The organism is Butyricicoccus pullicaecorum (assembly GCF_002160355.1).
Taxonomy (GTDB): domain Bacteria; phylum Bacillota; class Clostridia; order Oscillospirales; family Butyricicoccaceae; genus Butyricicoccus; species Butyricicoccus pullicaecorum.
Map to the genome: position 1 here is coordinate 55,880 of NZ_NFKK01000011.1, position 42,276 is coordinate 98,155.

37 protein-coding genes and 1 tRNA gene (1 of these 38 running past the window's edge) are annotated in these 42,276 nt (G+C 50.0%); 13 read left to right on the top strand and 25 right to left on the bottom strand.

Going from position 1 to position 42,276, the window contains the following annotated elements; all coding sequences use genetic code 11:
• The 7 genes from B5F17_RS09765 to argF all read left to right on the top strand — a co-directional run.
• Positions 1-991, top strand: partial view of an argininosuccinate synthase gene (locus tag B5F17_RS09765; protein WP_016148548.1) — the 3' portion only. Its footprint begins 260 nt before the window's first position; the window shows 991 of its 1,251 coding nt (coding positions 261-1,251); the start codon falls outside the window, past its left edge; it ends in the stop codon at positions 989-991.
• 93 nt (positions 992-1,084) lie between these two features.
• Positions 1,085-2,479 carry an argininosuccinate lyase gene (argH, locus tag B5F17_RS09770; RefSeq protein ID WP_087373450.1) on the top strand — a complete coding sequence of 465 codons (1,395 nt, stop codon included), beginning with the start codon at positions 1,085-1,087 and terminating at the stop codon, positions 2,477-2,479.
• Positions 2,479-3,399 carry an N-acetyl-gamma-glutamyl-phosphate reductase gene (gene argC, locus B5F17_RS09775; protein WP_206396719.1) on the top strand — a complete coding sequence of 307 codons (921 nt, stop codon included), beginning with the start codon at positions 2,479-2,481 and terminating at the stop codon, positions 3,397-3,399. Before argH ends, argC begins: the two co-directional genes overlap by 1 nt.
• 15 nt (positions 3,400-3,414) lie before the next feature.
• A complete protein-coding gene (argJ, locus tag B5F17_RS09780) occupies positions 3,415-4,629 on the top strand; it encodes a bifunctional glutamate N-acetyltransferase/amino-acid acetyltransferase ArgJ (protein ID WP_087373453.1) in 1,215 nt (404 codons plus the stop codon).
• 13 nt (positions 4,630-4,642) lie between these two features.
• Entirely contained in the window at positions 4,643-5,512 is an 870-nt protein-coding gene (gene argB, locus B5F17_RS09785; RefSeq protein ID WP_016148552.1) for an acetylglutamate kinase, read from the top strand.
• Positions 5,513-5,718: 206 nt separating this feature from the next.
• Positions 5,719-6,903 (top strand): acetylornithine transaminase, encoded by a 1,185-nt coding sequence (locus B5F17_RS09790; RefSeq protein WP_087373455.1) that lies wholly within the window; start codon positions 5,719-5,721, stop codon positions 6,901-6,903.
• A gap of 18 nt (positions 6,904-6,921) precedes the next feature.
• The gene (gene argF, locus B5F17_RS09795) at positions 6,922-7,833 is read left to right on the top strand and encodes an ornithine carbamoyltransferase (protein ID WP_087373457.1); all 912 of its coding nucleotides are present in this window, start codon (positions 6,922-6,924) and stop codon (positions 7,831-7,833) included.
• Between the two features lie 103 nt (positions 7,834-7,936).
• Here the strand turns inward: argF and B5F17_RS09800 are convergent, their stop codons facing one another.
• Positions 7,937-8,728 carry a class I SAM-dependent methyltransferase gene (locus tag B5F17_RS09800; RefSeq protein WP_087373459.1) on the bottom strand — a complete coding sequence of 264 codons (792 nt, stop codon included), beginning with the start codon at positions 8,726-8,728 and terminating at the stop codon, positions 7,937-7,939.
• Positions 8,729-9,085: 357 nt separating this feature from the next.
• Here B5F17_RS09800 and B5F17_RS09805 point away from each other — a divergent pair, with 357 nt between their 5' ends.
• Positions 9,086-10,456 carry an alanine/glycine:cation symporter family protein gene (locus B5F17_RS09805; protein WP_087373461.1) on the top strand — a complete coding sequence of 457 codons (1,371 nt, stop codon included), beginning with the start codon at positions 9,086-9,088 and terminating at the stop codon, positions 10,454-10,456.
• A 355-nt stretch (positions 10,457-10,811) separates the two neighbouring features.
• On the opposite strand, the gene B5F17_RS09810 is transcribed toward B5F17_RS09805, so the two are convergent.
• Positions 10,812-12,203: a glycine--tRNA ligase gene (locus tag B5F17_RS09810; protein WP_016148556.1), complete on the bottom strand. Its 1,392-nt coding sequence runs from the start codon at positions 12,201-12,203 to the stop codon at positions 10,812-10,814.
• Positions 12,204-12,489: 286 nt separating this feature from the next.
• On the opposite strand from B5F17_RS09810, the gene B5F17_RS09815 reads away from it, so the two are divergent.
• Together B5F17_RS09815 and B5F17_RS15320 are read left to right on the top strand one after the other, a co-directional pair.
• Positions 12,490-12,565, top strand: a tRNA-Pro gene (locus B5F17_RS09815).
• A gap of 1,003 nt (positions 12,566-13,568) precedes the next feature.
• Positions 13,569-13,907 (top strand): helix-turn-helix domain-containing protein, encoded by a 339-nt coding sequence (locus tag B5F17_RS15320; RefSeq protein ID WP_341349310.1) that lies wholly within the window; start codon positions 13,569-13,571, stop codon positions 13,905-13,907.
• A 361-nt stretch (positions 13,908-14,268) separates the two neighbouring features.
• Here the strand turns inward: B5F17_RS15320 and B5F17_RS09830 are convergent, their stop codons facing one another.
• The 14 genes from B5F17_RS09830 to B5F17_RS09905 form a co-directional block, all read right to left on the bottom strand.
• Positions 14,269-14,910: a hypothetical protein gene (locus B5F17_RS09830; protein ID WP_006574940.1), complete on the bottom strand. Its 642-nt coding sequence runs from the start codon at positions 14,908-14,910 to the stop codon at positions 14,269-14,271.
• A 444-nt stretch (positions 14,911-15,354) separates the two neighbouring features.
• The gene (locus tag B5F17_RS09840) at positions 15,355-16,584 is read right to left on the bottom strand and encodes a tyrosine-type recombinase/integrase (RefSeq protein WP_087373466.1); all 1,230 of its coding nucleotides are present in this window, start codon (positions 16,582-16,584) and stop codon (positions 15,355-15,357) included.
• A 55-nt stretch (positions 16,585-16,639) separates the two neighbouring features.
• Entirely contained in the window at positions 16,640-16,858 is a 219-nt protein-coding gene (locus B5F17_RS09845) for a helix-turn-helix domain-containing protein (protein WP_087373467.1), read from the bottom strand.
• Positions 16,859-16,927: 69 nt separating this feature from the next.
• Positions 16,928-18,874 carry a MobP3 family relaxase gene (gene mobP3, locus B5F17_RS09850; RefSeq protein ID WP_164470511.1) on the bottom strand — a complete coding sequence of 649 codons (1,947 nt, stop codon included), beginning with the start codon at positions 18,872-18,874 and terminating at the stop codon, positions 16,928-16,930.
• The gene (locus B5F17_RS09855; RefSeq protein WP_087299081.1) at positions 18,862-19,281 is read right to left on the bottom strand and encodes a hypothetical protein; all 420 of its coding nucleotides are present in this window, start codon (positions 19,279-19,281) and stop codon (positions 18,862-18,864) included. Before B5F17_RS09855 ends, mobP3 begins: the two co-directional genes overlap by 13 nt.
• Positions 19,282-19,467: 186 nt before the next feature.
• On the bottom strand, positions 19,468-20,013 hold the full coding sequence (locus B5F17_RS09860) for a helix-turn-helix domain-containing protein (RefSeq protein ID WP_087373469.1): 546 nt from the start codon (positions 20,011-20,013) through the stop codon (positions 19,468-19,470).
• Positions 20,010-20,189: a DNA-binding protein gene (locus B5F17_RS09865; RefSeq protein ID WP_087373471.1), complete on the bottom strand. Its 180-nt coding sequence runs from the start codon at positions 20,187-20,189 to the stop codon at positions 20,010-20,012. Before B5F17_RS09865 ends, B5F17_RS09860 begins: the two co-directional genes overlap by 4 nt.
• 200 nt (positions 20,190-20,389) lie before the next feature.
• A complete protein-coding gene (locus B5F17_RS09870; protein WP_087373473.1) occupies positions 20,390-21,097 on the bottom strand; it encodes a hypothetical protein in 708 nt (235 codons plus the stop codon).
• A 679-nt stretch (positions 21,098-21,776) separates the two neighbouring features.
• Positions 21,777-23,672 (bottom strand): radical SAM protein, encoded by a 1,896-nt coding sequence (locus B5F17_RS09880; protein WP_087373478.1) that lies wholly within the window; start codon positions 23,670-23,672, stop codon positions 21,777-21,779.
• A gap of 6 nt (positions 23,673-23,678) precedes the next feature.
• The gene (locus tag B5F17_RS09885) at positions 23,679-25,229 is read right to left on the bottom strand and encodes an ATP-binding protein (RefSeq protein WP_087373480.1); all 1,551 of its coding nucleotides are present in this window, start codon (positions 25,227-25,229) and stop codon (positions 23,679-23,681) included.
• Between the two features lie 10 nt (positions 25,230-25,239).
• On the bottom strand, positions 25,240-26,949 hold the full coding sequence (locus B5F17_RS09890) for an ATP-binding protein (protein ID WP_087373482.1): 1,710 nt from the start codon (positions 26,947-26,949) through the stop codon (positions 25,240-25,242).
• Between the two features lie 14 nt (positions 26,950-26,963).
• Positions 26,964-28,133 carry a DNA double-strand break repair nuclease NurA gene (locus B5F17_RS09895; RefSeq protein WP_242968734.1) on the bottom strand — a complete coding sequence of 390 codons (1,170 nt, stop codon included), beginning with the start codon at positions 28,131-28,133 and terminating at the stop codon, positions 26,964-26,966.
• Between the two features lie 4 nt (positions 28,134-28,137).
• Positions 28,138-29,043, bottom strand: a complete 906-nt coding sequence (locus B5F17_RS09900) for a nucleotidyl transferase AbiEii/AbiGii toxin family protein (RefSeq protein ID WP_087373486.1) — start codon at positions 29,041-29,043, stop codon at positions 28,138-28,140.
• Positions 29,036-29,641 carry a type IV toxin-antitoxin system AbiEi family antitoxin domain-containing protein gene (locus B5F17_RS09905; protein WP_040647883.1) on the bottom strand — a complete coding sequence of 202 codons (606 nt, stop codon included), beginning with the start codon at positions 29,639-29,641 and terminating at the stop codon, positions 29,036-29,038. The genes B5F17_RS09900 and B5F17_RS09905 overlap by 8 nt, the downstream gene beginning before the upstream one ends.
• Before the next feature lie 500 nt (positions 29,642-30,141).
• Between B5F17_RS09905 and B5F17_RS09910 the strand changes: the two genes are divergently transcribed.
• On the top strand, positions 30,142-30,570 hold the full coding sequence (locus B5F17_RS09910) for an RNA polymerase sigma factor (RefSeq protein ID WP_242968735.1): 429 nt from the start codon (positions 30,142-30,144) through the stop codon (positions 30,568-30,570).
• Between the two features lie 37 nt (positions 30,571-30,607).
• On the top strand, positions 30,608-31,270 hold the full coding sequence (locus tag B5F17_RS09915; protein WP_087373488.1) for an anti-sigma factor family protein: 663 nt from the start codon (positions 30,608-30,610) through the stop codon (positions 31,268-31,270).
• 56 nt (positions 31,271-31,326) lie between these two features.
• Here the strand turns inward: B5F17_RS09915 and B5F17_RS09920 are convergent, their stop codons facing one another.
• From B5F17_RS09920 to B5F17_RS09935, 4 genes are all read right to left on the bottom strand, one after another.
• The gene (locus B5F17_RS09920) at positions 31,327-31,641 is read right to left on the bottom strand and encodes a DUF6809 family protein (protein WP_330396594.1); all 315 of its coding nucleotides are present in this window, start codon (positions 31,639-31,641) and stop codon (positions 31,327-31,329) included.
• A gap of 54 nt (positions 31,642-31,695) precedes the next feature.
• Positions 31,696-32,664 (bottom strand): tyrosine-type recombinase/integrase, encoded by a 969-nt coding sequence (locus B5F17_RS09925; protein WP_087373490.1) that lies wholly within the window; start codon positions 32,662-32,664, stop codon positions 31,696-31,698.
• On the bottom strand, positions 32,661-33,371 hold the full coding sequence (locus B5F17_RS09930) for a tyrosine-type recombinase/integrase (RefSeq protein WP_087373493.1): 711 nt from the start codon (positions 33,369-33,371) through the stop codon (positions 32,661-32,663). The genes B5F17_RS09925 and B5F17_RS09930 overlap by 4 nt, the downstream gene beginning before the upstream one ends.
• A 499-nt stretch (positions 33,372-33,870) precedes the next feature.
• Complete coding sequence (locus B5F17_RS09935; RefSeq protein ID WP_087373495.1) at positions 33,871-34,092, bottom strand: type II toxin-antitoxin system RelB family anti-toxin; 222 nt, start codon at positions 34,090-34,092, stop codon at positions 33,871-33,873.
• A gap of 101 nt (positions 34,093-34,193) precedes the next feature.
• Between B5F17_RS09935 and B5F17_RS09940 the strand changes: the two genes are divergently transcribed.
• Complete coding sequence (locus tag B5F17_RS09940) at positions 34,194-34,445, top strand: hypothetical protein (protein ID WP_087373497.1); 252 nt, start codon at positions 34,194-34,196, stop codon at positions 34,443-34,445.
• A gap of 223 nt (positions 34,446-34,668) precedes the next feature.
• On the opposite strand, the gene B5F17_RS09945 is transcribed toward B5F17_RS09940, so the two are convergent.
• From B5F17_RS09945 to B5F17_RS09965, 5 genes are all read right to left on the bottom strand, one after another.
• Complete coding sequence (locus B5F17_RS09945; protein WP_087373499.1) at positions 34,669-36,141, bottom strand: LlaJI family restriction endonuclease; 1,473 nt, start codon at positions 36,139-36,141, stop codon at positions 34,669-34,671.
• Positions 36,138-39,716, bottom strand: a complete 3,579-nt coding sequence (locus tag B5F17_RS09950; RefSeq protein ID WP_087373501.1) for a DUF8426 domain-containing protein — start codon at positions 39,714-39,716, stop codon at positions 36,138-36,140. The genes B5F17_RS09945 and B5F17_RS09950 overlap by 4 nt, the downstream gene beginning before the upstream one ends.
• 24 nt (positions 39,717-39,740) lie before the next feature.
• Positions 39,741-40,835, bottom strand: coding sequence for a DNA cytosine methyltransferase (locus tag B5F17_RS09955; protein WP_162608146.1), 1,095 nt, complete (start codon positions 40,833-40,835; stop codon positions 39,741-39,743).
• Positions 40,836-40,873: 38 nt separating this feature from the next.
• The gene (locus tag B5F17_RS09960; RefSeq protein ID WP_087373505.1) at positions 40,874-41,065 is read right to left on the bottom strand and encodes a helix-turn-helix domain-containing protein; all 192 of its coding nucleotides are present in this window, start codon (positions 41,063-41,065) and stop codon (positions 40,874-40,876) included.
• Positions 41,066-41,427: 362 nt separating this feature from the next.
• On the bottom strand, positions 41,428-41,895 hold the full coding sequence (locus tag B5F17_RS09965) for a DUF6550 family protein (protein ID WP_087373507.1): 468 nt from the start codon (positions 41,893-41,895) through the stop codon (positions 41,428-41,430).
• Positions 41,896-42,276 lie beyond the last annotated feature (381 nt).

Here is a 42,276-nt window from a genome sequence, read left to right on the forward strand (position 1 = left end):
GTACCTGCTCGGCACCTCCTTTGCAAGACCGATCATTGCAAAGCGCATCGTTGAGATCGCACTGAAGGAAGGCGCAGACGCGATCTGCCATGGCTGCACCGGTAAGGGCAACGATCAGGTACGTTTCGAGCTGGCCATCAAGGCATTCGCTCCGCACATGGACGTTATCGCTCCCTGGAGATTCTGGGAACTCAACAGCCGTGAGAAGGAGATCGAGTACGCTGAAAAGCACAACATCCCGCTCAAGATCAATAAGGAGACCAACTACTCCAAGGACAAGAACCTGTGGCACCTGTCCCACGAGGGCCTCGACCTCGAAGATCCGGCAAACGAAGCTCCCATCAACAAGCCCGGTTTCCTCGAGCTCGGCGTTTCTCCCGAGCAGGCTCCCGACGTTCCGACCTACGTCACCATCCACTTTGAAAAGGGCGTTCCGACCGCTGTCAACGGCGAGGAAATGGATTCGGTTACCCTCATCCAGACCCTCAACAAGCTCGGCGGCGAGAACGGCTGCGGCATCCTGGACATCGTCGAGAACAGACTGGTCGGCATGAAGTCCAGAGGCGTTTATGAAACCCCGGGCGGTGCGGTTCTGTACGCTGCACATCAGAAGCTCGAGGAGATCACCCTCGACAAGGAGACCCAGCACTACAAGCAGCAGTTGGCTCTCAAGTTTGCCGATCTGGTTTACAACGGCCAGTGGTACACCCCCCTGCGTAAGGCAATGAGCGCGTTCGTCACCTCCACTCAGGAGACCGTTACCGGCGACGTCAAGCTCAAGCTGTACAAGGGCAACATCATCCCCGCATCGGTCACCTCTCCGTACTCGCTGTACTCCGAGGATATCGCAACCTTCGGCGAGGATCATTCCTACAATCAGGCCGATTCCGCAGGCTTCATCAACCTCTTCGGTCTGCCGCTCAAGGTTCGTGCCATGAACGACCTGGCTCTTCAGGAAAAGACCGGCGCTGGCTTCCCCTCTGTGGAATAAATTTGACAAAGAAACGGATGGGGCGAGGCAACTCGCCCCGTTCTTCCGTCCTACCACTTTATCACTCTATCACGAAACGAGGACTTTACAGATATGGCTAAAATGTGGGCCGGCCGGTTCCAGAAGGAAACCGACGCCGTCGTCAACGACTTTAACTCCTCCGTTATGTTCGACTGCCGGATGTATGCCGAGGATATTCAGGGCTCGATCGCACACGCGACCATGCTCGGCCGTCAGGGCATTATCCCTCAGGACGATGTACAGAAGATCATCGAGGGCCTTCAGGGCATCCTTGCCGATATTGAAGCGGGCAAGATCCACTTTTCGCCCGAACTCTACGAAGATATCCACATGGCAAACGAGCAGCTCCTGACCGAGCGCATCGGCGACGCGGGCAAGCGTCTGCACACCGCACGCTCGAGAAACGATCAGGTCGCGCTCGACATGCGTCTGTATGTCCGCCGTGAAATCAAGGAGATTCGCGCACTGGTGCTGGGCTTCATGCACGCGCTGTGCGAGGTCGCTGCCAAGCACACCGAGACCGTTATGCCCGGCTACACCCATCTCCAGCGTGCGCAGCCCATCACCTTCGCCCATCACCTCATGGCTTACACCAATATGTTAAAGCGTGACGTGCGCCGTCTGGACGACTGCCTGTCCGGCATGGACGCGCTCCCGCTCGGCTCGGGTGCACTGGCCGGCACGACCTACCCCATCGACCGCGCATTTGTCGCCGAGCAGCTGGGCTTCTCGGCCGTCATGGACAACTCGCTCGACGGCGTATCCGACCGCGACTACTGCATCGAGCTGTGCGCCGACCTGTCCATCCTGATGATGCACCTGTCCCGTCTGTCCGAGGAAGTCATCGCGTGGTGCTCGTGGGAATTTAAGTTCATCGAGCTGGACGACGCTTATTCCACCGGCTCGTCCATCATGCCCCAGAAGAAAAACCCGGACATCTGTGAACTCATCCGCGGCAAGACCGGCCGCGTATACGGTGCGCTGACCACCCTGCTGACCTTCATGAAGGCCATCCCGCTCGCATACAACAAGGATATGCAGGAAGACAAGGAAGCCACCTTTGACGCCATCGACACGGTCAAGAACTGCCTGCGCGTCATCGCGCCCATGTTCCGCACCATGACCGTACTGACCGAAAACATGAAGAACGCAGCAAAGCGCGGCTTTATCAACGCGACCGACTGTGCCGACTACCTGACCAAGAAGGGTATGCCCTTCCGCGATGCCTACAAGGCAACCGGTACGCTGGTGCACTACTGCATCGAGCATAACAAGACGCTCGATACCCTGTCTCTCGACGAGTACAAGGCAGTGACCCCCATGTTCGAGGACGACGTATACCACGCAATCGACCTGTCGACCTGCGTGCGCGAGCGCCGCTCGATCGGCGGCCCGGCGCCCGATGAGGTTGCACGTCAGCTCAAGGTCATCGAGGACTTTCTCGCGGCTCAGGGAGGCGAAAACTGATGCGCCCCAAAATTTACATCGACGGCAAGGAAGGCACGACCGGCCTGCAAATCTATGAGCGTCTGGGCGCGCGTGACGACCTCGAGCTGCTGCTGATCGACGAAGAGAAACGCAAAGATACCGAAGAACGCCGCAAGTTCTTGAATGCAGCCGATATCGTGTTCCTGTGCCTGCCCGATGCGGCGGCACGGGAGGCCGTCTCCCTGATCGAAAACGATCACACCCGCGTCATTGACGCATCCACCGCACACCGCACGGCAGACGGCTGGGCATACGGTTTCCCCGAGCTGTCGGACGATCACCGCGCAGCTATTCAGACTTCCACCCGTGTGGCAAACCCCGGCTGTCATGCCACCGGCTTTATCGCCTCGGTCTATCCGCTGGTCGCCCACGGCGTGCTGTCCGCGACCGACGCGCTCACCTGCTTCTCGCTCACCGGCTACTCGGGCGGCGGCAAGAAGATGATCGCATCCTACGAGGCCGAGGACAAGACAAACGACCTGTACGCACCCCGCGTGTACGGTCTCAACCTCCAGCACAAGCACCTGCCCGAAATGCAGAAGGTGTGCGGTCTGGCAACGCCTCCGGTCTTCTGTCCGGTGGTCGACGATTACTACAAGGGCATGGCCACCACGGTCATGCTGCCCGACCACAATGTGCACATTGTATGGCAGGCGCTCAGCGCACACTATGCCGATCAGAAGATGGTCAAGGTCGCACCGCTCGGTGAAGGTGCTCCCATGATCTCGGCCAACACCTTTTCTGGCCGCGACAGTCTGACCCTGTACGTGCACGGTCACCGCTCGCAGACCATCGTTACCGCACTGTTCGACAACCTCGGCAAGGGTGCGTCGGGTGCGGCCGTTCAAAATATGAATCTCATGCTCGGTCTGGACGAGACCACCGGGCTTACCCTGTAAGGAGGCTTTTCCCTCATGTATGAAATCATCTCGGGCGGCGTAACCGCTGCACAGGGATTCTCTGCCGGCGCGACGCGCTGCGGCATCAAGGCTTCGTCCCAGAAGGACGACACCGCGATTATCTTCTCGGAAATCCCCTGCACCGCTGCCGCTGTCTATACCAAAAACCGCGTCAAGGCTTCGCCCATTCAGGTCACCCGTGACCATCTGGCAAACCAGGTCGCACAGGCGGTCATCGTAAACTCAGGCAACGCCAACGCCTGCGCGCCCGACGGCATGGAAAATGCTCAGCGCGAAGCCGCTGCCTGCGCAAAGCTGCTGAACATCCCGGAAAACGACGTCATCGTCTGCTCGACCGGCGTCATCGGTCAGCGTATCAACATCGAGTGCATCGAGGAAAACCTGCACACCATCACGCTGACCCCGGACGGCTCGGACGCGGCGGCAAACGCCATCATGACCACCGACACCGTTCCCAAGACCATCGCGGTATCGTTCACCGCCGGCGGCAAGACCTGCCATCTGGGCGGTATCTGCAAGGGCTCGGGTATGATTCACCCCAACATGGGTACCATGCTGTGCTTCATCACCACCGACTGCGCAGTCGACGGTGATCTGCTGCAAGCCATGCTGCTCAAGGCTGTCCAGAAGTCCTTTAACCGCGTCTCGGTCGACGGTGACACCTCGACCAACGACACTTGCTGCATTCTGGCCAACGGTATGGCCGGAAACGACAAGATCGCAGACGCTTCCAGCGCAGACGGTCAGGCATTCTACGAGGCACTCGAGGCAGTCTGCATCACGCTCGCACGCAAGATCGCGTCGGACGGCGAGGGCGCTTCTCGCCTGATTACCTGCACGGTCTCGGGCGCTCCCGACGAGGACACTGCGGAAGGTCTTGCCAAGGCTGTGTGCAAGTCCTCGCTCGTCAAGGCTGCTATGTTCGGCGCCGACGCAAACTGGGGCCGTATCCTGTGCGCGATGGGCTATTCGGGTGAGAAATTCGATCCCGAAACCGTTGACGTATCCTTCTCTTCCAAGGCTGGTGCGGTCGCTGTGTGCAAGGCTGGCCGTGCGCTCGACTTTGACGAAGAGATTGCAAAGAAGGTTCTGCTCGAGGACGAGGTCTTAATCGACGTTACCCTGCACGCTGGTGACGCTTCGGTCACCGCTTGGGGCTGCGATCTGACCTACGATTACGTCAAAATCAACGGCGATTACCGTACCTAAGGAGAATACAGCGATGAATCATCTTGATCCGGCTACCAGCGCAAACGTGCTGGTCGAAGCCCTTCCCTACATTCAGGAATATTACGGTCAGACGGTTGTCGTCAAGTACGGCGGCAACGCCATGATTAACGAAGAACTCAAGGACGCGGTCATTCACGACATCGTTCTGCTCTCACTCGTCGGCGTGCGCGTGGTTGTCGTTCACGGCGGCGGCCCCGAGATCTCGGAAATGCTCAAAAAAATCGGCAAGGAATCCCGCTTTGTCAACGGTCTGCGCTACACCGACCGCGAAACCATGGACATCGTTCAGATGATCCTGTGCGGCAAGGTCAACAAAGACCTTGTCACCCTGCTCGAGCATGCTGGCGGTCAGGGCATCGGTCTGGGCGGTATGGACGGCGGCATGTTCCGCGCCAAGCGCATGACCGATGAGGAAGGCACCGATTACGGCTATGTCGGCGACATCGTTGAGGTCAATCCCCAGCCGGTCATCGACGTGCTGGCACGCGGCTACATCCCGGTCGTGTCCACCGTTGCACAGGGCATCGACGACGACACCAACTACAACATCAACGCCGATACCGCAGCAGCAAAGCTCGCCATCGCGCTGGGCGCAAAGAAGCTCATTCTGCTGACCGACGTGCGCGGCCTGCTGCGTGACCCCAAGGACGAAAGCACCCTGCTGACCCGTCTGAAGGTCTCCGAAGTCCCGGCTCTCATCCGCGACGGCGTCATCTCGGGCGGCATGATCCCCAAGGTCGATTGCTGCGTCGAGGCCATCCGTAAGGGCGTCGAACGCGCAAACATTCAGGACGGCCGCGTCAAGCACTCCATCTTGATCGAATTGCTCAGCGACGACGGCGTCGGCACCATGTTTATCTAAACGGATTCCCGCCCGCAGGCGACAAGCGGGTCCGGGTCTGCGACCCGGCGCAGTCCAGGCGCGCAGCCTGGTCGCCGTCCGCAGACGGCGAAACTCCTTCTTGATTTTTTCGATCTTCCACGAGAAAAAATCAACTAAATTGTCGTTCTCTTCCCAATCATCCCCAGAACGACCTCACCCATCTCTCACAATAGAAGGGATCATCTATGACTTATCAGGAACTCAAATCAGAAGAACAGCAATACGTCATGCAGACCTATGGCCGCTTCCCCATCGCACTTGACCACGGTCAGGGCGCACAGCTCTGGGACGTCGAGGGCAAGCGCTATATCGACCTGGCATCTGGCATCGGCGTAAACTGCTTAGGCTATAATCACCCCGTCCTCACCCACGCCATCGAGGAACAGATTCACAAGCTCATGCACGTGTCCAACCTGTTCACCACCGCACCCATGGTGCAGACCGCAAAGACACTGGTCGAGGCAACCGGCATGGGCAAGGTCTTCTTCGCAAACTCGGGCGCAGAGGCCAACGAGGGCGCCATCAAGCTCGCACGTAAATACAGCTACGACAAGTACGGCAAGGGCCGCAGCAAGATCATCACCCTTTGGAACTCCTTCCATGGCCGTACAGTGACCACGCTGAAGGCAACCGGTCAGACCCGCTTCCACGACTACTTCTTCCCCTTCACCGAGGGCTTTGACTACGCAACCGCAGGCGATCTGGACGACCTCAAATCCAAGATCGACGACTCGACCTGCGCTGTTATGTTCGAGCTCATTCAGGGTGAGGGCGGCGTGCTCCCGCAGGACCCGGCCTTTGTACAGGCTGTCCGTGAGCTGTGCACCGAGAAGGATCTGCTGCTCATCGTGGACGAAGTGCAGACCGGCATCGGCCGTACCGGCTCGCTGTTCTGCTTCCAGCAGTACGGCATCCTGCCCGATGTCGTGACCATGGCCAAGGGTCTGGGCGGCGGCGTGCCGATCGGCGCGGTCATGGCAGCGAAGAACTGCTGCGATGTGCTGACTCCGGGCACCCATGCGACCACCTTCGGCGGTACCCCGACCGTCTGCGCCGCTGCAAACGCTGTACTCTCCATCGTAAACGACGAGAAATTCCTCGCGGAAGTCCGCGAAAAGGGCGAATACCTCAAAAATGCCATCCTGTCGCTTGGCTCTCCCGCCATCCACGGCGTGCGCGGCAAGGGTCTGATGCTCGGCATCATCGTCGATGAGGGTCAGCACAGCGTCTTCGCAAACAAGCTCATCGAGCACGGCGTACTCGTCATCACGGCAGGCAAAAACGCTGTCCGCCTGCTGCCGCCGCTCACCATCACCTATGAGGAGCTCGACGAGGCCATCGCCATCATGAAAACCGTATTTTGTGACTGATAGAAAGGATATTGCACCATGAAACACCTGCTCAAGCTGCTCGATCTGTCCTCTGAGGAGATCGTTTCCATCCTCGACCTGGCAGACCAGCTCAAATACGAGAAGAAGAACAACATCCCGCACCGCCTGCTCGAAGGCAAGTCTCTGGGCATGATCTTCCAGAAGTCCTCCACCCGTACCCGTGTTTCCTTTGAGACCGGTATGTATCAGCTCGGCGGTCAGGCGCTGTTCCTGTCCTCCCGTGACCTGCAGATCGGCCGCGGCGAACCCGTTCAGGACACCGCTCGCGTTCTGTCCCGCTACCTCGACGGCATCATGATCCGTACCTTCGCACAGAAGGAAGTCGAGGACCTCGCAGAGTACGGCTCCATCCCGATCATCAACGGTCTGACCGACTTCTGTCATCCCTGCCAGGTTCTGGCCGACCTCATGACCATCCGCGAGAAGTACGCCTCGCTCGACGGCATCCAGCTGACCTACATCGGCGACGGCAACAACATGGCAAACTCCCTCATCGTCGGCGGCCTCAAGACCGGCATGAAGGTTCACATCGCCTGCCCCGAGGGCTATCAGCCCGACCCGACCGTGCTCGAGTTCGCCAAGGGCAACCCCAACTTCATGCTCACCACCGACCCGATGGAGGCTGCTGCAAACGCCGACGTCGTCTACACTGACACCTGGGCTTCTATGGGTCAGGAGGCCGAGAAGGAAGCACGCGCCAAGGCGTTCCAGGGCTATCAGGTCAACGATACCCTCATGGCTGCCGCACACGAGGACGCTATGGTTCAGCACTGTCTGCCCGCTTACCGCGGTCAGGAGATCACCGACGAGGTCTTCGAAGCACACGCAGACGAGCTGTTCGAAGAGGCAGAAAACAGACTGCACGCACAGAAGGCCGTTATGGTCAAGCTCATGGGCGGCGAGCAGTAAGCCTTCTGTTCTACCCCGGCTTATCTTTTACAAAAAATACAAGGAGCGTCTGCTGCAATCACGCAGCGGACGCTCCCTTTTTTATCCTAAAATCAGTGGTATTCTATTTTCGGAAGATATCCAGCGCATGGCTGGTCAAACCCATGAAATCCGGCCGCTCACAGGTTGCAAAGTGATAGTTCAGGTACAGCGCAAAGGTCTGCGCATCCATGCGGTCAATTGCCTCGCGTAAAAGCAGCGCACAACCATCGGAGGCAACATAGTGCAGGCGCGTTGTGGGGAAAACTTCCATCAGCCGGTCAACATCCTCTTTGCGCACCAGCTCAAACAGATCTTTTGGCTGCGAGGTCGCTGCAAACGTCTGCCCGTCGAGCAGGCCATCGCGGATATAATCGGCTACACTGATGTTTTCCCGGTTGAAGCCCTCGTCGATCAGACAGCCGTCCGAGATGACATAGGCCGCAAAAATCACGCCGCCCGGGCGCGTGACACGAATGGCCTCGCGCAGCGCCTGCCGCTGGTCGTCCTGGCTGTACAGATGATATAACGGCCCCAAGAGCAAGGTGATGTCATACTGTTCATCGGCAAAGGCCGACAGATCCAGCGCATTTCCCTGCACGATGGTGATCTGCTCGCCCGGCTGCGTATTCTGCCGGAAGCGGTCAATGTTGTGCTGTACAAGCTCGACCGCGTCCACCGCATACCCCTGACGCGCCAGTGCATGCGCATATCGTCCGGTACCGGTGCCGATCTCAAGCACCCGGTCGCCCGGCTTGATATACCGCTCGATGTATCGCATCGTGGTCAAAAACTCTACCTGACCGTGCTGCGGTGTCAGTCGATTGTCCTCATCATATTGATTATAAAAATCAATAATATACCGATTGGTTTCCATGTCACACCTCGCTTTTCGATTTTGTACCATTATACCATTCCGGGTCATTGGCCGCAAGGCGCGCATCCTATCACCAAAATTTTTAAAATCCAGGCCGCAAAACAGTTTAATTTTTTCGCTCGTGACTTAATTTTTCCGGCATGTTCCGAAAATTTTCCTGTTTTTATATTATAAATCAGAAATTTTTATTGTTGGCTTTGTCATTTTTCCTACCCTTGCAACCGAAAACCCGTATTTTTTGCTTATTTTCCGCTGTTTTCTCCAAAACACAGCTCTTTGTGCTATAATAATAAGCGTTGTGTGTAAGAAAAAAAGAGCGGCGGTGCCGCTGAAACAAAAGGAAGGGTAATTTCAGTCATGTTAGAAAACGCGATCTCTTGGCTGCGCGACTTCATCTGGGGTGTCCCGATGATCGTGCTGCTCTTCGGAACGCATCTGTTTTTGACGTTCCGTCTCAAGTTCATCCAACGGCACACATTCCGTGCCGTCAAATTATCTACCCAGTCCGATGACGGCGCGCACGGCGATATCTCGCAGTTCGGCGCGCTGGCAACCGCGCTCGCGGCGACCATCGGCACGGGCAACATCATTGGTGTCTCGACCGCAATCGCACTCGGCGGCCCCGGCGCGGTGTTCTGGTGCTGGATGACCGGCGTGTTCGGTATCTCCACCAAGTACGCAGAATCGCTCCTGTCGGTTAAGTACCGCGTCCGCCTCAAGGATGGCTCGATGGCCGGCGGCCCGATGTACACCATCGAACGCGGTCTGGGTATCAAGTGGCTGGCTGTCCTGTTCGCCGTTTTTGCCGTTCTGGCAACCTTCGGCGCTGGCTGCACCGTGCAGTCTCACGCAATCACCGATGTCATTCGTACTTCGTTCGGTGTCAATCCGGCGATCTCGGGTATCGTTGTTACCATTCTGACTGCTGTCGTTATTCTGGGCGGCGTTAAGCAGATTTCCCGCGTGTGCGAAAAGCTCGTGCCCTTTATGGCGCTGTTCTACATCATCGGCTGCGCGGTCATCCTGTTCTTAAACCGTGCTTTCCTGCTGCCTGCACTCGGCACCATCGTCACCTCGGCTTTCTCGCTCAAGTCCATCACCGGTGGTTTTCTGGGCTCGGCTATGATGATTGCCTGCAAGTATGGTGTCGCACGCGGTCTGTTCTCCAATGAATCCGGTCTGGGTACGGCTCCCATCGCTGCCGCTTCCGCACAGACCAAAAACCCCGTCCGTCAGGCGCTGGTCTCCATGACTGGTACGTTCTGGGACACGGTTATCGTATGTGCTATCACCGGTATCGTCATCGTATCCACTCAGCTGCGTCTGCCTGAACTGTATGTGAATGTCAAGGATGATGCGCTGACGCAGATTGCATTCTCTCAGCTCCCCTACGTTGGCAGCTACGTTCTGGCGATTGCGCTGTCCATCTTCGCATTTACCACCATTCTGGGCTGGTCGTACTACGGCGAGCGCTGCGTCACCTACCTGTTTGGCGCAAAGCGCGTTATGATTTATCGTATCGTTTTCCTCGTTGTCCTGTTCTACGGTGCGATTGCCGATCTTGGTATTATCTGGACTTTCTCCGACCTGATGAATGGCCTGATGGCATTCCCCAATCTGGTGTCTATCCTGCTGCTGTCCGGTGTCATCGTCAAGGAAACCAAGCATTATCTGTGGGATAAGCACCTAGATGAACATGCACCCCCGGCTCCTGTGGTCGACGAGTGAGTTTAATTCCCGCCCGCAGGCGATAAGCGGGTCCGGGTCTGCGACCCGGCGCGATCCAGCCGCGCAGGCTGGCCGCGCTCCGCAGAGCGCGGAATCCCCTTTGATTCCCGGTGTTCGCCCCGGGAATCAACCAAAACAAACACAAGAAAAAGACCGTCCTCTCGGACGGTCTTTTTAGAGATTGCGCACTCTGCGGAGTGCGCTTTATTTTTTCCTTTTTGTTGATTTTCGCAAACGCGAAAATCAAATAGGGGATTCCGCGGCTTGCGAGCCGCGTCTCAGGGCTCTGCCCTGAGAACCCGCAGCCTTTCGAGAAAGGCTGGCGAAAGCTTCCACATTGGGTGCGGTGCTGATCTTAGAATGCGATCTTCTTTGCCAGGTAGTGTACCAGATCGTCGATCTTCACGCGCTCCTGCTCCATGGTATCACGATCACGAACGGTGACGCAGCCATCCTGCTCGGTCTCAAAGTCAACCGTGATGCAGTACGGGGTACCGATCTCGTCCTCACGGCGGTAACGCTTACCGATGGAACCAGCATCATCAAAGTCTACATTGAACTTCTTGGACAGCTTCTCCCATACCGGCATTGCCTGCTCGGTCAGCTTTTTGGACAGCGGCAGAACAGCAGCCTTGAACGGTGCCAGAGCCGGATGCAGACGCAGTACGGTGCGCACGTCGTCCTTACCGTTCTTATCCTGACCAACAACTTCCTCGTCGTATGCGTCGCACAGGAATGCCAGTGCAACACGGTCAGCACCCAGAGACGGCTCGATAACGTACGGAATGTACTTCTCGTTTGCTTCCTGATCGAAGTATTCCATCGATACGCCCGAAGTCTTCTGATGCTGGGTCAGGTCGAAATCGGTACGGTCTGCGATGCCCCACAGCTCGCCCCAGCCGAACGGGAACAGGAACTCGATATCGGTGGTTGCGTTGGAGTAGTGCGACAGCTCCTCCGGGTCGTGGTCACGCAGACGCAGGTTCTCGTCCTTCATGCCCAGCGACAGCAGCCAGTTGTGGCATGCGTCCTTCCAGTACTTGAACCACTCCAGATCAGTGCCCGGCTTGCAGAAGAACTCGAGCTCCATCTGCTCAAACTCACGGGTACGGAAAGTGAAGTTACCCGGGGTGATCTCGTTACGGAACGACTTACCAACCTGACCAACACCGAAGGGAATCTTCTTACGGGTGGTACGCTGGATATTCTGGAAGTTAACGAAAATACCCTGCGCGGTCTCGGGACGCAGGAAGATCTCGTTCTTTGCGTTCTCGGTGACACCCTGGAAGGTCTTAAACATCAGGTTGAACTGACGGATATCGGTGAAGTTGTGACCGCCGCAGTTCGGGCATGCGATCTGATGCTCATTAATATATGCCATCATCTGCTCGTTCGACCAGCCTGCCGGATTCTCACCGGTGGTCTCCTCGATCAGCTGGTCAGCACGGTGACGGGTCTTGCAGTCCTTGCAGTCCATCAGCGGGTCGGAAAAACCGCCGACATGACCGGATGCAACCCAGGTCGTCGGGTTCATCAGGATGGCAGAATCCAGACCGACGTTGTACGGGGACTCCTGCACAAACTTCTTGCGCCATGCTGCCTTGACATTGTTCTTAAACTCAACACCAAGCGGGCCGTAGTCCCAGGTGTTCGCAAGGCCGCCGTAAATCTCCGAGCCGGCGTACACAAAACCGCGACCCTTGCACAGGGCAACGATTTTTTCCATGGTCTTTTCGCTGTTCTTCATTTTTTGTTGTTCTCCTTTCGGCGTATATGGCGTATACACACATAGATTTAAGAGTATATACAGTTAGTCTACCAGTTTACCCGGTAAAGTCAAGGAAAAGCGCGGAAAAACCCGGGAAATTTTGCACAAATTTCACCTGAGAAACCGACCGCAGGTTTTGGTACTTGACGCATCGCCCGATTGCATGGTAAACTATATAGGCAAATATTTGCCCTTCGAGGTGTAGCGCAGCTGGTAGCGCGCCTGCTTTGGGAGAATACGCCCGGGCCACCCCACAACTTCATATCCGGGTGTAGCGCAGTTGGTAGCGCGCCTGCTTTGGGAGCAGGATGCCGCAGGTTCGAATCCTGTCACTCGGACCACCTTTCTTAGAAAAACCGCCTGTTTAGGCGGTTTTTCTGCGTTTTGAGTTCAGCTTTTGTGGTTTGGAGATTGCTGTTTTGCGGCGGTTCCAAGGGCGGAGATGCGGTGGACACACGAACGAGGATAGCCGCCGAAACCACCAAATCCCTAACCCATCCCTAACGGGGAAACTTCCGCATTTTGCCGTTTCTATCGGTCCCGTTGTCGGCTACTCCTGATCGTATGTCTACGCTGTGTAGGTCGTGAAGCAGGATTTCTCTTGCTATAAGTCAATCTTTGACAATCTTAAATTCAATAGAGCGTCCACCAGTATTCGAACACTTTGCGATACTGGTTGCCCTTCTTCGATAGGTCGAAATACTTACGGACCTTTCGATTGGATCTTCGCTTCAGATACCGTTGACAATTGCTGGACTTCATATACTGAACATGCAGTCCAGAATGAAGTAACGTTCTTAATCTCTCATAGTCTCCCTTGATATACCCCATGTTTGGTGCATACCTGCTGTGCTGAATGAGAAACAGAAGATGGTCTGAGTGCTTGACACATTGGGTACGGCGATATTGGCGGCCGGAACGCCGGCCGCATCCGGGCTCGTTTTTAGTAGATCCCAAGATCTCGGCGATCCGCTTGTTTAACTCTTGCTCTGTCATAAGTCTTCCTGCTCTGTACGGTTCGGGTGATTGGGTTGACCCCGTGCCAGGAGCCACGCTGTTTCGCGTGGTATTCCCGCCAGGCTTTCTTACTGCGTTTGTCCAATGGAACCAACTGCGTCACAGCTGATCATCTCCTTCTTTTTGTCTTGGTGTGAGCACCCCAGAGGGCACAGCACAGCAATCGCTGGCTGATATACGGATGGAACCGAAGATGTTCCGATCGTAGACTCTTCTATAACAATCTCATTACAAATGTCAAAGATCGCTTGCTATTTTAGAGCACATCAGGTATGCTGAAGTACTCCGCTGAGGCGGAGATCATCCTGATGAATGGAGGCGATCCATATGTCCATGATTCAGTTTCCTGTCATCGATCCTGTGGCTACCGGGGCGAATATCTGCCGGCTCCGGAAGGATCGCGGCCTGACAGTCCGAGATCTCCAGCTCTATTTCGGATTTGAGGAGCCGCAAGCCATCTACAAATGGCAGCGGGGCCAGAGCCTTCCCAGTGTAGATAACCTCTATGCACTGAGCGCTTTGCTCCAGGTGCCGATGAACGAGATCATCATCTCCACTTCTCATATCGTTTCTTGGGAGCAGCAGGCAGCCGCCTGCTGCTCAGGTCTTTTTATGGGGAACTTTCTTCAGGTACAGTGGGCATGGCAGAATTTCAAAACCGCTTAGATCCTTATCCGCCTGTGACCATAGGCCTGCCGCGATCCTACTGGACGACTGCAGCCCTTGTGTGAACAAGCGACTTCATAAATAGAATATCACGCCATTATGGCAAGTATCAGAGAAGGATAAGGTCGAATTCTGCTTTTGACAATGGATATGTGTTAGAAATGGCAGTATTTCGGTGGACGAGGATGGAGGCGACTGACGAGCCTTTCACAATGAGTTATGAGCTCATGTTGCATTCATCAGATGCAGTCCATTCTTTGCTGGGGAGTGCGCAGCATCATAATTCATCTGCGCCTGAACCGATCATCACCGCCTATCCATTCTGCCACGCCCACCACACCTGAAGGTGTGGTGGCGGCATTTATGCAGCCGTGCTCTTTTCGATGAAGTCGCTGAGGATATCCTCAAAGCTATCATTCATGTCAAATGGCGGCTCATAGGATACCTCGGTGTTGACCAGACACTTATCCAGGGACATGGAGATCTCGTCGGCCTTCTTGCTGAGCGCCGTAGCCATGCCCCGGATCTTGTTCCGGTCAAAGTCGATGGTGGTGACCTGCGTGGCATCACATCGGTAGGAGACCTGGTTTCCCTCGCCGTTGAATCGGAAGCCGGAGCCTCCGCCGGCAATGGTCTTTTCGCTGTTGCGAAGCATGGCCATGTGGCGGAATACCTCAGCCAGGTCCTGACGCTGCCGGTTCAGGCCCACCTCGCTGTCCATATCCAAATCCAAAGAGTTCTTGGCAGTATGGATAGCCCGACACAATTTCTCCCGCTCCTCCAGCAGGGACATGAGGAAGGCGGCTACCTCGTTGGCATGGCCGGCATACTCACTGGGAGCAGCTTCCTCCACTACAGCATCCTGGGTATCGGACATGACCTTGCTCCGAAGATGTGTGGTCTTGACCTTGACGATATTGCGCCGATCCTCAAGAATGGCAGTGGCCTCACACATCAGAGCTTTCAGCTTATTCTGAAATCGAAATGCATCTTTCATATTCATGGATCATACCTCCTCATATCACTCCCCGGCGGAACGATTCGATGGGTCAAGCATACTCCAAACTCGATCAGTTGTCATTGAACTGCTGGTTGAATATGGACAGTCATGCTTTTTATGCTTGCCTGTGATAAACAAGGAAGTGGACTTTATTGCTACTAATGCAGAGGAGAAACGGTATATCCAAGCGACCGAGTCCATGAATAAGCCGACCACCCGCGAGCGGGAACTGGCTCCACCGCGCATAATCCGGGACAACTACGCGCTTTTGTTATGCCCTCTTTTATGGTGTATGGGTTTATTAAAACCGCCTCCGGGATGAAAACCGGAGACGGCTACATTTGGGTGTCTTATCTCAATGAGATCAAGCATAAGCTGGACTTTTTCGACAAGTTGTGAGTACATCCTTTCCGGATGCATTCTGACTTTCCATATGGAGATCCCCGGTTATCCCACTCTCTCGAACGGGATTACCTTGCACCGGCTCTCCTCCGGCGGGTCAGGCGGCTCTGGTTCCGGTTTGGCCGTGGCCGTTTCCATGAAGCCGCCGATCTTCTCTGCCGCGCCTCTCTGCATATCGTTGGTGATGTGCGTATAGGTGTCGAGCGTAAACCCTGCGCTATAGTGGCCCAGCATGCTGGACAGGGTCTTCACATCTACGCCGCTGGAGAGGGCCATCGTTGCGAAAGTGTGACGCAGATCATGGAAGCGAACACGCTCCTCAATGCCAGCCTTCGCCAGCAGCTTCCGGTTGATCCTGGACACTGCGTCTGGGCTCCAATAGCCGCCGGTGCGGGGCGACGGGAACAGGATGGGATTGTCCGGGTGCTGTTCATGCTCCCGCACCAGAATGTCCACCGCCTGCTGGGACAGTGCCACCTTGCGGACGGAGTTCTTCGTCTTCGGCTCCGTTATCACCAGTTCCCCGTCGATCCGGGTGACCTGCTTGCTCACTGAGAGGATACGATCTTTCACATTCAGGTCATCCCACCGGAGTGCCAGCAGTTCCCCCCGCCGCAGGCCGCTGGATAATTCCAGGAAGAACATGGGCAGGACGCCGTACTTCTCCGCCTCGCTGAGATATACCCCCAGCTTCTCCGACGGGATGATGGCCATCTCCTTTTTCTCCTTGGGTGGGATACGGCAGTTGTCGCAGGGGTTGTAGGGAATGATCCGCTCCTTGACCGCCTGCTTCAGCGCCGAGGAGAGCACCATGTGGATGCGCCGCACCGTGCTTCCAGACAGGGCCGTGTCGGTCTTTTTCTCGAACCGCTGCACCCGCCCATTGGTCTTGGAATCGTTGTACATCTTCTGGATCTGGATGGCAGTGAGCCGTTTGAGTTTTACTCCCCCGATGGCCGGTACAATGTGGTTCTCGATCATGTTCTCATAGGTTTTGGCGGTGTTGGGGCGGATCACAGGCTTGCTGTAGGTTTCAAACCACAGCCGGCACCACCCCGCCACGGTGTAGTCCTCGTCGTGGTTCACCGGGATGCCCCGGTTGTCCCGGATAGCCTTTGCCAGTTTCTCCTTGCATTCGGCCTGCGTCCGGGCGGACACGCTTTTCTGGATGGCGCGGCCGGTGCTTGGGTCGATGCCCTGGGTGTATCTGCCCTCCCAGCGGCCGTTGGGCTTTTTACGGATACTGCCCTCGCCGTTTGCTCGTTTCTTTGCCATTGATCATCCCTCCTTGGCAACACAAACAAATACCACAGAATCTTTGAAATAGCCACTAAAATATTTCCGTCTTTTTGGCCGCCTGATCGTCGATCCACGCCATGAACTTATCACGGGGTACGATGATGCGGCTGCCCAGGGTGATGGTGGGGAAATCCTGCCGGTGGGCGACCTCGTAGGCGTGGGCCAGTCCGATGCCCAGCACATCAGCCACATCCTGCACGGTCAGCATCAGGGGGAGTTCGCTGAAAGAGTTGTACTTGGATCGTTTCATTGGATTCCTTTCTACCCTTCTCGTGGAAGGGATTTTATTCTTTGTTTTGCGGCTCATATTCTGCGCCGCTTACATGGTCATCTCAGGCCACTGCTCCTCATGGTCATCCGGCTTGTGGCCCATCGCAATTTTCTTCTCCTGGATCTTTCGCCTGAGTTTTCGGTCCACCTGCTGGCCCGTCGGGACGGCAGGCGGCACAGAGTTGTCCTGGAAGATCCGGCTCATGTGGTAGAGCAGCTGAGTGACTGCCAGCATCACAGAGGGTGGGCGGAGATTATTTCGCTGCTCCAAAAAGAACTGAGCATACGGATTCCCCTGGGAGGCGGAACGGCTGAACCACACCATCGCCTGAGCCTGGTCTTGCGGAAGTCCCTGTCCCGTCAGGCACAGTTTGCCCAGCATATACTGGGCGTACTGGTTTCCTGCCTCCGCCGATTTGGTAAACCAATCCGCCGCTTTGGAGGTGTCCTTGTTGACGGCGTTTCCCTCCAGATACTCTTTGCCCAGACGGTAAGCGGCAAAGTGACTTCCGTTTTCCGCTGCCTGTTTCAGCCAGCGGATGCCCTCGCCTGGGTCCCGCACCTCCCAATCGTCGGAGAGGAGCAGCTTGCCAAGGGCATACTGTGCTTCAGGCAGGCCCTGTTTCGCTGCCTGAGTGAGCCAGTGTTTGGCCTTGCGGTTGTCCGGGATCAGCAGAGGGCCGTCCCGGTAGAGTTGTCCTATTCGGTATTGCGCATGGGCGTCGCCGCGCTCCGCCACCTGTTTCAACTTCTCTGCCGCCCGGTCACGGTAGTCCAGAGAAATGTCCTCGTTCCAAATGATTCGCCACAGTTCACGGCAGGCATTGGACTCACGACGCGCCGGTTCCGGCTCGTCGTGCTCAGCCAAGTCATCATCCTCGAAGGAGATCTCACCCAGACGGATGTGCTCCGCCTCCTGGATGACAGCGTTTTTGATCTGCCGGAACTCTTTCTCCTGGGACAGCTTTCTTCGTTCTCTGGGTTTGTCGTGGTAGTAACTCTCCACCTCGCCCTGGAGCCTGCACCACCGGTCGTAGCACTCACGCACTACCGGTAGCTCCTCCAGCTTGTCCACTACCTCGTCCACGGTTTTCTTCACGGACTTGGGAAGGTAGCCATAGGATTTTTTGCCCTTGACCGTTTCCAGTTGTCCGGCCAGTTGCTCCATTTTCTGCTCAATCTCAGGAGCCGTACAGATGTTTCGTGTCATCTCCTGGGTGAGCTGCCGGATTGCGCGGCGGGCCTCCCGCACCAGTTCATCTCTCGACTGTGACTTCTGTTCGTAGGTGTGGAGCATCTCCTGTTTGAAGATCTGATTGGTGAGCCCAGATTTGATGTTGCGGATACCATCCCGCGTAAGATATGCCTCACCTGGTACGGTCGACCACGCCATCATGTGAACATGGGGATGCTTTCCCTCGTCATGGAAAGCAGCATACCAGCGGAAGTGGTTCGGTTGGATATTCATGGCGGCGGCGATTTCATTGCGATTGGCTCGGAGCAGGTTCCGCCACGCTTTGGCATTGTCATAGCCAAGACGCGCAGCGTCCTCACGCTTCAGTGAGAGGATATGCGTCCACACATTGCCGTTGTACTGATCCAGTTCCTGCATGGCCTGCTCCAAGTCCACAGCATCTTCATCACCAAAGAGCCCGTGATCACCAAGCCGTTCCGCACGAGGCCGAGTAGCGATGTACTTCATGTAGCCGTCTGACTGCTGCACTTGAAACCAGTTCTCCTCCAGTGCTCGGGTGATAAAGACAGAGGCATTGGCCTTGGTGGGCTTGTCTTTGTAATCGGAATACTCACCCAGCTCCTTGGCCTCCGGGAAATCCTTTGTCAGTTTGGAGATGAGTTGCTCCTGCTTTCGAGTGGGCGGACGGTCATCCGGGAGGATCTCTACCCGTTCCCGCGTGCCGATGTACCGCAGATAGCCGCTGACCAAACTGCCGCCTCCGCACTTGAGATAAGGGCTTTTCACGATCAATCCTGCCACTCATCGTCCTCCTCCCAAGCATCACGCACCCGTTGCTCCAGCGAGATGCGGCCATTGGTTTTCCGCACATTTTGAACGCTCTCCGCCCGCCGTCGGCGTAGATCTTCGCTGCTGAACTGATACGCGTCGGCGAGGATACCGGCCACCATGTCCTGCTCCACCGCCTGCCGGAAGGCGATGGAGGACAGCCGCTCCTCCAGCTGTCCCATCCTTCCGTCCAGGTAGGACTTGATGGAGGTGGGGAGAAACAGTCCGGCGCTGTTGGCACTGAGGTAGTCCAGATAAAAGTCCACCGCCCGCTCAATGAAGGCGGTGATACTCCGGCTCCCGTCCTCCTGATACCGGCGCTCCAGGATGGCCTTTTTCTCCGGCGACAGGTAGAGTGGGAATTTCTCTTTTTTGCTCATGTTGGCTCCTTTCCGGGGGTTGACCCCTGTTTTTTCCTTGTGGGAGTAGGCTTTCGGGGATTGCGACCGCAGAGATGATGTCACAGCCCGGATTTTGACCCCATTTCCAATCCCCGCAAAAGCCCCCGCAACTGCCCGCACTGCGGGCAGAGGTGCTTCTGACGGGGGAGCTTGCGACCCCGTCGTTTATCCTGCTTTTTCTTTCGTCCTCGGAGGCACCTCCGAAAGTGGGCCAAATTGGGCCTCTAACCTCGGATCGGCACTGGGACTCGCTTCCGCTCCAAAAGGCGCACACAGGGCGTTCTGGGTGCTTTCATGGGCCAATTCTGCGAGGCGTTCCGCAGCCCTCTGGCGGGCGGTGTCCTCCTCCAACTGCTGGAACTGCCGCTCGTAGAACAATTCGATTGCCGCCTGAATCGGACGGATGGTGTAGAACAGATTCCCGTTGAGGGGCCTGCCGTCTTTGCTCCGCACCATAGTCGGCTCGGTGCGGATGAGACCTTTCTCCTCCAGGCTGCGCACATACTTACTCACGGTGTTCTCACTCATACCCAGCGCCTTGCCGATGGTCTTGTAGCTGGGGTAGCACTGGTAGGTTTCTCTGTCCTCGATGCTCAGCAGATAGCAGTAGATGGAGATCTCCGGGTAACTGAGACCGATGTGAAATACTTCATTGGGGACCTTGAAATAGTTTTTGTCGGGATCTCGTTTGGGCCACTGATGGAACTTCATATAGCACCTCCCATATGCTCCTCCAGCCACTGAATGCGATTTTCTTTCGACACCACCATGGGGCTGCCCACGCGCAGCACTGGGAAATCCAGTTGGTGCATCAGTTCATACCCACTGGACGGTGATACGCCCAGCACCTTCACCTCACCGTAGTTCTTGTAGACAGATTCTCTCATGTTGACCATCTCCTTCTCAAAACTCCCTCTACTTCTTTAGCCGAGAACATTTGCGTGTGACATAGATTTGACATAGCTTTTGGATGGCGTCCAAGTTACCTCTCTACTTGTATTGGGGAAATCACATCCTATTGACATACATTTGACAGAAAAACGGAGCGTCTGCTTTGTAGCAGGCGCTCCGTTTGAGGTTGGATTATTTACTTTTGTGCTGGTTTCAGCAGTCGGCATGTTCCCTCCGCCTCGTCTCGCTCTTTCAGCAGAGAGGCCAGAGCAGAGAAGAATTTCTTTTGCTGATAGTCCACGCTGCCACGGTTCAGCTGATGGGCTTCCGCATACTTGCGAATGGACAGGCCATCCACGAACCGCTCCTGGAAATAGCCCTGGTATGTAACCAGCACCGTTTTCAGGACATTGTCCAGAAACTGCAGATCTTCTTTCAGTTTGGCAAAGTCACTTTTGGTGATGGCGGCAAATCTCTTTTCCTTCACGCAGAGGCGATATTTGTTCCGGTCGAAGTTGTAGTGCTTGCAGAGATCTTTTGCGTATGCGTAGTAGGTAAGAGACTGCTGGTACTCGCGGGAGTCGTATGCTTCATCCGGCTGTGGTCGCTGCCGTTTACGAACCGGTCCCCGAAATCCCTCTTCCTCCAGCTGCTCTATGGCTTCCCCTGAGATCTTCATGTTGAGCAGCCGCTTATACTTGGCTTTCCGCTCACCGTTCACTTCCACAAAGGCACAGAAGGACTTTTTGCTGGAGGTGTAGTATCTGGGGACAGCCGCAAAAGGGTAGGTGGTCCAGATGACACTTTCCTCGCCGGTGTCGGCGTCGGTGGCCAGAGAGATTACATAGACCACCTTGCCGTCGTACCGCCGGTAGTACCCGGCACGGATTTTTCTTTCTGACATCTGGTCACCTCCCATTTGTTTTTCTGCCCTCAGTATAATAGTGCATAGGAATTCTGTAAATAGCGGAAGTTTTATTCCGTGGAGTAGTGTGCCGATTTGCATTGGATATACTCTGTGAACTCAGATGCCGTTATTCCATAACCCAGAAGCGTTTTTCCAGTAGAAGTGCGCAATACGATTTACAACGATATACACTGGTTGGACCGGGCGGCATACCTGCCGGAATGCTCTAAGGAAAATCTGCTGAATTCTTGGTACAGGATAAGCAATGCTCCTTCTGGAATATCTGGGACATCTGCAAGTACGCTCTGCGGCAATTTCGGAGCAAGGTCACCAGACGTGAAGGCAACGGCGATCTGAACACGATCTTGAGTGTTCTGGTCATCTATATATCCATCTTGGATGTCATCACTTTGGCTGGAAGGTATCTTGTGCTACTTTACCCTTGGGTAGAATATACGGAAAAAGAAATTATTTTATAGCTTTCACAAATACTGGTCAGACCATCTGGAACAGACTGTTTTATTTTCAGCCGTTCCCCGCAAATATTGCAGACTATGTTGCTATTGTATGATTGGTGATCCTCTCATTCCTTGGGCAATGACAACATGAATTGTGCTTAATAGACAACGGCGGCAAAGAACCCCTCTGCCGCCATTGTTTCGCTTATCCTTTTGAGTTAGTTGGTTTCTGCATCATCACGAGTTATCTTATAGTAGTTCAAAACTGTGTTAATTTCCTCGTCGTTGCATTCATAATCGCCCTCTTTGAATTTGTTAAGGGCAATAATCGCTTTTGCTTTGAGTAGTTTCTCTTCAGGTAATGCCGAAAACTTCAGCCACCACTCAGTTGTTAGATCGCAGTCATGTTTCGTTACCGTCGTATATCGGTGAGCCATCCTTGCTCTCAAATCGGCATCATAAATTCTCCGATAGATGATGAATGTCTCTGGCATCCATAGGATTTTCATAAACTCATCAATATCTCTGCCAAATGCCTCTTCAAAAAATTCTGTTCCTCGACCAATCTTACCTTTTGTCGAGTTAAGGACAGCTTGGACTGCACGGATGAATTTTCTGTTCCAATGCTTCCCAATAAAATCTCGGTTCATAAAAAATTCCTTGTCATTTATCGGATGATACTTCATCGGAAAAGAATAAATGTTTGCACCTAATTCATCACACAAATCCACATTCATTCTCAAACGGTAGTACAACTCCTCGGGCTTATCCTCAAAGTTATACAAGAGATAATTTGAAAGATTTTTTATGCCACTGCCTACGGCCGTGCGAACGGATTGCTCGTAAACATCTTTTAATTCCCAATGGTCGAACGCTATACGAAGCGGATAGATATTTACTTCAGCCAACTTATCCATATTGGCTTTGGTAATGAGCCGAGAGTCAATTCCCTGATTGAAATCCACAATACGTTTACGCTTGGTCGGTTTATGTGTTTTTTCATATAAAGGACGCACATACTCGTCTAATCCCAAAATATTCTCTTTTGATGCGGAATAATAGTTTAGACAATGTGCTTGTTCCAAACGCATATACAACTCTGTTCTCTCTGCATCATCCTTTAGCTTATCAATAATCTCTTTGTAAATACGAATAGCTTTTCTGATATATGCTCTGTCATTATAAGAATCCCGTAGATTATTGATAGTGATTTCGTATTCATTAGGAGGAGTATACATCGCACCTACGCCAAATCCGCAATCTTTGATTTCATCAATTATTTGGTCATAGCATTTTGATGCCAAAACATTATTGTCAAGAAGGAGCAAATCCTTTCTTGCTCCGAATCGCTTATTTGTGTGTTCAATTCTTTTCTTTAGCTCGATATAATCACAATACTGCGGCTCTAATTTAGGTACAGCACAGAAACTGCACTTGTTTACACAGCCTCTCGTCATATAAGCAAAATATGCGTTATTGGCCGGATATATATAATCAATCTCTTCCAGAATAGAATAATCTAAAGGCAGCTCATCGATAATCAACTCGTTTCCAGGATCAATGTCCCCAGGATGGTTAAGCAGTCCAACAAAGGGGTGTATTCCCGTTGCTTCGTAGACTTCATCCGGCAAAATGGATGACATTATTCCTCCCACCATTACATCGGTTTCGTTTTTGCACAGCTGTTTTGCAAAGTTGATTGTTTTGATAGTGATATCCCAGTAAAATGTAAAAAGTGTTGTAATGCCTACTTTATCGAATCTCGGCTTGGTAAAATATTCTTTCTTTTTATACTTGTTACGGTACTCTTTTACAACCTCCAATACAAGCTCATCTGAAAAAATATCATCATTTTCCAGAATAGCGTATTTGCCAAGTTTTATAAACTTAGACAAAGTCGGATAGTAGTCCTTCCAGAACACATCTGGGAAAACAACGGATAAGTGGCTAATTAAATCCTCACAAATCAGATCTACGGCAAGCATACGCATATCGCCTTTATAAAACCGCACATCATCCCCGACCATACGATAGTAAGTTGCCAGTTTCATTAATCCAATTGGTGGGTATTTATTTTTGTAGTTCGGTTCGATGAGCAAAACTTTTCTGTTCATAGGGTGTTATCTCATTTCTTCTTTGATTTTCTCTATAATTTGTTCCGCAATATCCTTCGGTGCAACTTCGGTGATAATCGACAATATCTTGCTTACTATTTTCCTCTCACTTCTTGATAGCTTAGACATGCCACTTGTCACATATGTTTTTTTCTTATCATCCTCAGCGGTAATAGTAGTCTGTTCAGCCTCTTTCTTCAGCTTTTCAGCACCGTATTTTCGTCCGATACTTTTACGAACTTCAGACAGAGGGGAGTCTATATTGCCGGTCTCCAACTTATCCAACCGTTTGCGGGCCTCTTCAGCGTTTTTCTTCGCCTTGTCAATATCAAACTGAAGTTTCTGACGTTCTTCTTCGCTTATAAAGCCATGTTCTTTCTCTTTCTTTTTGTACTCTGAAACTTTTGCCAGATATTCTTCTTGCCGCTTATAATCATTCTTCACTCTGTTTGCTTCATAGTAAAGTTTATGAAGCACATCATAGAAGTACTCTCGCAGCAGGTCTTCAAACAACACACGAGTTTCGTTTTCATTGAAATAATCACGCTGAGAGTTGGGAATCAGGTTTTTACTAACGGCAAAAACTTCACCCACGAAATAGTAATTTCCTCGATGCTCTTTGAACAAATCCTGCAGGGTATCATCATTACCTAACTGGATGTTGGAACTCCTTAAACGCAGCCCTCTCATGGTGTTTACTTTCGGTATCTGCTTTTCAAATCTGGAAAGGCCCACCCACATCCAGGCAATTAATTTCCCGTCTGCACTGCGGAAGTCCTTAAATTCCAATCGAGAGATCTCATCATAGTTTTTTAGAGTTGCTCCGCTCTGCTCCTTGAGCTTAGTCGTGTATTCCTTGAATATTTGATATCCGTTCACCCGTACACAATACTCATCAATTTTATATCCAAGGTCCTTAGCATAGGAGTAGATATGACTCCGTAGAATAAATGTGTTCCTATAGGGTACTGGAATAACAAAACTGAGATATTCTCGTACTCTCTTTTCATTAAGAAGGTCTGTATTTTCCTTGTTGATGTCAAACATCTCTACTTCGAAGTAATGTTCTTCTGGCTTTTCTTCGTCGGTAGAGTAGGTTATAATTGCATCCCAAATTTCATCAAGGGTATACTTCTTGTTCTCCACAAGCATGGCTCGCATCTTTTGGGCGTTACAGGTCATAATTGATTTTACATTTTCGCCAAGATAACTTGTGGTAAACTTTAAAGTTTTGCAGTATGCCAGGCCACAAAGCCTACCAATACCACGAAAACCTTTATTTTTGCCAATTTCCTTATTGCTGTTTGCAATATCTCCAACATCTCCGATGAAATTTTCAGCTTTTACACCGGTTGCATTATCCTTAATACTGATGTATCGCTTCTTTGTATCCGCGAAGATATCCACACTACCTTCACCGGGAGACAAAATGCCTAATGTAATGGCGAGATCAATTTGATCACACGCATTCTGAATATATTCACGAAAGATGACCTTGGAATCAGAGTACATACCCGTTGTAAGGTTATCGAGTATATTTTTACCTACTGTTACCATAAAGATCTCCTCATTTGAACTGTTTATATATCGGCTTCGGGAACTTAATATTCAGTAAAGAACGAAAAATAGGGTTCTGGATAATATATTCTCCCTGTTTCAAGCGGGTCATCATTGTCTTGTAAACAGAAGGAATACTCTTATAATCGCTTTTTGTTACTTCAATCGAATTTGTCCGACCGTAGGCGTGCGTTGAGCAGTTACCGGTAACTCGATCATGAATGGCACTTCTAAATTGCTCAGCAGCAAACAATACCACACCAAGAGAGCGCCCCCTCTCAGCTACATCCAGAACCTGCCGTAAAATAGGAGAATTCTTCGGCGTTTCTTTGGATGCGTATTTATTAAGCTCGTCAATAAAAATAACGATTCTTGCCGGCGGATTAACACCTTCTTCGCCAGCATATTGTCCTAACTGCAGATCGTAAATAGTTCGGATAGCATCACCAAATACATATGCTTGCTTATCTTCGGACAGTTTTGCAATATCAATTACATGAACCTCATTCTTTTTGATATATTTTAGTGCATCGCCAATACGGGTTTCCCCATCTTCTTCACGAATATCCCTTGCAAAAATCTTATTATCCGTAATACTCTTATTGATAATTCTGTAAAATTTGCGCCAACTCGCAACCGGAATCTCTTTGTCTTTTCCGGCATTCTCAGTGGAGCATTTCTTTTTTATTGCCTCAAGAAATCCTTGCCAGTCACTCACCTGGTTAAAATCACCTTGCCCTGACATAATGTAGCTAATAATTGCTTCCATTGTCTGCGTAGAGTCATCAATGTTGGCAAACATCAGGTCGAGATTTTCTTTGTCGTACTTGTAGATGTATTTGAATTTCTTCGCTTTTTTCTTCTTGATATTATCTTCAACCTCTTCTGGCGTCATATAGGTATTCCAATGCCGTGTTTTCGGAATAGAATAAGGATAATAATAGTGGACATTCTTGAACGGTTCTGGAGCCAACTTCAATTTCTCGTACTTCTCAAAAGTGTCTTTTCTGGCAGCTTCCGGATTTTGTTCATCCGCAAAGTCATTGATCTGATCAATGGCAAGCAAGTCCTTACCTTTAACATTAAACAAAACAAATGCTACGCTGTCTTCATCCTCGTTCTTTGGATCTTTCTTCATATAACTATCTTGAATTGCTTTAAGTAAAAACATAGCATACGATGTTTTAGAAGCAAGACCAGAGATACCGGAAATGTTTAGATGAGCGCCTTCTGGGCCGATAATGAATTTGGAATTTAGACTAACAGGAAGTGTTACCTTTTCGCAGTCTTTGGTTCCCTCATACATTTCAAGATATCCGCACACCAGCGGATTGCGAATATCATTCAAGCCAAGAGCATATTCGATTTCTTCGGCGGTTGCCAACATTACCTTTGCATTACTCTGCAAAGGAATATAAATATTATTTGTGTTACAAACCACCTTGGCCGTGACATAGTTCATTCCAACACGAAGTGTGTTTTCTTCTGCATTGACATCGCCAAAATCGCTGGAAATAAAATTTGTTAAAAAGCTGGCAGCATCCGTAATATGGGCTATATCTTCGATGACACCATAAGAATACGAATTGTTGACATGCTGCACCTTAACAATGTCAAAGGGATTCAAAATAAGCTGGGGGTCGGTCCAAAATGTAAAATCATCAATAGTTGTCGGCCTTTTTTCTGTAGCCAGCACACGGCCTATAACATTATTTCCCATATATTCTCTCCTCCTCAAAAAAGGTGCAGAAACATTTCTGTGCTGATATATTTGCTTTTAACATAGGTTTCCGTTAAAAATACAGGATACAAATGGTTTGCCCATCTGCGATCCGTACCATAGCATGTCGGGTTTCGCTCGTTAATGATATTCGCGGAAATTAGGTCAACGACATCGCTATCAATCCCAGTTTCAACTTCCTCATCCATCATTATTTTTTCAACTTTTACAACTCCATCAAAAGGTGTCTGCGTTCTCTTTTTGTCACGCAAGCGGATATACCAAACGCCGAATTGAACATCGCCTAAAAACTCTCGGTTCTCGTATCTCGCAACAGGAGTTCTATGATAAACAGGCAAATCAGCAATATAGTTTGAATTTGGTTTCCCAGTATGGTCGAGACAGCTCTCCGGGTTAAAAGATTTTGAAACGCCAATTACCCAACTATAATTATGTTTAATTTTCTGCAAAGTCCGCAGGTCTTCTCTGCCTGTTTTCATAATCTTATATTCAAGAGAACCATCTTTCAATAAATAGGCATCCTGGCCAAGGCGTTTATCTTTAACCAGTTCAGCAACCATCCTTTTTTCCGCTTCGACCATATAGTCCTGTACTGCTGCAACCGCCAAAGTATCAAGTTTAGAATCAACAGTTCCTGCTTTGGCAGTCGAATACGGAAGAATTGCAGAAAATTTCAATCCTAACCGTTTCAATTCCTCACTTTCATTGATTTTCGCAACCTTTGATGCAAAGTACGCTGTGTCATTCCATCCGTCTGCATTTGCCTTATCAGGGAGTGCTAACACAAGTTCTCGATAAAATCGTTCCTTGTGCATATGTTTATTCTCACGCTTACAACATCCAATGCCAATTTGACCTGCAACAACCGGGAATACTTGCTTGTTATAAGCAATATCATCGACCTTAAAAACATGGCGTGAACCATCAAGGAAATATTTAAGAAGTGGGGGTTCTCCTATCTCTTGGAGTTGATCAGCTAACGGTTTTAAATCAATAGGTCTCTTTGGAGATCCAGTTTCAGCAGAATCTTTCCACTTCATAATTTTATTGGGGTCGTCATCATAGTCTATGGAAGGCAAACCAATAGAATCGTAGCTATATTTGTATGTATGGTAGCTCTTCCCCTTGGTTTCCTTTGCGATAATCTCCATTATCTTAGCCATCGTACTATCCCCTTTGCCGCCATTCATTTGTGGTCGCAACCCATTCTCGATTAAAAGCATCCTTGTTAACTATTGCTGCGATTGGTTTAGTCAGGAAGGCTCTGATTGTACGCAGAACGGTACTATAACTATCCGCTTTCGTATCAATTTTGCGACAAAATGCTTTCCACTTTTTCTGCATAGCTTCGTCATTCTCGAAAGCCATCACTTGTTCGAATTGCTCGACGGTGAATACATGCCCACGATTTTCAAAGGTTTTTCTCAAAGCTTCGGTCAGGATCGCACCGTCAAAGTCGAATTTGTTTGCGAGATAATAGATGTCATAGTAGTCCTTCATTCGGCTCGAGAACTCCATCAGATTGAGAATGGCATCTATTTTTTCAGCAATAGTTGTTTCAAGAGAATATGTGTTTACCATAGGGGCTGCAAAACCCTCCAACTGGGTCGGAATCCTGCGCTTTTCCTCACTTGGCACAATGACATCTCCCACACCAAAGTCGATGCTGAATGGAGTTTTGGTATTCTTAATCCTTGCGACTAAGGAAGTGCCAATACCAGCATATTTTTTTGCCACAGCAATAGGCGCAATATTTGTGATTTCAAATGTCACAAAATCATTACCAGTAGGTGTAGCTATGATCTCTTCCAGAACTTTTTTCAGTTTTTCCGGGGTATTCGGAACTTTTCTGAGCAGAAAATCCACATCCACGGTCACACGGCTGTCAAAGTCGGTAATGGAATAGATAAACAGTCCACCTTTCAGAACAAGGTTTTCTGCATATTGGGACTTCTCCAATCGGCGGAGAAATTCTTCCTGGCAGAAAAGCTGCAGGCAAAGCTGATAACTTCTCCCGGTTTCCTTGCCTTTATTCTTTAACCGTGCCAGCACGGACGCAGCAGCATCAGCCATTCAGTAGCACCTCCATCAACTCAGTAACCTTTTTGTGTACTCTTAGCTTCTTTGCGTATTTTGAAAGGTTTCTCAGTTCTTTTTGAGGATCATTCGCATAGGCATTCAATGCCTTATTGAAGATTTCATTGTCCAGTCTTGAACGATATTTGAAGCAATCACAAATTGTACGCTCTCGATCATATATAGGAAGGATGATGCCGTTAAAATCGGCAGTTGTTTTGCCCAGTTCATATATCTCTGGTTGTACATAGTAAGTCTGCAATGTCAGTGCATCTATATCCAGTTTTGTTCGGGACATGGATCTCGGAACAGCAATTGACCATTTCCGAGGCGCAAAGTCACTATAGCCATAATAAAAAAGAGCCGATTCCACACAAATAATTGCCTTTGGGATAAGTGTTGCGAGGAGTTGTTCTTCAGAAGATGTGTCCCCACCGGCAAGTTGATAGTATCCATGTCGAATACGTTCAAGGTATCCGGTGTTACAAAGATTCACAACATCAACAGCAGGTATTCCAGCTGCAACAAAATCTGATGTTTTTGCAATACCGCCCTTTTCTATAATTACCTGTTTTGAAAGTGTTTTCTTATCCACGTATTCACCAACTTTTTACTAAAAACCACGCACACTCAATCCGTCTTTGTGCTTATATTTTATTATAACATTCAAATCGAATTAATCAATAATTTCACACACAACTTTCTAATTTCTGTGTGTTAAATTTTAATTCTGGATTCCGGCACTCGGCGTTTACCGAAAAATATATAAAAGTGTGATTATAGTCACAAAATTATTAATTATTGTGTGATACAGCCAAGAAATAAAAACAAGACCCATCACCTCGTTATTCTTAACCAGCCTTCGGTCTTGTTTCATATTTTCATTATTCCAGCATAAACCTGCAATCTGCGCAATTCTCATAAGTCAAGTATAATTGCTCTTGTTTATTGTAAATGGTAGGACTGCTTGCTTTATTGCTCACTTTTGAAAAACGGGCAATAAAGTTGTTCTCTCCAGAAAATAAAAAGGCAGTACCAATTTTGTAATAACCCGCATTGATATGCGTCATATAGGCAGAAAGCGAGGTGGTGTGGATGGATTTCGATCAGCTGTACAAGGAGCAGTTCCCCGTGGTGTACCGCTATCTGACAGGACTCTGCGGAAACCAGGCGCTGGCAGAGGAATTGACCCAGGAGACCTTCTGTCGTGCCATTGAACACAGCGCCTCCTTTCAAGGAAAATGCCGGCTGTCCGTATGGCTGTGCCAAATTGGGAAGAACTGTTGGCTCTCCTACTTGAGAAAGGCAAAACGGCAGGCCGGAGATGAGGCCCTGGAGCAGATGCCTTCCCCTCAGAATGTAGAAGAGGATCTGCTCATCCAGGAAAATGCCCGCCAGATCCATCAGCGGCTCCATGCTCTGCCAGAGCCATACCGGGAGGTGTTTACCCTGCGGGTCTTTGCGGAACTACCCTATACGCAGGTCGGCGAATTGTTCGGCAAATCTGAAACTGGGCCAGAGTGACTTATTATCGTGCGAAACAGAAAATCAAGGAGGGATTATGATGAAATGTGATATCATCTTCGACCTGCTGCCCCTGTACTGCGACGGGCTGTGCAGCGAGGCCAGCAAGCAGGAGATCGAAGCCCATGTGGCACAATGCCAGGAATGCCGCGCCTGTTTGGCGGAAATGAAGGAGGATGCTCCCGTCCCCTCGCTCTCTCAGGAGTCGGAAACGGAAGCCCGTGTTCTTCAGGGAGTGAAGAAGAAGTTTTCCCGTGGGCGTCGGCGGGCGGTCCTGATCGCCGTGGCGGTCATGCTGATCTTCTCCATTGTTTTGGCGGGTGCGGCCGATGTTCCGCAGCCGATATCCTATACGGACGGTCTGGTGACGGCAGAGCTTGCGGTGGATGAGGTGATCGACCTCTACTATCACGGCGGAAGCTACGATTCTTTCCACGGCTTCAGCCGGGAGATGAACGGACGGAATGCTGTTTTCCTCTATTTTGACCGCACCCTTCGCTCAGATGTGATGCCGGATCGTGAGGGACATTTGTGCATCGGCAACGGTCTGCTGACCGACTTTGAGACAGCTACCTATCAAGTAGATCGGCAGGTGGATGCGGTCTACTATTTGGTGGGAGATTATCTGGAACTCCCCGGTCTGGCGCAGGCCGAATTTGAGCAGGCTGTGGCGGATGCGGTCCTTCTGTGGGAACGCTGAACCAAGCCTACAAGCAGAATGCCTGGGCAGCTTTTCGAGGGCTGCCCAGGCTCATTTTATATTTCGTCTTCCCATACACAACGAGCGCCCGTTCTCCTGGTCCGATAGGAGAATGAGCGCTCGTTTTCGTCATTTTGCAGTTCTATTGAGAGCCTCCACGCCAGTTCAAAGCCAGTAATAAAACTGTCGAGGGAGGTCTGTTCTATGATCAAGTTCTGGGCATCAATGATTCGTAGCACCAGCTTGCGTTCCGGCTTTGCCAGCGCCTCGATCAATGCTTTGTGGCACTCCTCCACTTCGTTCTCCTGTTCGTCAAGCTCCGGGCGGACATAAAAGTAATCATACAGCTCTTTGAGCAGTTTGTTTTCCATCGTCATCATCTCCTTGTGACCCAAACATATACCACACCTTCCGCAGAATATCCATCAGAATTTCAAAAGATTATCCAGAATATTTGCCGCTTTCCTAAGATCTTCCGTGGATGCTTCATTGGGCTTGCTTTCGCTTTTGGCGGCAGTATGGGCCAGGTATGGTGCATAGTTCTGCCGCGTCATTGCGATCCTGAAGTGGCCCAGCATCTGAGAAACCTCTTTCGTGTCCATTCCGTTTTTCAGCGACAGGACGGCGCAGGTGTGCCGGAGATCCGCAAACCGGATGTGATCCAGCCCGGCCTCTTGGATGATCTCATTGTGCAGCCGGCGCACCATCTGGGGTGAGTAGGGCTTCTGGGTGGCCGGGTGCATGAACATGAGCGGACTTCTCGAGTGTTTGGCATGTTCCAAGCGCAGGAGCTTAACGACTTCCTCCGTTAGACTGACGGTTCTGGTATCATTTCCGTATTCCACCAGCTCCCGCCGTTCCACTGAGCGTTTCTCGGTGATAGTCAGCGTCCGCGCTTTTACATCCAGGTCGCTCCATTTTAGGGCAATCAGTTCGCCTTGCCGAAGTCCCACCGTCAGCGCCAGCAAGAACATGGGGAGGTGGCCCAACCGCTCCGCTGCGTCCAGATAGTCCTCCACTTCTGCGGGCGTCAGCACATTGGCGCTGACCTTCTTGGGCTTTGGGTGGTGAAATGCTCGGGCGGGGTTGTCCACTATCAGCCCATCTCGGATCGCCTGATCCAGACATTGCTGGAGCAGCCGGTGGATGTGCCGCATGGTATGCTCCCCCAGCCCTGGGTATTCAGGGCTTTCCGGACGGTGACCGCCAAAGCGTTTTCGCTCCTCCAGGAAATCTCCGACTTGCTCTACAGTCAATTCAGAGAGCTGGATCTCCCCAAGTCCGGGGAGAATGTGGTTCTTGAAGAGGTAGCCATGAGCTGCGTATGTGGTCGGACGGCTCTGGTTCTTGTCGTAGACCTCCTGCCAGCGGAGAATATAGTCTTTCAGCGTCATATCCCCACCTCCATGCACTGACGCTGCAGGTTCCGGAAGGCCACCCACGGAAGCCCTGCTTGTTTTAGAATCCGCTTGTGCAGATAGTAAAACTCGTGGAGCTGGTACGGCGCTCCGGTCTTGGGGTTGAGAAACACATGGCGGCCGGTTTCCGGTATCCGTTCCAGAAGATGCTCCGCCCTGCTGTTGAGGGTCAGCAGGCGCTGTCCCTTGAGTATGTACCGGCAGCGGACATGAAAATCGGCCCACGACAAGGTGATGAGTTCACATTGTCGCAGGCCGCTGGATAGTCCTGTGTAGATGAGAGGGAGTGCGCCCAGTTGTTCCGCTGCGTTCAGGTACCGCTGGAGCTGCCCCAGGCGCAAGGGAGCAGTTTTATACGCTTCTGCTTGTGGCTCCTGACAAAGCCGCACCGGGTTGTAGGGGATACGCTGGTCGCGGGCCGCTTCGTCCATGCAGCGCCGCAGGAGCAGATGGACGCACCAGACGCTTCTTGTGCTCAGTCCCTGGCTCCGCAGGCTATCATAGAAACTGGTGACGGTGCCTTCTGATAGCTCCGCCAGCCGGATATCCCCGATTCCGGGGAGGATGTGGCGGTAGATCAGGTTGCGGTATCCGCCCACAGTGCTGCCGCTCCATCTGACCTGATTCTCGTAAAACCAGCGGTCGCACCACCGGCCTACCGTGAGGTTAGTTTCTTTCTGCATATCGTCGCCTCCTTTTGGCAAACGAACAATACCACAGAAAGAGAGAAATAGCCACTACTTTATTGCCCCGTGTATGCCTTTGTTGTCTTTTGCGCGGCGGCATGGTAAAATGAGTTAACTTTACTGGCTGCTTGCAAAGAGTGCTTTATTCTTTGTTTATGCGGCGCAGTTTCTGCGTCTCTACTCTGAGGTGATTGGCCTGTCATCGCCCCTCAAATCTGGCGGAATATCTTTTAATACACAGAATTCAATCCCACACAAATCCCAAAAGACGAAAGGTTTTCTTGAAACAAGCAGGGCAAAAGAGTTCTAAAGAGGAACTGCCGAAGCAGAGGAAAGTGTCAAAGAGGACGGAAGAGTGTCGGCTGAAGGTTCCGACACACATTTGGGAGCAAGATGCCGGGAGTTCGAGTCTCCCCACTCGGACCATTATTGGTCAGGAAAACCGCCTATTCAGGCGGTTTTCCTTCTTTTTATCAAACTTTTTGATTGAAATGCTCTATTTTACATCATACGGCTTACTGTTGTTGGTCCGTCCGAGGATATAATCCGTGGATACCTTATAGTAGTCCGCCAATTTCAGAAGATGAATCACCGGAATCGTCTGGAATCCACGCTCGTAGCGGGAATACACCGTCTGGCTGATTCCTAAAATTTCTGCTACATCCTCCTGCCGCAGATCCCTGTCCTCCCGCAAATCTCTCAGTCGTTGAAAGAACATACCGCCCACCGCCTTTAGTACTGATTGATACTATTGACGATACCGCAGATTTTCATTAGAATGTTGATTGTAGAACTTATAAGTACTAAGGCGGTGGTTGTATGGAGCTGTATCAGGAAATTCTTTGTCATGTGTTGGCAAACGAAAAAGTTCCGGTTTCCTTCCCGGAACTCGTCAATACGGATGTAACAAAAATCGTGGAGATGGAGTGCTACAAGGCTTTGAGCAAAATCAAGGCCATCCTGGAGGACGACGCATTGGCAGACAGCGAATGCTTTCAGCAAATCGAGGAGATCGTCTGCACCTTTGAGGCGCTGGGTTCCGGTGGCGGCAGCCGGCATGATTTCGGTTGACCCCAAGGACGAGTAACCGCCCACTGAATATCTTCGGAATTCAGCGAGCGGTTATCTTTGTCTATAGCTTGTTAAAAACTGATACGCCTGAGTGATCAAAACTTTGCAGCGGCTATTTCCATAAACTCTCCGATTTGCTCAGCCGCATCTCTCTGTATATTAGAGATCTTATGGGGTGATATTTTTGCAGAAATGTCTTTTGCGGAATGCACCGCCATTCATTTTACAGATTCAGTGTACAAATATCCATTTTAGTATGGTCAATATAATGGCGGTACATGGTTTCTGCAGGCAAAAGGCGCACCTGAATATCCTGTAGCCCCAACTTGCTCAGCATAGCCAGGGATACAGCACCTTTTTCGATTATCTCCTTTGACGCAGTCGGCATAAGGAAGCAGTTCCGTACTGTGCTAATTTGATGGGCCTCCACAAAAGGTCTGAATGCCAACTGGTACAGATACTGCTTGGTAATGGATCCAATACCAGGCTGACCACGCAGCTTTTTGTTGTGTTTCAATTGGATGTTGTAGTACTTGGCATCAAAAATGATAAACTGATACTCTCCATCGATCTTCACGATGGAAATAAGATCTGGGATGAGAGTATCCTCGGCCTGCTTCACAAAGCACTCACCAGTTGGCGTTGTTCCGGACCACTGCGGTTTATCAATCAAATCAATAAGTTTCTTATGCCGCAAATCGCGATACTCCGCGGCCAACGGTACAGGAAGCCGCAAACCACCGATTGGCTTCTGTAGCTGGTTATCCATTACTTCTGCGCAAACTTTTTCCCATACCAGGTTGAAGCTGTTTGTGCCGAACATGCTGAAGCAATCGAGATCATCCAGTGCGCTGCTGTTGGCTATATAGGCATACAGCGTTTTCAGCAGAAGCTGCTTGCGTGTGTTGAACTGGACATTGAGTTCCTTGGCGATACGCTCCAGTACATACTCTTTATCCCCGAAGCCCTCAATGCTCTCATCGGATATATCGACACCCATAATATCGAATAAATCCAACAGGTCGGCATCTCTTAATTCCTTTGTACAACGCGTGAGGATACATTCGTGAAGACGCTTGAAAAAATCGAAATCGTCATTCACCCGCTTCATGGTTAGTAATTCCGGGTAATACGGACGATTGTTGCTAAGGAGAGTGAAAGTTTCGTTGATGGTTCTATCCCAGAGAATTTCACCAGTTCCGTTGGATTCGATAATATCCTGTGTGTTGGTATAAGCACCATACTCGAAATAATCCTGAAGGAGGAACAACATAACAGCCAGCATATTAAATGCGCTGCTGTCACTCGTATCGTTGTACATACGAATGATTTGTTCCTTGGAATTGTACTTTTCAAGAACTTTTAGCACTTGTTTCAGTTCCGCTTTGGGGGCCGTGGCATCGAGCAAATATTTTGGATAGCATTTCAGCACACGGCCCTCAATAGTAATAACCCCAACAAAAGTGAACACATACAGGTATTCGTTTTCACCGACTTCGACATCGGCAATTTCGATGTCCTCATCCAACAGATCGGTGAGATCCTTTTGTGTGTCATTTGCTTTTACAGCCTTCAGTACACCATATTCTTTCAGACGCTTCAGAATGCGAACAGTCTTTTCCTCGGAACAATGAAACTCTTTAACCAGGTCTTCCTGTGTATAGCGTTTTTGTTCTCGTAAAAATACCGAAATCATTCCCCATCATCCTCTGGACCATTATCAATAAATTGGCTGCTGATTCCTTCACAGAAGATATACACGCCCTTGGTATCAAATTCTCTGCAAATCTTGGAATACTGGTTCTTGGCCTTCTCATCACAGCCGCCGAACAATGTAATACGCTTCTGTTTTGCAGCATCATCGAACAGATACATAATGACCTTGTTCTTGAAAATGCGAGTAAACACTGTGGGGTCAATCATTTCGCTTTCCCGCAGATTTTTCTTGGAAATGAAATACGGCCCCATCAGCTTATCCTCATTGACCTTGTAAGTGAGAAGTTCATTGTTGATGGCTTTACGGAGTGCGTTCCATTCCACGATACGGCGATATTCTCCCTGTCCGAGGATGACCTTTTTGCCAACAATTCCGGCTTCGCTGTCATCGATACCCAGATAGGTGAAGTCCCATCTACGCTTGAATGCAGTATCCATCGGGAATACGCCCTGGTCAGCACTGTTCATAGTAGCCCAGATGAACATGTTATCCGGGATGCGAATTTCAGAGTAATCGTCTGGATTGCCGCCGAGCTCTCCCGCCAGATACCTTTTGATGTCCTCGGACGCCTGAATCGGATACTCACTGACCTCGTCATCACCACGGTCAAGCAGTTGGAACACATCACCGAACACAGCCGCGACATTGGCACGGTTGATCTCCTCGATTATCAACAGGAAGGGCTTGGATGCATCCGTTCTACTGTTCCTAAGCGATTTCACGTAGGTACGCATGAAGGGTCCTGGCACATAAGAATAGGTGATAGCATCCTTGCCGTCGCTATCCTTACAAGGCACAGGTTTATATGTGCCGACAAAATTAGCATAGGAATAGTCTGGGTGGAAGGTCACTCGCTCGTACTCGCCGCCATCCGCAAGCAGGGCATCCTTTTCATGGTTCAGAGTAAAACTCTTACCGGTGCCTGGTGCGCCAAAGAGAATACGGTTGCGAGGTTGATCACTGATCAGACCCGTATTGAAGCTGATTGGGCGAATTTGTTCTACAGGGGCTTCCTCTGGAACATCATTAGGAGTTTCATCGCGACCATGCAGAAGAGAATACAGGTAGCATATATTTTCGCTGTTTTTCAGTTCGTAGAAAGTAGTCAGCTTGCCTTCGCCCTCGACAGGAAGTGTTTTCCCTTTCTCAAATACTTTGAGCCAACGGACAGGCCGGCAGTGCCCATATTCTTTTGTTTCATCAAAGAAATAACCGCCAGTCACAAGGCCGATAGCAAGAACTTTTTGCCCTGCCATAGCAACTACATACGTAGTATCAGCTGCAGCTGAATAGAAACTATTAATTTCACCATATTTGCGCGAGGCCAGCCTGTTATCATAATTCCACTGGCTCTTTAACGCATCAGTAATTATTCCTTTGCTGTCAACATCCTCTTGGTAGGTAGCCGCGAGATCTCCCAGTTCATTCCAGCCAATGGCAACATAGTTATTCTGGCGCCATTCGTTAAAGTAGATTCCATTGTCACCTGTACCAATTCGATAGAATGTTTTCGGAGATCCTATGCTATCAAAGATGATTTTCGAAAAGACAATATTGGAGATTCCACACTCATTTACAAAAACATTGATCTGTCCCATACGGATAAACTGCGCATCAGAAGGAACAATGTTTAAATTACAGAGAATGTGCTTCTGCCATGCTTCATTGTAAAAGTTGGGCAGGATATGTGGGAACATCATGTGGTAATACTTCAAGAACCACATTTTTGTAATATACTGCGGAATAGCCGTATTCAACCCATTCAGTAAATCATTGTAATCGTTGACCGTTACAAGCATTTCATGGTTTGAAATAATATCAGCACCAGCTACCAGCGCATCACGGATTTGTTTGCCTATTTCAAGAGCTTCTTCTTGAGAAACGGAACGCTGACCACCTTCACCAAACGAGGTCTTCCAGGTTTCTTCGTTTCTGCTATAGAACAAATTGTATTTATATGCAGTTCCGCCAGCGATGCTACCGAACTGTGTATATTGGGCATCGAACTCTAATGCGTTGCAAAGACTACGATCATTTACACCGAGGAAAATATATCCCAACAGGTCTTCATCAGGGAAGGCACGTAATTTCTCCGGAGCATATAAACTTTGAAACTGCTGATACAGCTCATTTGCCTCTGTATCCACCTGAGCATACTTTTCAGCGGCAAGTCTGAACCAGGCGGTAGAAAGGTATTCAACATCATTGGAGGATACTCTTTCCATTAGAAAACGGCGGTACAAATCAAGACCAGCTGATAGGGAGCCATTGCCTCTTGCCTTATTAAATGCATCATATCCTTTGTCGGCTTTTATAGCAGCTTGGCTTCGATCAAAAGTGGCCACATCAGCAATCTCAAAAATTGAGGTATATGGAACAACTGCTTCTGGGAATGAGCCAGAAATGGCCTTAAGTGCACTTATGTACTGATTTCTTGTATTCTCAGAATAGGGTGCTCCGTTGGCTTTGGTTTGCGCCGTTAACCATTTCTTGAACATTCCTTCTTGATTGTCCGGTTCCTGCAATAAATGGGCAGGAGAGAAGTCGTGTGTCGATAAAAATGATTTTATTGGCGCATCATCTTCCTCAACTCCTAAAGCTGCCAGTATATCAGGCGATAGTCTTGCTGCATCATAATATTCCCCCCACTTTGGACCAGAAATGACATCACGCACTCCATCTTCACTGGGGGACTCATATAATTCTTCAAAACCGTCAAAGAATATATCCATATCTGCAATGACTTTAATGCAGTCGTACGCTACAGCGTAATTTCTTTGTGCAATGAGCAACCCGAATTTCGAGTCTCTCGTAAATAATCCGGTTTTCTCAAGGATATGAAAATTACGTTTGAAATTGGTCAGCCCCTCCAGGCTCATCTCTACATTATCACCGGCAGTGCAGTATTCTGAGAACACAGATGCAACTATTTCTACAGAAGGATTATAATTTTGGTTAATGCGGTCATCATTTACCATGCAGAAAATCGCTGTATATGGGATGGCAATATCACTGTATTTTTTCTTGTTTATTTCTACTTCTCCGACCACAATTTTGCATATCAAACGGAAAGGATTTATCCTAACTCCATTTTGAATTTCACGCATAGTATCCGCCTTGATGTTTCCTTGTACAGACTGACCACCATTCGCTGAAATGCCCGATCCTGCACCATTAGGATACTGAAACAGCGATAATTGCGCTCGGCAGAAAGCAGCTGCGTTGGGATTCTCGCAGCACAAAAATTTTTTTGCTGCATTTGAAACAACAATATACCATTTCCCGTTTCGCTGCTCCAAATGATAGATTCCCAGATAGGTACCATACGCCCCAAACTCATCGCGGAAATTGGACGAATCTCTTTGCGCTTGGGAGGCATTTCTACCGCTCATTGAGGAAAACTTTCCCATCAGCACATCACGGTTATACTCTTCACCATCAAGAGTATAAAAAATACGAGCAATTCGGACCAAATAGCCATACCAATCATCACGGGTACTCTCAATTTTATTGGTGAAAAACTTTTTCACGATCGGTTCTTTAGGTAGTGCCATGTTGCATACCTCCTGTACAAATCATCACTCTAAATACGATAACCCCAACCGATGAACCAACTCAGCATAATTAGGAGCATCAGCTTCGCCAAAACCGTAACGCAACAAATTAGAAGCGATAACGCCCGCAAAAAGCGGAGGAACTGCATTACCCACCTGTCTAATGGGATGACGACTCGTTCCTGTGAATTCCCAAAAATCTGGGAAGGTTTGAATCCGTGCAGACTCTCGCGGAGTCACCTCACGAGGAAGAAAGGGGTGTATATGGCCTTTTCCGCCGCCCTTATCAGAGCCCACTACGATTGTATAGCTTGGCTTATTAGGGTCTAAGCGGTTAATTCTTGTCTTGGAATCTCTTTCTCCATATCCCATATTTTTATATCTTTCAATAACAGCCGGACCATGAACTCGCCCAATATGATTGGCTATGACATTAGAAGGCGCGTCCGGCAAGCCTTTAAATGCAGTCGCCACAGTAACAGGAGGCAATAGTCCGGCAATGGGTGCATCCGGCTGTGTATAATGAGTTTCCACAGGAAGCGGAATAGCCTCATGACTGCGCACACCATAAATAATGACTCTCTGTCTATACTGTGGTACGCCATAAGCAGCCGTATTAAACAATGCGGAGGAAAGATTGTAACACTTTTTTCCGGATTCATCCGTTTCCAGAGCTGCCTTCAGCATCTCAAACACTCGCCCATCATCAACGGTGAGAATGCCTGCGACATTTTCAAAGATAAAGCTCTTGGGTTGAATCTCACGAATTACCCTAATGTAATCCCATAAAAGTGTTCCGCGAGGATCGTTGATGCCCTGACGCTTTCCAAATACAGAAAATGCCTGGCAAGGAGGGCCTCCGTAAACCAGATCAACCTGTTCTCTGGTGAGTCCCGCATCCTTCAAAATCTCCTCTGTTGGATATTCCTTAATATTACGTTGAGCAATTGTGGCTTCCTGTAAAAAAGTTCCGTGCTGTCTTGATTTGTTAAGCTCGAGCGTTTTGCAACTAAAGTCATCAATATCTGTACAAAGCCGGGTAACAAATCCTGCGGCTTCAATTCCAAGATCCAGCCCACCTGCACCAGAAAAAAGTGAAATTGCATAATGAGTATTCATATGGTCCTCCATATTGTTTTATATTATATAAAATGCTTTTAGTCCATCGCGCTCTTTCCGCTTTTTACCCATTCTTCCAGTTCGGAACGTTTAAACTTCCACTGCTTTCCGATTTTATGGGCAGGTACATTCTTATCTTTTATCCATTTTCGCAAAGTAACGGACTTAATATTAAGAAACAACGCTGCATCTTCAATGCTGATATAGTTCTCATTTATTAAATCGGACATATTGGCACACCTCGCTGTCATCTGTTTGCGCAAGTTTACTTTTGTATTATATCGAATGTTTGTGCCGTTTTCAACATTTTTGAATATCTTTCGTGTTCTTTCCGCTATTTATTAATATTTGCGATATTCGCATGTGCTCTAATATGTTTTTCAACAAGCATTCTTCATCTGCTAATTGCTAACTGTGATCTGCCATATATTTTGTCCGATGTTGTCGTTGTCGCTGCTGTTTTGTACATAGTCACTTTTCGTAATTAATATACTCTATCAGAAATAGTGTCCAATAAAATGTACTATAGGCATATTGCGTTTACACCCATTTCAAACTGGCTATTTTTTGTTTATGCGGCGCATTTTTTGCATCATCCCATAATGCCGATTTTGTTGCCGTTCTCGTACATATCCTCAGCGTATGTTACCTGGTTGGGACCTTGGCTCTCGAGCCAGCCGAAGCCGGGTACATAGACCATATTCTCCGAGCTGCTATCGGCGGCTTCCGGCTCCAGGGTTGGCTCTGGTTCGGGCGTGTTAGTTGGTTCCGTCGCTGGCGCATCCTGATTCCCTGCTGTGGGCTTTGGTGCGGAAACGGGTGGCTGCTCCACAGTTTCCTCCAAAACAGGCTCCGCTATCATTTCCTCAGCTGGCTCCAGTTCTGTTGTCAGGGATACCTCCAGTTCTTTCAGCTCCGTACGCGGCGTTTGTGGGGCCGCTACGGTGGGCATTGGGCTTGGTGCGGGTGTTTCCTTGACCCCCGCAGTTTGGGGCGACACAGCGGCCCACAGGGCAAGAGTGGCGGTAATGGCTGCGGCTATGGCAATTTGTTTTTTCATAGTCATCTCCTCCTTTGACACAAACAAATACCACACCTTCTGCAGAATAGCCAGCAGAATATCAAGAAATAATCCAGCGGTACATTACTGCTACCATCCGCGGGTTTATGCTCAAGTTTGAGAAACTCGGACTGCTGTGGCCTTCAAAATATGGAAATCGCATCAAGTATCAAATTATTAAATAAGCCGAAGAAGCGCCTTCCGAAACCCGTAGATTCCGGAAGGCGCTATTCTTTGATTATAGCGTGTTAAAAATTGATACGCCTGATTCATGTTGGAGCCGGGAGATCGCGACCATATTTTGTCGGGAGTATTTAACCAATTTTTGTCGGCGAACCCCAGAGCTAGTAGAATAAACAAAAAGAGAGACAACAACCCAGC

Coding starts and splice junctions, on each gene's coding strand:
- argH (WP_087373450.1), top strand. CDS start 1,085: ATGGCTAAAATGTGGGCCGGCCGGTTCCAGAAGGAAACCGACGCCGTC.
- argC (WP_206396719.1), top strand. CDS start 2,479: ATGCGCCCCAAAATTTACATCGACGGCAAGGAAGGCACGACCGGCCTG.
- argJ (WP_087373453.1), top strand. CDS start 3,415: ATGTATGAAATCATCTCGGGCGGCGTAACCGCTGCACAGGGATTCTCT.
- argB (WP_016148552.1), top strand. CDS start 4,643: ATGAATCATCTTGATCCGGCTACCAGCGCAAACGTGCTGGTCGAAGCC.
- B5F17_RS09790 (WP_087373455.1), top strand. CDS start 5,719: ATGACTTATCAGGAACTCAAATCAGAAGAACAGCAATACGTCATGCAG.
- argF (WP_087373457.1), top strand. CDS start 6,922: ATGAAACACCTGCTCAAGCTGCTCGATCTGTCCTCTGAGGAGATCGTT.
- B5F17_RS09800 (WP_087373459.1), bottom strand. CDS start 8,728: ATGGAAACCAATCGGTATATTATTGATTTTTATAATCAATATGATGAG.
- B5F17_RS09805 (WP_087373461.1), top strand. CDS start 9,086: ATGTTAGAAAACGCGATCTCTTGGCTGCGCGACTTCATCTGGGGTGTC.
- B5F17_RS09810 (WP_016148556.1), bottom strand. CDS start 12,203: ATGAAGAACAGCGAAAAGACCATGGAAAAAATCGTTGCCCTGTGCAAG.
- B5F17_RS15320 (WP_341349310.1), top strand. CDS start 13,569: ATGTCCATGATTCAGTTTCCTGTCATCGATCCTGTGGCTACCGGGGCG.
- B5F17_RS09830 (WP_006574940.1), bottom strand. CDS start 14,910: ATGAATATGAAAGATGCATTTCGATTTCAGAATAAGCTGAAAGCTCTG.
- B5F17_RS09840 (WP_087373466.1), bottom strand. CDS start 16,584: ATGGCAAAGAAACGAGCAAACGGCGAGGGCAGTATCCGTAAAAAGCCC.
- B5F17_RS09845 (WP_087373467.1), bottom strand. CDS start 16,858: ATGAAACGATCCAAGTACAACTCTTTCAGCGAACTCCCCCTGATGCTG.
- B5F17_RS09855 (WP_087299081.1), bottom strand. CDS start 19,281: ATGAGCAAAAAAGAGAAATTCCCACTCTACCTGTCGCCGGAGAAAAAG.
- B5F17_RS09860 (WP_087373469.1), bottom strand. CDS start 20,013: ATGAAGTTCCATCAGTGGCCCAAACGAGATCCCGACAAAAACTATTTC.
- B5F17_RS09865 (WP_087373471.1), bottom strand. CDS start 20,189: ATGAGAGAATCTGTCTACAAGAACTACGGTGAGGTGAAGGTGCTGGGC.
- B5F17_RS09870 (WP_087373473.1), bottom strand. CDS start 21,097: ATGTCAGAAAGAAAAATCCGTGCCGGGTACTACCGGCGGTACGACGGC.
- B5F17_RS09880 (WP_087373478.1), bottom strand. CDS start 23,672: ATGAACAGAAAAGTTTTGCTCATCGAACCGAACTACAAAAATAAATAC.
- B5F17_RS09885 (WP_087373480.1), bottom strand. CDS start 25,229: ATGGTAACAGTAGGTAAAAATATACTCGATAACCTTACAACGGGTATG.
- B5F17_RS09890 (WP_087373482.1), bottom strand. CDS start 26,949: ATGGGAAATAATGTTATAGGCCGTGTGCTGGCTACAGAAAAAAGGCCG.
- B5F17_RS09895 (WP_242968734.1), bottom strand. CDS start 28,133: ATGGCTAAGATAATGGAGATTATCGCAAAGGAAACCAAGGGGAAGAGC.
- B5F17_RS09900 (WP_087373486.1), bottom strand. CDS start 29,043: ATGGCTGATGCTGCTGCGTCCGTGCTGGCACGGTTAAAGAATAAAGGC.
- B5F17_RS09910 (WP_242968735.1), top strand. CDS start 30,142: ATGGATTTCGATCAGCTGTACAAGGAGCAGTTCCCCGTGGTGTACCGC.
- B5F17_RS09915 (WP_087373488.1), top strand. CDS start 30,608: ATGATGAAATGTGATATCATCTTCGACCTGCTGCCCCTGTACTGCGAC.
- B5F17_RS09920 (WP_330396594.1), bottom strand. CDS start 31,641: ATGGAAAACAAACTGCTCAAAGAGCTGTATGATTACTTTTATGTCCGC.
- B5F17_RS09925 (WP_087373490.1), bottom strand. CDS start 32,664: ATGACGCTGAAAGACTATATTCTCCGCTGGCAGGAGGTCTACGACAAG.
- B5F17_RS09930 (WP_087373493.1), bottom strand. CDS start 33,371: ATGCAGAAAGAAACTAACCTCACGGTAGGCCGGTGGTGCGACCGCTGG.
- B5F17_RS09935 (WP_087373495.1), bottom strand. CDS start 34,092: ATGTTCTTTCAACGACTGAGAGATTTGCGGGAGGACAGGGATCTGCGG.
- B5F17_RS09940 (WP_087373497.1), top strand. CDS start 34,194: ATGGAGCTGTATCAGGAAATTCTTTGTCATGTGTTGGCAAACGAAAAA.
- B5F17_RS09945 (WP_087373499.1), bottom strand. CDS start 36,141: ATGATTTCGGTATTTTTACGAGAACAAAAACGCTATACACAGGAAGAC.
- B5F17_RS09950 (WP_087373501.1), bottom strand. CDS start 39,716: ATGGCACTACCTAAAGAACCGATCGTGAAAAAGTTTTTCACCAATAAA.
- B5F17_RS09955 (WP_162608146.1), bottom strand. CDS start 40,835: ATGAATACTCATTATGCAATTTCACTTTTTTCTGGTGCAGGTGGGCTG.
- B5F17_RS09960 (WP_087373505.1), bottom strand. CDS start 41,065: ATGTCCGATTTAATAAATGAGAACTATATCAGCATTGAAGATGCAGCG.
- B5F17_RS09965 (WP_087373507.1), bottom strand. CDS start 41,895: ATGAAAAAACAAATTGCCATAGCCGCAGCCATTACCGCCACTCTTGCC.